The sequence below is a fragment of the Cupriavidus sp. 21MJTG02-4 genome, assembly GCF_057798975.1.
In genome coordinates, this window is record NZ_JBYOJP010000022.1 from 1 (window position 1) to 57,295 (window position 57,295).

General features: G+C 59.2%; 52 protein-coding genes and 2 pseudogenes (1 of these 54 cut by a window edge). 19 read left to right on the forward strand and 35 right to left on the reverse strand.

Annotated elements, in window-relative coordinates:
- The coding region (locus tag AC3FKH_RS30285) for a TniB family NTP-binding protein (RefSeq protein ID WP_488679380.1) at window positions 1-348 on the forward strand (348 nt) is incomplete at its 5' end.
- Window positions 308-844 carry a TniQ family protein gene (locus tag AC3FKH_RS30290; protein WP_488679381.1) on the forward strand — a complete coding sequence of 179 codons (537 nt, stop codon included), beginning with the start codon at window positions 308-310 and terminating at the stop codon, window positions 842-844. The genes AC3FKH_RS30285 and AC3FKH_RS30290, both read left to right, overlap by 41 nt.
- A gap of 88 nt (window positions 845-932) precedes the next feature.
- Here the strand turns inward: AC3FKH_RS30290 and AC3FKH_RS30295 are convergent.
- The 11 genes and pseudogenes from AC3FKH_RS30295 to AC3FKH_RS30345 all read right to left on the reverse strand — a co-directional run.
- Window positions 933-1,254 (reverse strand): annotated as a pseudogene (locus AC3FKH_RS30295) (ISL3 family transposase); the annotation flags it as partial.
- 512 nt (window positions 1,255-1,766) lie between these two features.
- On the reverse strand, window positions 1,767-2,495 hold the full coding sequence (locus AC3FKH_RS30300; protein WP_488679382.1) for a transcriptional regulator: 729 nt from the start codon (window positions 2,493-2,495) through the stop codon (window positions 1,767-1,769).
- 215 nt (window positions 2,496-2,710) lie between these two features.
- Window positions 2,711-3,169: a hypothetical protein gene (locus tag AC3FKH_RS30305; protein WP_488679468.1), complete on the reverse strand. Its 459-nt coding sequence runs from the start codon at window positions 3,167-3,169 to the stop codon at window positions 2,711-2,713.
- Window positions 3,170-3,193: 24 nt separating this feature from the next.
- Window positions 3,194-4,288: a porin gene (locus AC3FKH_RS30310; RefSeq protein ID WP_140948999.1), complete on the reverse strand. Its 1,095-nt coding sequence runs from the start codon at window positions 4,286-4,288 to the stop codon at window positions 3,194-3,196.
- Window positions 4,289-4,450: 162 nt separating this feature from the next.
- Complete coding sequence (locus tag AC3FKH_RS30315) at window positions 4,451-5,770, reverse strand: MFS transporter (RefSeq protein ID WP_140949000.1); 1,320 nt, start codon at window positions 5,768-5,770, stop codon at window positions 4,451-4,453.
- 78 nt (window positions 5,771-5,848) lie between these two features.
- Window positions 5,849-6,181, reverse strand: a complete 333-nt coding sequence (locus AC3FKH_RS30320) for an NIPSNAP family protein (protein ID WP_488679383.1) — start codon at window positions 6,179-6,181, stop codon at window positions 5,849-5,851.
- Window positions 6,178-6,960, reverse strand: coding sequence for a 2OG-Fe(II)-dependent halogenase WelO5 family protein (locus AC3FKH_RS30325; protein ID WP_488679384.1), 783 nt, complete (start codon window positions 6,958-6,960; stop codon window positions 6,178-6,180). Before AC3FKH_RS30325 ends, AC3FKH_RS30320 begins: the two co-directional genes overlap by 4 nt.
- 86 nt (window positions 6,961-7,046) lie before the next feature.
- Window positions 7,047-7,466: a cupin domain-containing protein gene (locus AC3FKH_RS30330; RefSeq protein WP_488679385.1), complete on the reverse strand. Its 420-nt coding sequence runs from the start codon at window positions 7,464-7,466 to the stop codon at window positions 7,047-7,049.
- 115 nt (window positions 7,467-7,581) lie between these two features.
- The gene (gene leuD, locus AC3FKH_RS30335) at window positions 7,582-8,253 is read right to left on the reverse strand and encodes a 3-isopropylmalate dehydratase small subunit (protein ID WP_488679386.1); all 672 of its coding nucleotides are present in this window, start codon (window positions 8,251-8,253) and stop codon (window positions 7,582-7,584) included.
- Window positions 8,246-9,637: a 3-isopropylmalate dehydratase large subunit gene (gene leuC, locus AC3FKH_RS30340; protein WP_488679387.1), complete on the reverse strand. Its 1,392-nt coding sequence runs from the start codon at window positions 9,635-9,637 to the stop codon at window positions 8,246-8,248. The genes leuD and leuC overlap by 8 nt, the downstream gene beginning before the upstream one ends.
- Window positions 9,634-10,536 (reverse strand): isocitrate lyase/PEP mutase family protein, encoded by a 903-nt coding sequence (locus AC3FKH_RS30345; RefSeq protein ID WP_488679388.1) that lies wholly within the window; start codon window positions 10,534-10,536, stop codon window positions 9,634-9,636. Before AC3FKH_RS30345 ends, leuC begins: the two co-directional genes overlap by 4 nt.
- Before the next feature lie 88 nt (window positions 10,537-10,624).
- Between AC3FKH_RS30345 and AC3FKH_RS30350 the strand changes: the two genes are divergently transcribed.
- The 4 genes from AC3FKH_RS30350 (at window position 10,625) to AC3FKH_RS30365 (ending at window position 13,665) form a co-directional block, all read left to right on the forward strand.
- The gene (locus tag AC3FKH_RS30350) at window positions 10,625-11,368 is read left to right on the forward strand and encodes a maleate cis-trans isomerase family protein (protein ID WP_488679389.1); all 744 of its coding nucleotides are present in this window, start codon (window positions 10,625-10,627) and stop codon (window positions 11,366-11,368) included.
- 3 nt (window positions 11,369-11,371) lie between these two features.
- A complete protein-coding gene (locus AC3FKH_RS30355; protein ID WP_488679390.1) occupies window positions 11,372-12,031 on the forward strand; it encodes a GntR family transcriptional regulator in 660 nt (219 codons plus the stop codon).
- Window positions 12,028-12,660 carry an isochorismatase family protein gene (locus tag AC3FKH_RS30360; RefSeq protein ID WP_488679391.1) on the forward strand — a complete coding sequence of 211 codons (633 nt, stop codon included), beginning with the start codon at window positions 12,028-12,030 and terminating at the stop codon, window positions 12,658-12,660. The genes AC3FKH_RS30355 and AC3FKH_RS30360 overlap by 4 nt, the downstream gene beginning before the upstream one ends.
- A 303-nt stretch (window positions 12,661-12,963) precedes the next feature.
- Window positions 12,964-13,665, forward strand: coding sequence for an HAD family hydrolase (locus tag AC3FKH_RS30365; protein ID WP_488679392.1), 702 nt, complete (start codon window positions 12,964-12,966; stop codon window positions 13,663-13,665).
- Between the two features lie 1,498 nt (window positions 13,666-15,163).
- On the opposite strand, the gene AC3FKH_RS30370 is transcribed toward AC3FKH_RS30365, so the two are convergent.
- Entirely contained in the window at window positions 15,164-16,294 is a 1,131-nt protein-coding gene (locus AC3FKH_RS30370; RefSeq protein ID WP_488679393.1) for a metallophosphoesterase family protein, read from the reverse strand.
- Window positions 16,295-16,535: 241 nt separating this feature from the next.
- On the opposite strand from AC3FKH_RS30370, the gene AC3FKH_RS30375 reads away from it, so the two are divergent.
- Complete coding sequence (locus AC3FKH_RS30375; RefSeq protein WP_488679394.1) at window positions 16,536-17,849, forward strand: TetR/AcrR family transcriptional regulator; 1,314 nt, start codon at window positions 16,536-16,538, stop codon at window positions 17,847-17,849.
- Window positions 17,850-18,246: 397 nt separating this feature from the next.
- Here AC3FKH_RS30375 and AC3FKH_RS30380 read toward each other — a convergent pair whose 3' ends face one another.
- The 11 genes from AC3FKH_RS30380 to AC3FKH_RS30430 form a co-directional block, all read right to left on the reverse strand.
- Window positions 18,247-19,488, reverse strand: coding sequence for a cystathionine gamma-synthase family protein (locus tag AC3FKH_RS30380; protein ID WP_488679395.1), 1,242 nt, complete (start codon window positions 19,486-19,488; stop codon window positions 18,247-18,249).
- Between the two features lie 291 nt (window positions 19,489-19,779).
- A complete protein-coding gene (locus AC3FKH_RS30385) occupies window positions 19,780-20,913 on the reverse strand; it encodes a CaiB/BaiF CoA transferase family protein (protein ID WP_488679396.1) in 1,134 nt (377 codons plus the stop codon).
- Window positions 20,914-20,941: 28 nt separating this feature from the next.
- Window positions 20,942-22,573, reverse strand: a complete 1,632-nt coding sequence (locus AC3FKH_RS30390; protein ID WP_488679397.1) for an FAD-dependent oxidoreductase — start codon at window positions 22,571-22,573, stop codon at window positions 20,942-20,944.
- A gap of 66 nt (window positions 22,574-22,639) precedes the next feature.
- Entirely contained in the window at window positions 22,640-23,098 is a 459-nt protein-coding gene (locus AC3FKH_RS30395; protein WP_488679398.1) for a Zn-ribbon domain-containing OB-fold protein, read from the reverse strand.
- Window positions 23,095-24,276, reverse strand: coding sequence for a thiolase C-terminal domain-containing protein (locus tag AC3FKH_RS30400; protein WP_488679399.1), 1,182 nt, complete (start codon window positions 24,274-24,276; stop codon window positions 23,095-23,097). Before AC3FKH_RS30400 ends, AC3FKH_RS30395 begins: the two co-directional genes overlap by 4 nt.
- On the reverse strand, window positions 24,273-25,562 hold the full coding sequence (locus AC3FKH_RS30405) for a CaiB/BaiF CoA transferase family protein (protein WP_488679400.1): 1,290 nt from the start codon (window positions 25,560-25,562) through the stop codon (window positions 24,273-24,275). The genes AC3FKH_RS30400 and AC3FKH_RS30405 overlap by 4 nt, the downstream gene beginning before the upstream one ends.
- Window positions 25,563-25,575: 13 nt before the next feature.
- On the reverse strand, window positions 25,576-26,544 hold the full coding sequence (locus AC3FKH_RS30410; protein ID WP_488679401.1) for a Bug family tripartite tricarboxylate transporter substrate binding protein: 969 nt from the start codon (window positions 26,542-26,544) through the stop codon (window positions 25,576-25,578).
- Between the two features lie 190 nt (window positions 26,545-26,734).
- Window positions 26,735-27,835, reverse strand: a complete 1,101-nt coding sequence (locus tag AC3FKH_RS30415) for an IS5 family transposase (protein ID WP_488679402.1) — start codon at window positions 27,833-27,835, stop codon at window positions 26,735-26,737.
- 89 nt (window positions 27,836-27,924) lie between these two features.
- Window positions 27,925-28,647, reverse strand: coding sequence for a FadR/GntR family transcriptional regulator (locus tag AC3FKH_RS30420; protein WP_488679403.1), 723 nt, complete (start codon window positions 28,645-28,647; stop codon window positions 27,925-27,927).
- A 43-nt stretch (window positions 28,648-28,690) separates the two neighbouring features.
- Window positions 28,691-29,650 carry a PDR/VanB family oxidoreductase gene (locus tag AC3FKH_RS30425; RefSeq protein ID WP_488679404.1) on the reverse strand — a complete coding sequence of 320 codons (960 nt, stop codon included), beginning with the start codon at window positions 29,648-29,650 and terminating at the stop codon, window positions 28,691-28,693.
- Window positions 29,651-29,670: 20 nt separating this feature from the next.
- On the reverse strand, window positions 29,671-30,990 hold the full coding sequence (locus AC3FKH_RS30430) for a Rieske 2Fe-2S domain-containing protein (RefSeq protein ID WP_488679405.1): 1,320 nt from the start codon (window positions 30,988-30,990) through the stop codon (window positions 29,671-29,673).
- 270 nt (window positions 30,991-31,260) lie between these two features.
- On the opposite strand from AC3FKH_RS30430, the gene AC3FKH_RS30435 reads away from it, so the two are divergent.
- Window positions 31,261-31,719 carry a hypothetical protein gene (locus AC3FKH_RS30435; protein WP_488679406.1) on the forward strand — a complete coding sequence of 153 codons (459 nt, stop codon included), beginning with the start codon at window positions 31,261-31,263 and terminating at the stop codon, window positions 31,717-31,719.
- Here AC3FKH_RS30435 and AC3FKH_RS30440 read toward each other — a convergent pair.
- Window positions 31,656-32,726 (reverse strand): IS3 family transposase, encoded by a 1,071-nt coding sequence (locus tag AC3FKH_RS30440; RefSeq protein ID WP_488679407.1) that lies wholly within the window; start codon window positions 32,724-32,726, stop codon window positions 31,656-31,658. The two genes, AC3FKH_RS30435 and AC3FKH_RS30440, sit on opposite strands and share 64 nt — an antisense overlap.
- Window positions 32,726-33,259, reverse strand: coding sequence for a transposase (locus tag AC3FKH_RS30445; protein ID WP_488679408.1), 534 nt, complete (start codon window positions 33,257-33,259; stop codon window positions 32,726-32,728). Before AC3FKH_RS30445 ends, AC3FKH_RS30440 begins: the two co-directional genes overlap by 1 nt.
- Before the next feature lie 21 nt (window positions 33,260-33,280).
- Between AC3FKH_RS30445 and AC3FKH_RS30450 the strand changes: the two genes are divergently transcribed.
- The 5 genes from AC3FKH_RS30450 (at window position 33,281) to AC3FKH_RS30470 (ending at window position 38,978) form a co-directional block, all read left to right on the forward strand.
- Complete coding sequence (locus AC3FKH_RS30450) at window positions 33,281-34,297, forward strand: MFS transporter (RefSeq protein ID WP_488679409.1); 1,017 nt, start codon at window positions 33,281-33,283, stop codon at window positions 34,295-34,297.
- A 143-nt stretch (window positions 34,298-34,440) separates the two neighbouring features.
- Entirely contained in the window at window positions 34,441-35,253 is an 813-nt protein-coding gene (locus AC3FKH_RS30455) for a helix-turn-helix transcriptional regulator (RefSeq protein WP_488679410.1), read from the forward strand.
- 127 nt (window positions 35,254-35,380) lie between these two features.
- Complete coding sequence (locus AC3FKH_RS30460; RefSeq protein WP_488679411.1) at window positions 35,381-36,424, forward strand: Rieske 2Fe-2S domain-containing protein; 1,044 nt, start codon at window positions 35,381-35,383, stop codon at window positions 36,422-36,424.
- Between the two features lie 11 nt (window positions 36,425-36,435).
- Entirely contained in the window at window positions 36,436-37,494 is a 1,059-nt protein-coding gene (locus AC3FKH_RS30465; protein WP_488679412.1) for an alcohol dehydrogenase, read from the forward strand.
- 20 nt (window positions 37,495-37,514) lie between these two features.
- Window positions 37,515-38,978 (forward strand): aldehyde dehydrogenase family protein, encoded by a 1,464-nt coding sequence (locus tag AC3FKH_RS30470; protein WP_488679413.1) that lies wholly within the window; start codon window positions 37,515-37,517, stop codon window positions 38,976-38,978.
- Window positions 38,979-40,013: 1,035 nt separating this feature from the next.
- On the opposite strand, the gene AC3FKH_RS30475 is transcribed toward AC3FKH_RS30470, so the two are convergent.
- The 10 genes and pseudogenes from AC3FKH_RS30475 to AC3FKH_RS30520 form a co-directional block, all read right to left on the reverse strand.
- Entirely contained in the window at window positions 40,014-41,147 is a 1,134-nt protein-coding gene (locus tag AC3FKH_RS30475; protein WP_488679414.1) for an enoyl-CoA hydratase/isomerase family protein, read from the reverse strand.
- A gap of 8 nt (window positions 41,148-41,155) precedes the next feature.
- Entirely contained in the window at window positions 41,156-41,926 is a 771-nt protein-coding gene (locus AC3FKH_RS30480) for an enoyl-CoA hydratase (protein WP_488679415.1), read from the reverse strand.
- A gap of 12 nt (window positions 41,927-41,938) precedes the next feature.
- On the reverse strand, window positions 41,939-42,832 hold the full coding sequence (gene mmsB / locus AC3FKH_RS30485) for a 3-hydroxyisobutyrate dehydrogenase (protein ID WP_488679416.1): 894 nt from the start codon (window positions 42,830-42,832) through the stop codon (window positions 41,939-41,941).
- Window positions 42,833-42,877: 45 nt separating this feature from the next.
- Window positions 42,878-44,401 (reverse strand): CoA-acylating methylmalonate-semialdehyde dehydrogenase, encoded by a 1,524-nt coding sequence (locus AC3FKH_RS30490; protein WP_488679417.1) that lies wholly within the window; start codon window positions 44,399-44,401, stop codon window positions 42,878-42,880.
- A gap of 63 nt (window positions 44,402-44,464) precedes the next feature.
- Window positions 44,465-45,598 carry an acyl-CoA dehydrogenase family protein gene (locus AC3FKH_RS30495; RefSeq protein WP_488679418.1) on the reverse strand — a complete coding sequence of 378 codons (1,134 nt, stop codon included), beginning with the start codon at window positions 45,596-45,598 and terminating at the stop codon, window positions 44,465-44,467.
- 659 nt (window positions 45,599-46,257) lie between these two features.
- Window positions 46,258-46,540: pseudogene (locus tag AC3FKH_RS30500) on the reverse strand (quinone oxidoreductase); the annotation flags it as partial.
- A 315-nt stretch (window positions 46,541-46,855) separates the two neighbouring features.
- Window positions 46,856-48,019, reverse strand: coding sequence for a porin (locus tag AC3FKH_RS30505; protein WP_488679419.1), 1,164 nt, complete (start codon window positions 48,017-48,019; stop codon window positions 46,856-46,858).
- A 342-nt stretch (window positions 48,020-48,361) separates the two neighbouring features.
- Window positions 48,362-49,294, reverse strand: a complete 933-nt coding sequence (gene kce, locus AC3FKH_RS30510; protein ID WP_488679420.1) for a 3,5-dioxohexanoate:acetyl-CoA acetone transferase — start codon at window positions 49,292-49,294, stop codon at window positions 48,362-48,364.
- 25 nt (window positions 49,295-49,319) lie between these two features.
- Window positions 49,320-50,486 carry an acyl-CoA dehydrogenase family protein gene (locus AC3FKH_RS30515; protein WP_488679421.1) on the reverse strand — a complete coding sequence of 389 codons (1,167 nt, stop codon included), beginning with the start codon at window positions 50,484-50,486 and terminating at the stop codon, window positions 49,320-49,322.
- 114 nt (window positions 50,487-50,600) lie between these two features.
- Window positions 50,601-51,623 carry an NADP-dependent oxidoreductase gene (locus AC3FKH_RS30520; RefSeq protein WP_488679422.1) on the reverse strand — a complete coding sequence of 341 codons (1,023 nt, stop codon included), beginning with the start codon at window positions 51,621-51,623 and terminating at the stop codon, window positions 50,601-50,603.
- Window positions 51,624-51,979: 356 nt separating this feature from the next.
- Between AC3FKH_RS30520 and AC3FKH_RS30525 the strand changes: the two genes are divergently transcribed.
- The 6 genes from AC3FKH_RS30525 to AC3FKH_RS30550 all read left to right on the forward strand — a co-directional run.
- Window positions 51,980-52,438: a MaoC family dehydratase gene (locus tag AC3FKH_RS30525; protein WP_488679423.1), complete on the forward strand. Its 459-nt coding sequence runs from the start codon at window positions 51,980-51,982 to the stop codon at window positions 52,436-52,438.
- Between the two features lie 86 nt (window positions 52,439-52,524).
- The gene (locus tag AC3FKH_RS30530; protein WP_488679424.1) at window positions 52,525-53,721 is read left to right on the forward strand and encodes a CaiB/BaiF CoA transferase family protein; all 1,197 of its coding nucleotides are present in this window, start codon (window positions 52,525-52,527) and stop codon (window positions 53,719-53,721) included.
- Between the two features lie 93 nt (window positions 53,722-53,814).
- Window positions 53,815-54,591, forward strand: a complete 777-nt coding sequence (locus AC3FKH_RS30535) for an enoyl-CoA hydratase/isomerase family protein (RefSeq protein ID WP_488679425.1) — start codon at window positions 53,815-53,817, stop codon at window positions 54,589-54,591.
- A gap of 28 nt (window positions 54,592-54,619) precedes the next feature.
- Window positions 54,620-55,486, forward strand: a complete 867-nt coding sequence (locus tag AC3FKH_RS30540; RefSeq protein ID WP_488679426.1) for an HpcH/HpaI aldolase/citrate lyase family protein — start codon at window positions 54,620-54,622, stop codon at window positions 55,484-55,486.
- 47 nt (window positions 55,487-55,533) lie between these two features.
- On the forward strand, window positions 55,534-56,511 hold the full coding sequence (locus AC3FKH_RS30545) for a Bug family tripartite tricarboxylate transporter substrate binding protein (protein WP_488679427.1): 978 nt from the start codon (window positions 55,534-55,536) through the stop codon (window positions 56,509-56,511).
- 242 nt (window positions 56,512-56,753) lie between these two features.
- On the forward strand, window positions 56,754-57,295 hold the 5' portion of the coding sequence (locus AC3FKH_RS30550; protein ID WP_488679428.1) for a MarR family winged helix-turn-helix transcriptional regulator. 112 nt of this gene lie beyond the right edge of the window; 542 of the gene's 654 nt are visible here — the first part of the coding sequence; the start codon lies at window positions 56,754-56,756; the stop codon falls past the right edge of the window.

Consider the following 57,295-nt stretch of genomic DNA (forward strand, 5'->3'; position numbering starts at 1 on the left):
GCCAACGATCTCCAGATGACGATTGTCCTTGTGGGGACGCACGATGCTGAGATCGCACTGCAAACCGACGCCCAAATGAGCAGTCGCTTTGCGCGCTTCGAGATGCCTCGATGGCAGGAGTCGGAAGCCTTCCGGGGACTCCTGGCTGCGTTCGAACGCATTCTTCCTTTGCGACGGCCGTCAAATCTGTCTAGGCAAGAGGTGGTCACCGCGATCTTGGCGGCGAGCGGAGGTTTGACCGGCGAGGTCTCGCGGCTATTGAATTCTGCCACGGAGCTTGCGATCCGAGATGGAAGGGAGATGATCGATGTCTCTCACATCGAACACGCCCGGCACAGCGTACTTTAACCAGACGAGGCCGTGGCCAGTTGCCCCACGCCCCTTTGATGGAGAGGCATTTGGGGGCTGGCTTGGACGACTCGCTGGCAAGTATTCCATGACGGTCGAGCAGCTTTGGACGCACGCCGATCTCGGTCCGATGCCGGCCTTAACACGCTGGAAGTGGCTACTGTTTCCGCCAGTGCCGCTCGAGACCTTGGAGCGTCTCTCGCAACTAACCCACGTAAGCGTGGATCGCCTGAGCGCCATGCAGACGCCAATCGGTTGGGTCTATGAACGACGTCACCTACGGTATTGCTATCCTTGTTTCATCCTGAACCGCGCCGATGTCTGTTCGCCCTTCTGGAAACGCGAGTGGCTCGATCCTAGCTTTTCAACGTGCGTGCAACATCCCGGCAGGCTCGAAACGACGACCTGGCACTGGCGCCAACTTAAGCTCGACAACTTTAATCAGCTGCTTCGAAGAGTCTACGCAACGCCCCACCGGGACATTGGTTGGCACTGAAAAGCTACAGTCGCATCAATGATGGGCGGAAAAAGCCACGCTCGCATGAAAGATGAGCGCGGCTCGCACGAATGACGTTCTTCAACACCAGGTCGACGATGATCGTTCCGTACTGGTGACCGCGCGCGATCGCCCAGTCATCGATGCCGACGACCCGCGGTCGTAGTTTTGCGCTTGCGCTCAGGTACTCTGCGCAGTTCCCGCAGCACGGTGTCGGCACTGGCGCGCAAGCCCAAGGCGTCGGCAAGCCGGGCTGCCGCCTCACCACCGAGGGCGTGGCCCAGCGCGTGCAACGCCCGAGCCTGCGATCGCGTACGACGTTGATACCGACCGGCCAAGGCGTGGATGTTCTCGGCAAACGTACGACGGGGGCGGTTGGCGTTCATACACTTGAAGCGACGCACCTCAATAGTTGTTCATCGGGCGAGCCCGACCCCGAAGGATGAAGCGGGGTTGCGGCCCATGCGTTGCGATGGGATGCGCATAAGATGGCGTCTGGTAACGGCAACGAGGTCGGCTTTCGCTTGGTGCCCCGAGCCCGTTCAATAGTTGGACCCGCAGCCCTGCGAGCACCCCGAATTGCGACCACGGGTGGTGACACCTTGGAACGCGCCTAGTAGATTTCGACGACGAGGGCTGCTGCCGATGCCGTTGACTCTGGCAGGAGGCTCCATGCGCAACTCATGACCTTGTTCGCACTGTCCAACTTGTGGATGGCGCGCGGCAAACTGCTGGCTGCTCGAGCACGAGCGCGGTTCCGGTTCACGCCGATACCTCGCGCGCAGCCCGCGAACGCTGCTCCGCGCGTGCCAGACAGCTTCGCTCCGGGCTGATAGGTTGGCGTCTTGGCGCATTTAGCTTCCCGTTAAACGGTCAAGCACACTCGATTCGCGTTTGTGCAGAGCATCCCTAAGCCAAGAGTTCAAGAGTGCGCCGCCGGAGCGTCTTCGATCAAGGAAACGATGGTCGAGAACGCTCCACCGTACGGCAACCCATCCGCGTCGGGAGGTACCTTTTTCCCCTGGTAAGGTTCGCGCCGCGGTGTCCGCCTCGCCCATAGTGCGTCGTCGACCGCGTCTAGATCGAGGCAATGTTTGAAGTCGCCAGCTACCAGGTGCATACCTATAAACCTGCCAAACGCATCGAGCTGTACCTGCGAGGTCAGCCCCGCGCGGCCGCCGATTGCTGGGCAGATGATCCATGTCGTTCCTTCTTTGGCGAAGATGCGCAAGCGCCTCGCTTGATCGGCCGGCTGAAGTGAGTGCTCTTCCCCGGCGAGCCCGCCAAGCGAGAATGCTTCGATATATTCGTCGGTATGCCGGTGGCTCAGACAAACTACTACCTTTGGGCGCCAACGGGCGCGCGTCTTTGCAAGAAACCGGAAGCGCTCGCCTTGCCGGCACAAATCCACGTAGCGCGACTGCGGGATGAGTTCGGGCTGGCCTCGGAAAGCCCTCGACCATGTCGTTCGTCCATTGAAATGGGCAGACAGGGGAAACAGGCTCAGCCTGAATTCGGTTCCCCATGGCGCGTAGAGATGGCGCCAGTAGTATTGTTCCCAGTCATTGTCCGTGAGCCGAACGCCCAGCGCTTCAGCTCGCGCGGCGGCCATGATGCGGGCGACGTACTGATGGCCGAGCCACTTGCCCATGCTTTCCCGGTGCTCATGGCGGAACACGGCGTCCCAGGCGGGCGGCGCCTCAAGCGGCTGCAGCGGTGCGACGAGGGGCTCCGACCATGTAGCGCTTCTATCGCATATCCAGACGGGAGCACTTGCGTTGCCTCCTTCCATCCCCACGAACGAGGCAAAATAACGATCCAACTCCTGACGCGAGAATACCCCTGACTGCCGCATATTATCCCTTGCTACCAATGGGAGCCCAATACATCCAATGCCACGCCATGCCGGCGCCCCTTGGGACGCGCGTGCCGCTGTGGCCGCTTATAAATCCTGTTCTGCAGGCAACACCGGTTCTTGCGATCGAGTGCTTGAATCGCGGTCTTCTCGTCCACGCAGAACACCGCCGCATGTGCCGGCGGGTTCAGGTTCAGGCCGATGACATCCGCTCCGTTCGTCCCAGCGCGGTAGCCAAGTTCTCGGTGGGATTGGGCATCCTCTTCGCTGTGGAAGTAGCCGTTCGTTGTCGACCGAGTTGTGGCCAAAGTTGTCGCGCACAAAACGCAGGTCGACCTATTGGTTCGTTTGTGCGAGGGGGCGGTGTGGCGCAGCCACTGCGCCGAGGCGCTGGCCAGATCCTCGGCCTGCGGGCACTCGGACCCGAGCGCCCGCAGGCGCGACGTCGCCATGCCGAGCAATTCATTCACCTGTGGCCCAGGGCCGGTTGCCGGTCAGAATACGTGGCGGATGCCAATGTGCACGGCGCTTTGGGTATGGGCAGATAGGGCGGTTGGGGAGAGGAAGTACAGCTGCGCACCGCCGTCATGGGCGTATTGGTACGTGTACAACGCGTATACGGTGGTGCGTTTGCTATAGGCATACTGGGCGCTGGTGCCAAACTGATCGCGCTTTCCCGTCAAAATGGCGTTGGCAGCGCCGTGGTTGGGCTGATAGCGCGCATAACCAATGCCGAGGCTAAGGGGGGCGGTTAGCTGGTAACGCAAGCCAACGTCATAGACGTCGACCCTGTCGTTCGTCAGATTCCACTCGCTCCGCGTATACAGTGCATTGACGGTAAGTGCCGTTGTGATATCCCAAGCAACGCCGGCACCGACGACGGTATATTTCCCGCCCGTTGCGGGATCCTGCCGCATCGTGTAGGTGCCTTGGGCAGCCATGCCGCCTCGATCGAACTGCGCGGTGGCGCTCACGGTGCGACCCGCTGAAGGCTGGCCGGGTTGCTCGCCGAGCCCGTACAAGGCGCCGGCTGTGAAGCCGCCCCAGTTTGGCGTTTGATATTTGACGGAATTATCCACGCGACCTCCGCCAAGGCGATCAATATCGGTGGAGCTACCATTGGTGCCGATGAATGCCCCAGCTGTCAGCGGTCTCAAATAGTACGCGCCCAGGTATCGATTACTCCCATATCGGTTCATGTCGAACATGAAGTCGTACTGGCGCCCGAAAGTCAGCATGCCTGCGCTGTTTGACGACAGGCCGACCCATGCCTGCCGTCCGAAGATACGCATAGCAGAAGCAGAGCTTTGACCGAGCGTGCCATCATCTGTATTAATACCTCCCTCGAGCGCGAACACCGCGCGCCAGCCCGTGCCGAGGTCTTCATTGCCGCGCAAGCCGAACCGGCTGGCTGCGGTACCCCCTGCTTGCTCGCGCACATTGGAATGACCGCCGATATCATTGACATAGGCAATGCCGGTATCGATCAGGCCGTACAGCAGCACATCTGCCTTGGCGTTACTCGCCCACATTGTCAAGGCCAGCGATGTGGCGGCAGCAGTGACAGGTTTCAGTTTGGCGTGGAGCACAGTTGTTCTCTCTTAAGGGATTTCGGATTGCGGTTTTCTGGAAATCGACGCGCGCAGAGGCCCGTCCTGAATGCCATTCGGCATCGGGCATCGCACGAAACTTGTGGTGGGACGCGTGCCGTCGGCGCGTCGCCCGAGGGCGTTGCGGCCGGCGGGGCGGAATTAGCGGTTCACCAAACGGCCTGGGATAGCCATCACAATCACGGCAGCCAATGCAAGGCTGCCGGCCGTCAGGTACATACCGACTGCGCCGCTGCCAGTGGTGTCACGTAGCCAGCCGACCAAGTACGGACTAACAAATCCCGATAGGTTAGCCACCGAACTGATGACGGCAATACCCGCAGCGGCGGCCTTTCCGCCGAGCAGGAGTGTGGGCAAGCGCCAGAACTGCGCGAAGGCTGTCAGGATAGCGGCGGTTGCCACGGTGAGCATGGCGATCGCGAAAAAGGTCTGGTTGCTGTAAGTCATACTGAGGGTCAGGGCACCGGCACCCACCAGCGCGGACATCGCCAGGAACGTTTTTCGATCTCGCCGTGCGTCGGCCACGCGTGCTACCCAAACCATCGCGACAATGGCGGCTCCATATGGAATGGCGCTAAAGAGGCCGATGTCGAGCAACCCTTTGATACCTGCCTCACGAATTAGCGTTGGCATCCAAAAGCCCATCCCATAGATACCCATGCCGATGCACAGTTCGATCAGGCACATCAGCCACACCATCGGCAAGGTGAACGCATCGCGCACTGAGTGACCAATCTGTTCTGTGTGTTCTGCGGCGAGATTCTGGAGCAAGCGCTGTTTCTGTGACTGGGTAAGCCACGGGGCATCGTCAATACGGTCGCGCAGCATGAACAGGACGACCAGACCCAGCAAGATCGTTGGCACGCCTTCAATCAAGAACATCCATTGCCACCCACGCCAACCGCCGATGTCGTGAAAGGCCTGCAAGGTCCACCCGGACAAAGGACCGCCGACCACACCTGCTACCGGCACGGCAATGAAGAATAGCGACAAGGGCTTGCCGATGCGGCTCGGTGGGATCCAGTATGTGAGGTAGAGCACAATCCCGGGGAAGAAGCCTGCCTCTGCGACACCAAGCAGGAATCGCAGGACGTAGAAAGTAGTCGGGGTTTTCACGAACATCATCGCCGTGGAAAGAAATCCCCAGGTGATCATGATCCGTGCGATCCAACGACGCGCCCCTACCCTGTGCAAAACCAGATTGCTAGGCACCTCAAAGATGAAATAGCCGAGGAAGAAGATCCCGGCGCCTAAGCCGTACACCGTTTCACTGAATCCAAGGTCCCCTAACATTTGCAGTTTCGCAAAGCCGACATTGACCCGATCCAGGTAAGCCATTGCGTAGCTGATGAACAGGATCGGAATGAGTTTCCAGGCAACTGTTCTGTACAGCGCAGCGTCTGCTTCCTCCCCGAAAGCCGGCGCTGCATCGGCAGGCGTGGCCTCTCGTGTTGTTGTCATGGCGTCAGTATCCTTTGTGGTTCGGGCACCGGACTATTGCGGCACCATCCGTCTTGGTTGTAAGAAAATCAGAGCATCTCAGGCCGGCGCGTTGCCGATCCGGGAGAAGCGGGTGGGCACTAGCAGCCGGTTCTCCATTCGCGTAATCAGGGGCAACACCTTGGCGGTAAACTCAATCCACCTCTGATCTTGCGCGAGCTGTGCACGCTTTTCCTCCCGTTCACCCATGGTGCAGAACTGCCACAGGTGCACCACGCCATTTAACGTGCCAGTCTCTGTGGTGAAGTACGCAAGCGGGCTTCCCAGGTAGCGCTCCTGGATCGGCAAGCCCTCGACTTCCACCAACATCAGGAAGTCGCGAGTCTTTCCCGGATGCAGGGTGTAGGTGCGTTCCTCGACGATCATGGTCATGCCCACATTGCGAGAGAACGATCCGGCATGCGGCCAATGAAGGAGCCAATGGAGACGCGATCTACCCCAGGTTCGGGAATACCTGCGCCGATCTCGTGCGGGTTGCGGGTATTGAAGATGACTACATCGCCAGCGGTGGGGGCGTACTCGAAAGCCGGTGCACCAGCCACGATGTCGGGCGAGAGTCCATAACTCTTCGGAATTTCACCCTCGACGCGCTCTGGTGTCCACGGTGCGTTGTGCACGGTCGTGATGCCGCCGAATTTCGGCTGCTCGGAAAAAAAATTCCAACCGAGTTGCGCGTCGATGTCGCGAATCGAATAGTCGAGCGTGTTGAAGGGGGCGTAATCCGCATGCAGGTCCACGCCTTCCGATGCCAGGCGGATGATGCCGGCAAAATAGTGGCCCATGCCGGGCTCCTCGGCGGCCCCGACCTTGTGGGGGTAGACCGACGACAGCGTATCGATCAGCCGCTGCACAGGATCGAATGCGCGTGCGGTGACCTCGGCCAGATCGGCATTTGCGACTTTGACAGCGTCAAAATAGTCTGACTTGGGTCGGTCCCAGCGATACTCGTACTGGGCCATGCCGATGTAGCCGATCCTCTTGGCGACGTTGTAGTATTTAATGTTCCCCTGCTTGGCGGACTGGGTGAAGGCAATACACTCCTCCGGGGTTGCGAAACCTTTGATGCGGATCGCTGGAATCTTATTATTTAGCAGCGCCTCAAGGTTTTCGCGGGTCAAGCTATGTTCGCGCAGGCTGGTCCATGTTGCCATTGTTTATCTCCTTGGTAATGGCTGGCGCGGGCCCGCGCCGCGAGCGTTATGTCGCAGCGGAAAGGGTTCGCCATGGTATTGGAGGACTATTCTTTGGACAGGGCTTCGAGTTGCTCCGGCGTGACCCACGTCTTGCGCGGAGGGGACTTGATCTCGACCTGCTCACAGTCCTCCAGTGCTTCGCTAAAATGCTCCACGCCAACCGGATGGAGCCACGATGCGCCAGGCTCGGCGATAAACTCCTTGCCACCGATGATGAGTCGCAGGCGGCCCGAGATCAGATATCCGATTGATTCGTGGTCCATGTGCTTGTGGACTGGATCAACTAAGCCTTTTTTGCGGTAGACGTGAAGGAACACCATGTCGTCGCCCACGAGCATCTTGCGAACTTCGACGTGGCCTTGTTCCTTGACGCCCTCGACCGCAGCGATCTGTTCTGGCGCAATATCGTCGCGGTTAGCGAAGTAGCTTTCGGATTTGGCAAGAATGCGCGATGTGTCTGTCATTGGAATCTCCTACTCTGAGGTGGCTTGGGTTGAACCAAATTTGGTGCGTAGTGCAAAACTCTAAGTTTTACTTGGCCGAGCCAGGAACTGAACGTGGCCCGATCCAGGGCGTAAATCAGATTGCGTGGCGCGAAGTTGGGGCCGACGCAGAGGCATCTGAGCATGGCATCAGTGTCTCCTGCCATGGGCCAAGCCATGGCATTTCCGTCGCTGTCCTTCGTTCGTAGGCACAGAGGTGCTGGTGCAGTGCCAAGGTGGCTGCGATCTCGTCGGTGCCGCTGAGCAGTCGTTCGGCGTCGCCCGCCTCCAACTGGAAGGGCAGGCGAGCGCCGTCGGCCAGCTTCACCAGGCGCTGGCGCACGTCAATGCCTATGTCGGTGTTTTCAGTGGCGGCCAATGCGTCGACAATTGCGCGGTACCCCAAAGGTGCGACGGTTGCGGGAATGATTCCGTTGCGCAGACAGTTGGAATAAAAGATATCCCCAAACGAAAGTGCAACGATGGCACACACGCCGCAATCGGCCAAAGCCCACACGGCATGCTCGCGTGAGGAGCCGCAGCCGAAGTTCCTGCCCGCCACCAGCACCGTGGCGTGGATGCATGGCGCGTTCTCGAAGCGACGAAATTCCTCAAGACGCGCCGTCCGCCAGTCCGCGAACAGGGCAGGGCCAAGTCCCGTGCGCTTGGTCGTGCCAAGAAAGCGGGACGGATAGATGGCATCGGTATCAATGTCGTCGCGGGCAAGCAGCAGGGCGGGACCGGCTGCTTCGCAAATGGGCTCAGGCATGTAGAAACTCTCTCGGGTCGGTCAAATATCCGGCGATCGCCGAAGCTGCAACTGCGGCGGGGCTTAGCAAGTGTGTCCGGCCACCGCTGCCCTGGCGGTTTTCAAAATTCCGGTTCGAAGACGATGCGCAGCGTTGACCCGGTTGCAGTTGATCGCCGTTCATGGCTACACACATCGAGCAGCCGGGGCCACGCCACTCGAAGCCCGCGCCGACAAAGATGTCGGCCAGGCCCTCCGCCTCGGCCTGGTGTTTCACGGCGGCGGAGCCGGGAACAACCAGCGCCCGCACATTTCGTGCCACGCGTCGACCAGCGACGATGGTTGCTGCCGCGCGCAAATCCTCGATACGCGAGTTGGTGCAGGATCCAATGAATGCTACATCGATGGGCACACCTTGGACGGCCTGACCGGCTTTCAGGCCCATGTAGTCAAGCGCAGCCTGTATCCGGTCACGCTCGGCCCGAGAGTCGGCGGCGTCCGGGTCTCCGGCGCGGCCGCCAAATGTGGTTGCGTCAGCGGGAGTCGTGCCCCACGTAAGGGTGGGCTCAATGGCGCTGCCGTCGATGCGGACCGTGGTGTCGAAGTCGCGCCATGAATCGGTTTTCAAGGATATCCATTTCTGCGAAGCGCTTTCTGAAGCTGCGTTCTGCAGCCCCGCCGCATGCTCCCGCAACCAGGACACCGTGACTTCGTCAGGCGCCACCATACCGAACCGCCCCCCGGCTTCGATTGACATATTGCACAATGTCATTCGGCCTTCCATGCTCAGCGCACGCACTGTGCTGCCGAAGTACTCTATCGCGCTGCCGACTGCGCCCGCTGTGCCGATTTTCGCGATGATATGCAGCGCCAGGTCCTTGGCATAAACAGCCGGTCCAAGGGCGTCCGTCACTTCAATGCCAAGCGTGCGCGGTCGGCGTACCCAGAGGCTCTGTGTTGCAAGCACATGCTCGATCTCTGAGGTACCGATACCGAAGGCAAGTGCACCGAATGCGCCCAGCGTGGCTGTATGAGAGTCTCCGCAGACCACCGTGCAGCCCGGTACGACAAAGCCTTGTTCCGGAGCCGTGACATGGACAATGCCATGCCGACTGCTATGCAATGGGAAATACGGAATGCCGGCAGCCGCGGCGTTGGCGGCCAGCGTGTCGACCGCTTCACCGCAAGCAGCAGCGGGCCCCTGCAAGGTGGGTACGGAATGATCCGGCACGGCGATATGCCGGCCCGGAACACGCACTCGGCGCCCCGCCATTTGAAGCTGATCGAAAGCTTGCGCGCTCGTGACCTCATGCAGGACGTGGCGATCCACGTACAACAAGTCGCACCCGTCCGCCCGCGACGCTACGCGGTGGGAATCCCAGAGCCGCGAGAACAGGGTCGTCACCGCGCATGCTCCCGGGCGTTGGATTGGATGCGATCGGTCGCGGCGAAGTAGTCCTGCAACCCCATCCGCTCATTGAACTGAGAGAAGGAGGTAAGAGCCGCGGTGTCGACCCTGCCCTCGCGCAACTGACTCAGCGTTCGCCCGATGGCGTACGTGGCCGAGAAAAGAAGTGTCGCTGGATAGATAGCGATGGCATAGCCAATCTGCTGAAGGGTGGCCGGAGAAAGGTAGGGCGTTTTTCCACCTTCGACCATGTTGGCCAGCAGCTTTTCGCCGCGGAAGGTGTCACAAATCCGCGCCATCTCCTCCTCGGTCCGCGGGGCCTCGACAAACAGGATATCGGCACCGGCGCGCAGGTAGCGTTCACCACGACGCAAGGCCTCGTCCATGTCGTGGGTGGCGCGAGCATCGGTTCGCGCGATGATCTGGAGCGGAATATCACCGCGCGCATCCACTGCCATATGAATCTTCTCGACCATTTCCGTGACATCAGTGACCTGCTTGTCTTCCATGTGTCCGCAACGCTTCGGCGATACCTGGTCTTCGAGCTGGATGGCAGCCGCGCCGGCCCGGATGTAGTCACGCACGGTCCGACGTACGTTGAGCACGCCGCCGAAACCTGTGTCGGCGTCCGCAATCAGTGGAACGCGCGTCACATCGGAGATCCGACGAACCTGATCCGCTAGTTCACTGCCCGTGATGAGTCCAAGGTCGGGCATGCCCAGTGAGGCCGCAGTTACTCCATATCCGGTCAGATAGATCGCAGGGAAGCCTGCCTGCTCGATGAGACGGGCACTCCAGCTGTCGTAGGCTCCCGGCGTGATGACGATAGGGCTCTCTTCCAGCCGCTTCCGCAGAGTCTCCCCCCTGATTGTACACAGTGATTCGTTTTTAACCATGTCTAACCCATGTTTTCGCTTCGATCGTGTACAATCCTACGCAGGTGTTCGATGAAGTGCAACTTTTCTTTTGGGACGAGAAACTGAAATGACTGACTCCCTGGGTTACCGTCGCAAGTACGCGGTGCTGATCCCTTCGACCAATACGTCGGTGCAGCCAGAATTTGATGCAATGCGGCCGCCGGGTGTAACGAACCACATCAGCCGGATCCGCATTCCCAATATTCCGCTCAGCGACAACGCTGACTTTCAGCGTCTGATTGACCTGATTGCCGCAGCCCAGGACGAAGCCGTTGACTCGGTGATGTCGTGCGAGCCGGACCATCTCGTGCTCGGCATCTCCGCGGAGACGTTTTGGGACGGCTTGGCCGCAAGCCGCAAACTTAAGTCCTATCTGGAACAAAAGACTGGCCTGCCGGTGGCGATGGGATCTGATGCATGCTCGCTGGCGCTGGACGCCTACGGGGCCCGCACGATCGGAGTGGTCACGCCTTACCAGCCGGTTGGCGACGAAAATGTGGTTCGCTTCTTCGAGGAGTGCGGCTATCGTGTAAAGAAGATCAAGGGCCTGCGTTGCGCCAGTCCAGTGCAGATCGCCCACGTCCAGCCTGAAACGCTTGCCGAAGCTGTCGAAGAGGTCAACTGCCCCGATGTCGATGCTGTGGTACAGGTCGGCACCAATCTGGCCATGGCATCGTTGGCTGCCAAGATGGAGCTGCAACTGGGGAAACCGGTGCTTGCAATCAATTCGGCTATCTATTGGCAAGCCTTACGAAGCGCCGGCATTAACGATAAGATCAGCGGCTTCGGATCGCTTCTTGAGAGGTTCTAAGCAATGAAAGGCAGCAACGGAGCCAAATCCACGGCCGGCGAAATCTATGGGCTTATCAAGGAGCGCGTTATGGATGGCGCTTTTCCGGCCGGCATGCGACTCACTGAAGACGGGCTGGCATTGGAGTTCGGGACCTCGCGTACCCCTGTGCGCGAAGCCATGCGTCTGCTCGTTAGTGACGGGTTTCTACACTTCAAGCCGAATAGCGGAACGTTCGTGCGTCATTGGACTGTGGACGAGCTGCGGGACATCTTTGACCTGCGGTTGCTGTTGGAAAGCGAGATTGCCAATCTGGCTGCTACGCATATCACCGCCGACGAAGTCGCCGAACTACAGCAAATCCAGGACGAAATCGAGTCGAAAGGCCTTGACATGAGCGAGGAAAACCTGACCCGAATCAGCGCACTGAACCGCGAGTTCCACAGGCTGATTGGGCAGGCGAGCCGCAATTCTCGGCTTGTCGGCATGTTGTCCAATGCGATCGAAGTGCCAATCGTGCAGCGTACCTTCCGCCGGTATGGCTCAACGCAACTGCAGCGCAGCTTTCATCACCATCGCGAGTTGATCGATGCGTTCTCCGCGCATGACAGCATGTGGGCACGAAGCGTCATGCACTGTCATATCAACTCGGCCAGGCAAGCCATGATTCGAGATACGCAATGACTAATACAGCGCTCCGACAAGACTACGCCGCTTCAGGTTTTGGTCGCTCTCTGGGCTTAGGGAGCCGCCAGGCGGTGATCATGGTGGATTTCGCCTGCGCGTATTTCGACCCATGCTCGCCTCTTTTCGCACAGGCGGAAGGCGTGCGGCGATCGGCTATTGCTATGTTGAGGCTCGCGCGCAGGATGGGGTTGCCTGTCATCCATACTCGCGTGGAGTACGATAACGAGGGGCTCAATGGCGGCGTGTTCTATCGGAAGATCGGAGCGCTTTCTGTCTTTCGGCAGGGCAACCCGCTTGGTGCTTTCGCAGAAGGACTGGAACCCACTGCCGGGGAGATCGTGTTGACGAAGCAGTACGCCAGTGCGTTTTTTTCGACGCCGCTTGTCTCAACTCTCAATGCGCTACGCGTCGATTGTGTACTAATCGCAGGCATGAGCACCAGCGGCTGCGTTCGCGCTACGGCAGTGGACGCAATCCAGCTCGGTTTTATTCCTGTCGTGCTGGAAGACTGCGTCGGAGACCGGAACGATGCGCCCCATCAGGCTAGTCTTTTCGATCTGGCTTCCAAGTACGCCGACGTCCGCAGCAGCAGTGATGTATTCGAGGCGCTTTTGGGGCAAGGCTGATCCGTCATACAGTACGGTCTGGACATTTGCTGACATGCAGTGCCGAAAGTGTGCACGCCGCAATCAACTAACGCATGGCCCATTTCTTGGAATTATCCTCTTTCCATTGATTTACCGGTGTCGACAATTGCTTTTAAACCTCATTTCCGAAGGACATTTTGAAGCAGGGCCTGTACGGTAGCGGAAGATAAAGAGTTCCGCCAAGGTAATCGCCGATAGGCTCGCCTGATGTCACTTTTGAATGCGATCACCCCTTTAAGCCAGTTGCGAGAGGTCGCAGATGGCGCGACGAGATAAGAAGCGATGTCCCTTGAACTATTAGTGTTAACAGTTGATGATGTCCTTTTCCAGTCAGTCGATCTGACTCTGAATGAGCTTTTGGACGCCTCCAAGCATGACGCGGAAAGAAATGCTCTTCTTTGGCTGGGCGAGGGCAAAATGGATTGCGCGACGTATTACGGGATGTGGAAAATTGCGCGTTCAGTGAGGGCCGAGGCGGCACGCGCTCATTTCGATACGTTTTTGCGCACATACGAAAGCGCTTTTATCGCAGTCTGTTCGAGACGGCAGGCTCAGATCCATGAACAGGCCAGAGGCCTTATGTATGCCGCAGAACGAAACGGGGTACGTTTGGCGTTGGCCTCAGTCCTGTCGTCTCGTGCGGTTCGTATATTGATGGAAAATGTCGGAGGGATGGAATGGGCCGACAGGTTTGCGGTTGTTGCGACCGCAGATGCGCTGGGCCCCCATGAAGGGGAAGCGGAACTCTTCCGGCTAGTCTTGCGAACGGCTGAGGTGCCAGCCTACCGGAGCGCGCTGGTCACCGCAAATGAAAGCAGCCGAGAGACCGCACTGGGCATAGGCATGCATGCCGTGTGCGTGCCCGACGGCATGGTCGGACCATTCTCAGTAGCTGTTGATTCCGATCAGCGAGCCACCGCAGATGGTGCTTGGCCAACAATGAGCGATCTTGAGGCGTTGTTAGATGCTGTTGCCGATCATTAATTCGCCCAACGGTGACCGCTAAATCCGCCAATGATCCATCGATCTAACTAGCTGATTCATAAGTAAATTGCGCTTCGTTGTGACGTCTACCACTGTTGCTTGTAGGCAACGCGTTTTGAGGCGCACCGTTCACAGATTCCGCTTGCTTGGGTCGACCGTTCAGTAAATCGCCTAGTGTGGGTAAGACCACGGTCCTGAATATGGCGATGAAGATTGCCGCTCGCATACCTGAAGTTGTATCTACTTTCACCTAAATTTGTGGCTTGCTAATAGGGAGGCGCAAGGAACCTCAATCGAAGAAGGGCCATTCGCAGCGCCTTGATGGCTGTCCGCGGCGTCTCGCCAATCCCCTGTACGCGTCCGTCGCATAGACGCGCCACCAACGCCCCGCCTGTTTCCCGGTAAATCCAGAACATCGCGCCGGCATCCTGCTGGCCGAGTAGGCGTCGCTTGCGAATATCGGCGTTGGCGGGGGTGAAGGTGGTTGCGACTGTCCAGCCCCTCTCTCGTGAGAACGTCAATCCGGGGCCTTGGCTATGCCATTGCGCAACGATAGCTCGCCTGCGACGGTGGCGACGGCGAGCGGCGCTGAAAAGACGCGCCGCTTTGCTGGTCCTCGACATGTTCCCCCACGCCTCGCCGCAATCAATAACCGGTTCGACAAAGCGGGTGATGTCACAACGTCGCTTCGCACCCCACCACGGACGAAGCGGGTAACCGTCAATTTCGACATGCCTCAGCGCATTCCCGCGGCCAAGGAGAATCTCGTGGACAGCCTTGTCCGCGTATGCCCACACCTGGAGCAACGCGGTGGCCGCCGCATGGTATGCGATCCAGGTGTGAGTCGCGGAGAATTCCCGACTCGGGGGGCTGATGGAGGCATGTAGCATTACCTGATCGCTCAACTCCGCAGACACGCCAGCCGGTGGTGCACGATAAGGCCAACGGCGAAGGCACACATAAGGTTCAACGCTTCGTGCCCACAGGCCCTCTGTGATCACCAGCGCTGCCTGGGGATGGTGCGCCAGCGTCTCGGCGGCGATCGCGGCAGTCGGAGCCTCCAACCACTTGGTGGCCCGCCGGGCCACATGACGTCGTGAAGTGTAATAAGAGTAGTACGGCGCAAGATTAATAAAATCAAGGGGTTAGTCCCACGCGTACTAACATTGCGACGATTCTGCGAGTAGTAATGTTGATACTCTCAGTGGGCGAGTAGTAATGTTGGAACGATCGCTGGTCAGTCACATCGTTTCATCTTTACTACTTTTCGCTCTGACTTCGCGGCTCCGCTCTGGTTGATCAAAAGGAGGCGTTCGCGCGAAACATGCCTAAAATAGGGCTGCAATCACCGCCGAGAACCGAATACGAGGTGGCCTTGCCGCAGAGTGAGAGTAGTCGAGCAGGGGACACGATTTCTCCGAACCGCAGTAGTAAAGATGATACTTTCCGCGTGATTAAGCGCTCGGAGGAACATTTCTACGAATTGGTACCGGGATTACTACAGTTCACGGTAGTCGGGCAGCTCGGACGAGAAGGTCTTGAAGTAGGTTGAGTAGGCACGCAGGCGCAGGCGCGGCCGCGGCGCGTCGAGGTCGAACTCCATCAGTCGCAGCCAGCCGTCTCCGATGCCGTCGATCACGGTGGCCTCGGGGAAGGCGCCACGCAGTGATTGCTTGCGGCTCTGGTAGTTGCTCAGAAACTGGAAAACCTGGTGGCCATGCTGGTTCTGGTCGACGCGGTGACGCACGCCGTGAAAATGGCCGTTCAGCACGATCAGGATCTGGTCGTGGCGGGAGATGAAGCGGTCCCACAAGCGTCCCGGATTGTGGCGCTCGGGATCCAGGCGCGACAAGTCAAAGAACTCCAACGATTCCCGCTCGCCCTCGCCGTTCAGGAATTCGTGGATGGAAACGATGGTTGGCACCCCGGGGAAGGCCTTCAGCACCGACTCGGCCCAGTCAATGACTTCGCCGTCGGGCGACATCTCCAGGCCGAGGTGCAGGAATCGGTGGGTGCCGCCGGTAAAGATCTGCGCGCTGTTGGCTCCCTGGCGGAACGAGGAGACATACCACGGCTGGTTCTTGAAGAAGGGCGTCTGCGCACCGAAATTGCTCGTCCAGTTTTCGAGCGAGCCGCAATGCAGGCTGCCGATGTCCTGCAGGCACGTGCTGGTCCAGTCGGCGCCCGGACGCGGCGGGTAGGCGGCGTCGGACCACATATGGTCGTGATCATGGTTGCCAGGGATCACGGAGAAGGGCAGTTGGCCGACGAGAATCTCATAGGCGGTCTTGATAGCCGGGATCTCAGTGTTGATGACTTGTTCGGGGGCCGGCGGAATGAGGGCGTCGAGCAGCGGATTAGTGATGGACTTGTGGCCGCGCTGCGCATGCGCGGGATCCACATCGGCACTCATCTGGTGTTCCCACATATCGCCGAGCCCGGTGGCGAAGGCGATCTCGCCGCCGTTGCCCACCGCGTTGCGTGCGATGAAGTGCATCATGTCCCAGAGGAGTTCACACGCGTTGAAGGGAAAGCCAGCCTCGCGCTGGTTGCGGTAGCTTGCGTAGTTCTGCGTGTCGGACACAACCGCGACAGTGAAACGGGAATTGGACCGGGAAGACTCTTGCATGGATGGTGCCTTTGACATGGAAAGCCGAAACGTGTTGGGTTACTCGTAATACGTGAATTTTGTAGAACGGGTGTACAGTACCGTTGCTACATGACGGCTTTGTGACCGGTGCATCGACTTTTCGCGATCACGCGGTTGCGTTAGGCTATGTGCTTCGCGAAGCAATCCCAAGGTAATCCTTGGCGGTAACTCAGTAACTCAATCATCTGGCCTGGGGCACGACGGCATTGGCGAGCAAGAAATGGGCGACAATCCCGAGCCTGCGGCCCTGGTTGACATGTGGCGCTGGTCATGTGTAGAACGGGTGTACTGTTTATGGGCGAATGATTGGCATATGAAAGAAAGGGTAGAAAACGTGTCGCTTGATGAGGTGTCGAGTGCGACGCATGCCGACCGAATGACGACGGCCGCCTTCGAGTTGGCCTGTGAGAGGGGATTCGCCACACTGAGCGCCCGAACTCTGGCCGCCTACACTGGGCGCAGCCCTTCCGCGATCAACTACCACTTCGGTGGCCGCGACCAACTGTTGCTTGCGGTTTATGCGGAGACGTCCAGGAGGATCGATGCCGCTAGGACCGCCACGCTTGCGCGCTGCCTCGAGACCACGCCTGCTTGGGCCGAGCTGCCGGATGTGTTCGTCGCCTTGTTGCAGGCGTGGCTGGCGGAGCAACGTAATGTCCTGACCTTGCAGCAGGAACTGGAACATGAAGTAGCCGCGGGGCGTGAGCCACAGCTGCGGTCGGCGGCTGAGCAGGAGATGGCGCGGGAACGGCAATTCTGGTGCGACTTCGCGACCCAATTCGGCACAGCCCCCGCTGTCGCCGGTGCCTGGGCCGACCTTGCCATAGGGCTGACTGGTCTGCTACTGTGCGAGACCGATTCTGCAGTCCGCTCGGCATGGATTACCGCGCCGGCCGTGAGGCTGCATCAGCGCCTGGGCCGGCGCCCCATTGCGTTGTCGGTCACGCGCAAGGCGGATGCCCGGGCCAGTATCGATGCTGTGCGTGACTCGGCGCCAACCAACGACACGGCACGACGGATTCTCGACGCCGCACTGTCGACGATCGCGAACAAAGGCGCGGACCGACTAGTGCAGCGGGAGATCGCGGCGCAGGTCGGCGTATCGCTGGCGGCTGTCACATATTTCTTCCGGACCAAGCACGACCTGATCACTTCGGCGTTCGCAGAGCTCTGTCGGCGGATGTACAGTCTTACGGTCGCCTTCGAATCGTTGCCCCCCGACGATGCCATTGAACGCTTCAGCGACAGGGAGGCTGGGTGGAGCACAGCTGCGCTTGCAGCCCTGCTAAGGGCCGCCGCGCGCGATGAATCCCTGGCGCCGATGGCGCGTGAGATCCGCCAAATCCGAGGTATCGGCTCGATTGTGATGCTGCGCAAGCATGGGGTGGCCTCGGACTGGCTCGACGCCTACTTGCTGGGGGTTATGACGGCGAGCACGTACAGACAGTGCCAGGCTCTGGCGCCAGCTGAGCTGGAAGCCGCGATCAAGTCCTCGACTACCGCGACATTGAAGACAGTATTCGTTAGGGTGTGATGACGCTGCTGTTGGCTTCCTAATCAGGATGTATTGACCTGCCGCACTCGAGCCACGTCAGCAGGATGTCGGCCCTCGACTGGTAATGTTGGTGCATAACGTTGGAGCAGCCATCGCTAGTATCAGTTGAGTCCGCCGCCCCGGCATTGAACACCCTTAGCCGCTTTGACGCCAGCAACGCCGTCGCCACGGGTTCAGCACGGAAACTTGGAATCAGGGTCATAACCACGCGCGCACAGCGTCTGATGCCTCCCACGAAGGCCGCTCAACTGCGGTCAACCCTGGCCGCGGCAGTTGAACTGACCGTCTCGTAGTTCGTTTCGAGAGAAGTGCTTGCAAAAATGGGGTGGACCATAGATCGCACGCACTTGTCTACCGTGTATCAAGGATCCGAACGTTATGCCGCAAGCTTCAGCGCTTGCGAGAAATCGGTGATCAAGTCGTCAATATCCTCGATGCCTGCCGACAGCCGCAGCATACCGTCGGAAATTCCCATAGCCTTGCGCGTTTCCGGGCCGGCTTCGAAGAAGATCGTCGGCGCGACAGGAATGATAAGTGTGCGCGTGTCGCCGAGACCTGTTGCTGCGATCGGCAGTTCGAGCGTGTTCACGAATTCGATCATGCGTTCCGCGTTAAGCAATTCAAACGACAGCAGCCACGACGCACCCCTAAACAGCTCTTGCGCGATATCGTATTGTGGATGACTTTTCAGGCCAGGATAATAGACTTTGCCGACGGCCTTGTGTCCCTCCAAAAATTGCGCGAGTGCGAGGGCGTTGTCGCTACTTTGCTTCACGCGTAAAGCTAGCGTTTCCGCGCCCAACGCGATGGTGTGCGCCTGCTCGGAGGACAACGCCGCGCCCATGTCGCGCAGGCCTTTCTTGCGGATCTGCAAAAGCCCCTGTTCCTTCGCCGTCGAACGCCGATACTCATCAGCGATGTTCGGATACGCGCTCCAGTCGAACAAGCCCGTATCTGTCACGGCTCCACCGAGCGCGGCGCCATGGCCCGCTATCGTTTTCGTCAGCGAGTTGACGACGAGGCTTGCGCCGACCGCCTTCGGCTTGAATAGTACGGGCGAGGTAATCGTGTTATCGACGACATACGCGATGTTGCACTCGTTACACACGTCTCCAATACCCTGCAGGTCGGGAATCTGTGTGCCGGGATTTGCGATGGTCTCGACGAACACCATGCGGGTATTCGATTGGATTGCAGCTTTCACTTTTTCGACATCGCATGCATCGACGGTCGTAACTTCGACGCCGAGCATCCGCAATGTGCCGAGCAAGCTGTTGGTATTGCCAAACACATAACGGCTCGATACAAGATGATCGCCCGCGCGCAAGAGCGTGAGAAACGTCGCCGTGATCGCGGCCATGCCGGTACTGAAACAGACCGTGCCAACTCCTTCTTCCATGCTTGTGATCTTGCGCTCGAGCGCTGCGGTCGTTGGTGTGCCTTGCCGCGCGTAGTTGAAGCCGCCCTTTTTCGTGCCCTGGAACACGCCGATCAGATCCTCGACGCTATCGAAGCCATATTGCACTGACGTGTGAATCGGCTGACGCAAGCTGCCGTGCTCAGTCCCCCCGATTCTGTCGCTGTGAACGATGCCTGTAGTAAAACCTAGCTTGTTCATCACTTCTCCACATCTCTAGTCTATTAGTTACGGACGGACCATTATCTCGTGTATCCGTCGACTCGCGAGATCTTCGGCATCGCAGTCGCCACCCCCAGCGCCGGTGCTATCATGAGCTTGATGCGTGATAGTTTAAGCGGGCCGCATCAATGGCTGCCTAATCATCGGCTTTCTCAGGAAATAAGTGATGAGCCTCACTATGTGCGCGGCGATCGCGGCAATAATTATGCAACATTGAGCCGAGACTACGACATTCATTCAGAAGTTCGATTGACCGATGAAGCGGGAGGCTCAATGGTCCGACTTCCGCCAGTCATTGAGCACGTCCAAGTGAGAGACCCCGCCCCCGGGGCCTTTCGCCAGCCTAGTTGGTGTGCGTGAGAACCTCGGGGCTGGCCCGGGGTGCGCGATGCCATCGACTTCTATAATCGCTTCACGAGCAGCCATGTGCGGATGGCCTGCCACCTCGCTCAGCGAAAGCACCGGAGCAAAGCAGGCGTCTGTTCCCTCGAGGAGAGATGCCCAGTCCTCGCGCGTTCTCGTTCCGAAAATTCTCGCCAGTTCGGCACGAAGCTCAGGCCATCGCGCGCGCTCATTCTGAGCGTCGCGTAGCGCCGGGTCTAGCTCGAGCTTCTCACAAAGCAAGGCGAAGAACTGTGGTTCGATCGCCCCAATGCAGACGTACTTTCCATCACTGGTTCGATAGGTAGCATAGTACGGTGCGCCGCCGTCGAGCATGTTGTTGCCGCGCTCTTCTGAGAAGCTGCCACGCAGCAACTGACCCTGGGCCAGGGTCATGAGCGAGAGTGCGCCATCGCAAATCGCCGCGTCCACAACCTGGCCGAGACCCGATTCGCGCGCCTCCAGCAGAGCTGCAAGGATGCCGGCGACCAGGTACAAGCTGCCACCACCGTAGTCGCCCACGAGATTAAGAGGAGGCAATGGTGCGCGGTCAGGCTCTCCAATGGCGGCGAGTGCGCCAGTGAGAGCGATGTAGTTGATGTCGTGGCCCGCGGCTTCGGCAAGCGGACCCTCCTGGCCCCACCCCGTCATTCTTCCGTAGACCAGGCGCGAGTTGACCTGAGCCACGGTGTCTGGCCCTAGCCCGAGGCGCTCCATTACTCCAGGCCGGAAACCCTCTACGAGTACATCCGCGCGGGCAAGCAGTTCGAGCACCAGTTGGCGGTCGTCTTCGCTCTTGAGGTCCAGATGGACGGTGCGTCTGCCACGACCAATCAAGTCGTTCGGATGACGTGACTTGGCACCCGGGCGGTCGATGCGCACAATATCTGCACCCATGTCGGCCAGCAGCATACACGCAAACGGACCCGGCCCGAGGCCGGCAAACTCAACAACCCGCACACCGGTTAGTGGTCCCATCCGGCCGAAATTCTCCTGCGTCACTTTGCGTTCGTCTCCAATCATCGTCTGTTGCCCATTAGCTCCGCGTGGTTCAGGTTGACGCTTTGCGATATGCGTGCATCCCCACGCGGTAGCCGAACACAATCGCAGGGCCAAGGGTCGCGCCAGGCCCGGGATAGGCGCCATTCATGACCGAAGCCATGTCGTTGCCGCACGCATACAAACCGTCAATGGGCGTGTCGCCGTTTCCCAATACCCGGCCATCGTGGTCGGTCCTCAATCCTGAGCAACTCGCCGCGTCTGCAGGGAAGACCTGGACGGCACAGAATGGTGCGGATTGGATTGGCCCAAGGCAGGGGTTGCCCGTCTGCTTCGCATCGCCGTTGAACCGACTGACCGCCGTGGCACCTTTGCCGAACTCGGGATCACGTCCTTGACTCGCAAAGTCCTTCTGCTGTGCGACGGTCGTTTCGAGTCCGACAACATCGATGCGGAGATTCTCCGCGAGCTTGGAGATAGTCGGCGCCGAGACAAGGTATCCAGTGCGTTCAAACGGTCGGAGGTTCGTTGTGCCAGGCGGGACGATGCCAATGCCATACTTCTCCACGAACTTGTGGTCGCAAACGAGATATGCGGGAAAGTTGCTGGCTGCTGTGCCGTCATCACCCAGCATTCCTTCCACAAAGTGGTGATACGAAGCGCCCTCATTGACGAAGCGCTTGCCTGCCTTGTTGACGGCGATGAGGCCCGGCTTGGCTCTGTCGAGGTAAAGATGTGGAAACAGGCGATAGCCGCCGGAGCCATCTGGGACCCGGGACACGGGTTGCCAGAGATAGTCACGAGCCTGACGCTCAAGTACTGCGCCGACTTCCTGGGCAGCCATTAATGCATCGCCGCGCACAGCCGGAGGTGTGAGCGAATCAAGTTCGGCGTGGTCTAGCTTTCGGCGCAAGCCAGGGTTGTGGCCAATGCCACCAGTAGCGAGTACGACCGCTACCCGTGCGGAAATACGTTCGCTGACTCCGTTGGATTCAACGATAACGGCACTCACGCGGTTAGCCGTTCTCTCGAGATTGAGAAGGCGAGTACCGAAGCGAATTTCAACATCAATCTGTCTGAGGCCACGCAGCATCCGAGCAACGAGCGCGTTTCCCATCACAAGACGCGTGCCTCGTGAGTAAGTAAGGCGGTCGCGAAAATAACGTGTAACTAACTGACCAGTTCGGACGAAGGCTGGCCATGACCGATAGCGTTGGACGAGCGCTTGCACGTCTGTCTTGTTCGCCATCATCCCGCCCAAGAGAAGAAAGTCTTTCAGTGGCGGACGGACTCTATCGAAGTCTGGGCCTAGGCGGCGGCCATCGAACTCCACCGGAGAGATCGCTCGCCCGTACAAGGCGGCGCCAGGCAGCTCCAGATAGTCCGGATGGCGACCGGCGCTCACAAATGCAACCCCGCACTGTGTTTCCAGGAATGCGATAGCTTCGTCAGCGGTTTCGAGGAAGGCGTCGCGACGGCCAAGGTGGTCGTCTGGCCCAATCAAAGCGTCGAGGTACTGTCGGCCAGCTTCCACCGTGTCATCGTGCCCGACCATCCGACCGTGACGATTGCCAGGCAGCCAGAGGGTGCCGGCGGACGTCGATGTCGTTCCACCGACCTGTTCTGTCGCCTCGCATAGCAAAACACTGAGCCCGTTGTGTGCTGCGGTAAGCGCTGCAGTCATACCGCCAGCACCAGCACCGCACACAACTACATCGTATTCAGGCATATCACACAAAGGTTAGCGGGATTACAACGCGATTCGCCACTGGAGCAGCGAGAACGGCGGGTTGGCATCCGGGTGATGCTCAAAGACGCCTTCTACCTCCGAACCGATAGCCACCTCTTGCATCGGGTCGCCCAGAAGGTTTCCTACAAGTCGTACGTTGCCTGCATGTGGCAATTCGACGACTATCGCAAGATAAGGCGGATGGCCGCTGAGTGCGTCGTGCGATGCATGCCAAACGCGTTCCCAACTGTAGATGCGGCCGCGAGGCTTCACTTCCTGCCAGCCCGGGTCGAACTGATGGCAATGATGGCAAAGCCATTCAGGACCGAACTGCCACGTCTCGCAATGCTGGCAACGCTGGATGAGCAAACGGTTCTCACGCAAACCATCCCAGAACGGTGCCGAGAGACCATCGGGTTCGGCAACGGGAATGGGAAGTCCCGGCGGCAGGTATGGTGTGTCGACAGTTTGGTGTGTCATTGTGCTGCCTCTTCCGAAGCCAGGAGCAAGTTGCTTACCGGAGTAACCATGGGCCCGCCGATGACGAGTGCCACGTCGTTACGCGGCGCCTGGTTGCACGATGTGCCGCGAATCTGGCGAACGGCTTCCAGCACTAGTTCGAAGCCGTGCATGTAGCACTCGGCAAGATTTCCGCCACTGGTATTCAGCGGCAGCCTTCCCGAGGGTGCAATGAGGTTCTCCAGCGTCAGGAACTCATTTGCCTCTTCCGGCTTGAAGAATCCATGTTCCGCAAGCGCCATCACGACGCCGCCGGTGAAGTTCTCGTAGCTCTGAACCACGCCTACGTCGCTGGGTCCGATGCCGGCCATGCGAAATAGGTCAGGCGCGACCGTGTCGAAGCTCGCGCTGCCATACCGCGGCGAGTTGTGGGGAATCGCTCCGGTTCGATAGCCGGAACCCGAGGCGGCCCCCAGGATGTAAGCGGCTTTCCCTGGGAAGTCTTTGGCGCGCTCCGCTGGGACAAGAATCAGTGCGGCAGCACCGTCGTTCTCCATGCAGCAGTCGAAGAGGTGAAACGGCTCAGCAATCCATCGCGACTGGTCGTATTTTTCCTCGCTGAGAGGCTTGCCGTACATGACGGCGCGCGGATTGGACTGCGCGTGGTGGTACGAAGCCAGCGCGATGGCGCGCAGCGCCCCCTGGCGAACCCCATGGTCATGCATGAAGCGCTGCACGCGCATGGCAAAGCGCTGAGGAGGAGCAAGTACCCCATAGGGCATGAGATATGCTTTCTCCCCCGATATCGTGTCAAGGCCGGTCGTGCGTCCGAACCGCCCATACTGTCCTTGAGCGAGAGAGCGAAAGACCACGACGCAGTCCGCCAGGCCTGCTTGAATGGAGGCGGCACCATTTGCCACGGCACCGCAACATCCCCCACCGCCACCACCCCATTGCATGGTCGTGGCACGCAGTCTCGGAAGCCCCAATGCTGCGGCAATCCGCGACGGGTCGCTTCGGTCATCGCTGAACGACGAAAAGCCATCAATCTCGCGCGGATTAATGCCGGCATCCCGGCAAGCGGCCAAGATTGCCTGGAGGGCGAGCTTGAATTCGCTATCGGGCGACTTCCCGTATTTGTAGTACTGACTCTCGCCAATGCCAATGACGGCGACTTGGCCTTTCAAGGTGCGAGTCACGATGCGGATTCCTTGGCAAGTTCGCGTTGGTCTTTGCCTAGTGCTCCAGCGGACCGAAGTTCATCGACTTTGCTGTCGTCGTAGCCGAGGACGTCACGGAGAACTTCGAAAGTGTGCTGGCCAACTGCCGGGGCCGGGGTGGGGTCGACCATGGGCGTGTCACTGTAGCGTATCGGCGAGGCGATATTGGGAACCCAACCCACCTTGGGGTGCGGAATACGGCTGACGATGCGGCTTTCGCGGGCCTCAGGCGAACGAATCGCATCCCCGACGCTGCGGAGCTCGCCGCTGGGAATCCCCGCAGCACGCATGCGCCCCTGCCAGTGACTCCAAGGGTGTTCGGCAAAGGCATTGCCAAGAATCTCGAAAAGCTCATCACGGCGGGCTCTGCGCAAGTCCCCCGTTGCATAGTTAGGATCTGCAGCCAGGTCCGGGCGGTCGATGACTTGTGTCATCAGGCGTTGGAAGATGCCGTTATTGCCGGAGTTGATGTAGAACGACTTGTCCTTGGCTTTGAACACGCCAGAGGGGCAGGTGTCGGGGCTCGTGTTGCCGTGACGTTGTGGGTCGGCACCACTGAACAGGTGCTGCATCGGCGCGTACCCCGTCATCAGTACCGCGTTATCAAAGAGCGCGATTTCAACGGCCTGGCCCTTGCCGGACTTTTCGCGTGACAGAAGGGCCCCCAGGATGGCGTTGCAAGCCATCATAGCCGTACTGATGTCCATCACCGGTGACAGCGCGCGCACGCCCTCGCGGTCGGCGTAACCGTTCATCGAGACGAATCCGCTTTCCGCTTGCGCAATGGGATCGAAACCCAGGCGGTCAGAGTAGGCGCCGCTGCGACCATAGGCCGATACCGAGCAATACACGAGGCGCGGGTTGTTGGCTTTGCAGCTCGCGTAGTCGAGGCCGAAGCGGTCCATCACGCCAGTCGAGAAATTCTCGACGACAACATCTGCGCTGTCGATGAGCTCGCGCGCAACCTTCAGTCCTTCAGGTGTTTTCAGGTCGATGGCAATGCTGCGTTTGTTGCGATTCGACCAGAGGAAAGGCGCGCCTTGGCCTAGTTCAGTGTGGACGGGAGGGTATTGGCGGAAGTCATCACCGCGGCCAGGCGCTTCGATTTTGATAACGTCGGCGCCCATGTCGGCCAGCATCATCGTGGCAAATGGGCCTGCAATGAAATGAGTGAAGTCCACCACGCGGAGACCCGCAAGAGCGGTCGGTGCCCCGGCCGGGCGGGGAACGTGAGGCGGGAAGTCGGCTTCGAGGTTATCAAGCATGGCGAGACTCGGCTTAGAGGTGAATGTTGTATTTCGTGATGACGGGATTCCATTGCCCCACTTCGTCGCGGATGAGTTTTTCCATGTCTTCCGAACTGCTGCTGCGGGGCTCGACCTTTCGGTCGATGAAAATCTTGCGCACGTCCGGCTGTGCGACGGCCTTTGCAATGGCGTCGCGCAGCTTCTTCTCTACGTCTGGTGGGATTCCTTTGGGAGCCAGAACGCCAAACCATGCCTGGCTTTTGAAGCCAGGTACGTCCTCGGCGATTGCGGGAAGGCCTGGAACCACTTCCGTCCGGTTTGGTGTAGCGACGGCCAAGTAGCGGACCTTGCCCGAGCCAACCATTACTGCGCCGTCCAGTCCGGTCACGAAGGCGGCTTGGACCTGACCGCCGAGGAACGCCGCCATCAAAGGCGCTCCGCCGTTGTAGGGAACGTGCTGCATCTTTAGGCCGGCTGTCTCGTTGAAGTACTCGCTCGTGAGGTGGGAGAGGGAGCCGTTACCTACCGAACCGATGTTCAATGCTGTCCCTTGCTTGCGGGCATAAGCGAGGAAATCTTTCATCGATCGCGCTGGACTGTCCGCAGGGACCGCCAGAATCATGGGTGTAATCGCGACAGTGGAAATGGGGCGTAGGTCCCGAAGCGGGTCGTAGGGAACCTTTCGCATCAGCTGGATGACGGCGTTGGGGCCCGTATTGCCGAAGACGAGCGTGTATCCGTCTGGGGCAGACTTGGCCACAAGGTCCGTGCCGATGGCACCGCCGGCACCGGGCTTGTTTTCCACGACAACCGGTTGTCCCAGATACTCGCTCAGCGGCTTCTGAATGATGCGGGCGAGCTGGTCAGTGCTGCCGCCGGCAGCATAGGGAACGATGAGTCGAATCGGCTTTTCGGGGTATCCCTTAGCTGAAACGAGGGGCGAAAGCAAAAAAAGGGCGAACGAGAGCATTGCACGCAGGTGCAAAGGCCGGGTGCGCATGATTTGTCTCCTAGTTGTGGGCTGCGGCTCGGGTGGCCGCTTAGCAGGCTGCTGAAGTACTCATCGCGCCAGCGATGAGTCTTCCCCCTCAAGGCTGGTAGGTTCGCTATTTTTCGCAATCCGGAAGCTGGGCGTCACTGCATCGACTTTTTCCGCGTTTTGACGCCCATTACCGACTTCATTACCGCGATTACTGCAACTGCGGACGGAATTGTCCCAGCGAGCGCATGCGCACGAGGTTGTAGGCGGCCATGCTCAGCACAAACATCTGATCGACTTTCTTCAGGCCGCGCACCATCACCTGACGCATGCGCCCCACGGTCTTGATCCAGCCAAAGCCCTGTTCGATCAGCTTGCGCTTTTGTTGCGAGACCGCATACCCGGCGCTGCAAGCAATGGCATCGGGAACGGCAGAGCGTCGCCCCGAGGTGTTTTGTGCCACATGCGGCGTCACCTTCATCTCCAGGCAAGCCTCAATGAACTCGTGCGCGTCATAGCCCTTGTCCGCGCCCACGGTGACTTCCACATTCTGGTCTTCAATCACCTGCCTGGCATCGTTGAGCATGACCTTTGCGGCCTCGCGCTCGGCGTGCCCGTCCGCATTGGTCACCATGGCGCTCACCACCAGGCCATGGCGGTTGTCGCTCAAGGTATGACCCATGTAGCGCAGCTCGCTGGCTGTCTTGCCCTTGCGGTAGAGCTTGGCATCGGGATCGGTCTTGGACTCGTGCGTCTCATTGCTACGCTTGCGCCCCTTGAAGTTGCCGCCGTCGTCGTCGTCCTTGTCGCTGCCATCCTTGCGCACGAAGCTCTTGTGGCCTGCCCAAGCCTGAATCAGCGTGCCGTCCACGCTGAAGTGCTCACCCGACAGCCAGTTCTTCTTCTGCGCGATGGCCAACACCTCGTTGAAAAACTTGATCACCGCATCATGCTTGATCAGACGTTCGCGATTCTTGGTGAAGACCGTGGGCACCCAAACTGGGTCGTCCATCGACAGCCCGATGAACCAGCGAAACAGCAGGTTGTACTGCGTCTGCTCCATGAGCTGACGCTCAGAGCGAATGCTGTAGAGCACCTGCAGCAGCATGGCACGCAGCAACTTCTCCGGCGCGATGCTGGGGCGGCCACCCTTGATATCGGCCTCGTACATCTGCGCGAACAACCGGTCCATCTTCACCAGCGCCTGATTGGCCATGGTGCGGATCGAGCGTAGCGGATGGGACTTCGGCACGAAATCCTCCAGCCTCCGCATCGTGAACAAACTCTCGGTGAACGTGTCTGCGCCGCGCATGAATATAGGGTTGGATGGGGTCCTCAAATCAACGCCTCGGCTCGTCGTCGCGCTGACTTCCGCTGGAGGTATTTCAGCGGCCTGTTAGGTCAGGTTTCCAGGTAGCTGGACCAGTACGTGGTCGCTCGGTCCATGTGCTGCAGGATCAGGCGTTCTGCTTTTGAAATGTCGCGGCTCCGGATGTGTTCGAGCATCTGCCTATGCTCGCGTGCCGATGCCAGACCTTGGGTACGGTCTTGGAACAGCACGGCCCTGCGGCGGGCTGTAAACCGATAGAAGGCGTTCAGCGTCCGAACGAGCACCGAGTTGTGCGCGGCGTCGACCACAGCGATATGGAAGTCCGTATCCATCTCTGCGATGTTTCCGCCAGCCTCAAGCGTTTCGTCGGTCCTGGCGAGGATGGCTTCCATTCGGGCCAGGTCCTCATCGGTGCGACGTTGGCAAGCCAAGCTGACGGCGAGCAATTCAAGGTGAGCTCGCACTTCCATCGTCTCCGTGACCTCTGTCGGGGTGGGGGTCGCCCCGATATCGGTCAGCAGCACGAGCGCTTCGAAGCTGCTCTCGCGAGACATGTGGCGCAGATAAATTCCGGAATTCGGACGCGACTCCACCACGCGGAGCGTGACAAGCGTCGAAAGCGCTTCTCGAACAGCATTTCGGCCTACGCCCAATCGCTCGGCCAGGTCGCGCTCGGATGGCAAGCGATCGCCTGGCTGCAGGCGCCGGTCTTGCAGGTACGCGAGAATGCCGGCAATGACGTTGTTGCCGGCGCTAGCGCGCGGTTCAGCGGTGCCTTCTTGTGCGAAGTTCATGATTTGCTTTCCATTGGCCGTTTTTTGGCCCTGTCTTCCGCCGTCAAAGGTCAAGCACCAATGTCTTCGAGCGCGCGCCGGAGCAGCAAACCATGATTGCCTGGTTGGCCTGCTTCTCTTCGTCGCTCAGGAAGTCGTCCCGATGGTCGGCCTGGCCGTCAATGATTCCGGTCCGGCAGCTTCCACAGACGCCATTGCAGCAGGAATAGGGCACTGCAACGTTATTATCCAACAGCACGTCGAGAATGGTCTTGCCGGGCTCCACGCGGTACTTCGTACCGCTCTTGTGCAGAACCACATCGAAGCCGCCCTCTGTGGCAGCCTGCTGCGTCGCGGAAAACCGCTCGTAGTGAACCGTGGCGGGATCTCGCGCCTGCGTGACGGCCAGAAAGTCGTCAATCATGCGAGTCGGACCACAGCAGTAAACGTGCGTCGAAGCAGACAGGGCTGCCACAACGGCGCCAATATCCAGGCGCTGACCGGATTCGGAGTCGTGGAAATGGCACACACGGCCGCGGTCTGCGTCAAGGCGCTGAAGCTCCTCGGCGAAGGCAGTTTCGCCAGGCGAGCGGCTGGCGTACATCAGCTTCCACTCGCGCCCAAGAGCGTCCAACCGGCGAATCATCGGGAGAACTGGCGTAATCCCGATGCCACCCACGAAGAATACGACGCTGGACGCACACTCATCGAGTGGGAAGTCGTTCGCGGGCGGCGTAGCCCACAATTTGTCTCCCACGCGCAGCTTGTCATGGGCCCAACGTGAGCCACCTCGACCGTCGGGTTCGCGCTGGACGGCGACCCGGTAATGCGCAGGGTCTGCCGACGCCGCATTGGCCAGGGAATAGCTGCGAATCATTCCCGGTTGGAGATGCAGGTCAATGTGCGCGCCGGGGTGGAAGCCCGGCAGGGGCTTCCCGTCGGCGGAAACGAAATCGAACGAAGAGATTCGCTCTGCTTCGAAGGTGATTCGCTTCAGGCGAACTTCAATCAGCGAGGTGTTCATGCTCATTTCCAGTACTAAGATCAGGGCGTGTAGCCAAAGTCCTTGCCCGGCTCTGCACGCATTGCTTCTTCGCCAAGCTTCATCCAGTCGCCGCCCAGAGGGATGGTCAGCGATACAGCTCGCCAGCGAAATGCGCCAGGTGCATTGCTCGACGGCGGACGCTCGCCAGACGCCGCCAGCTTTTTCACTGCTTCCAGGAGGACGCGGCGCATTCGGGCAACACCGGTGTCGCTGGTTCCAAGATGTTCCTTGCTGCGGTCCAGGATGGGCGTCGTGCCAGACTGGCATGCCGCGTCTTGAATCCACAGACCTGGCATCCCGGAGTTGTACTTATCCACCTGAGACTTGTAGTCGAACTGATAGGCGTTGCTACGGTTGTACTGGCTCCAGTACGTGTGATACGGCTCCGTTACCGGCCGCTTCTCGAATGCACCGTCCGAATGGTGGCCAGTCTCACGGCCGTTGTGTCCTTCCTTGAAGAGCTTGCGGGTGCGCTCATAGAACGGCTTCGCCGGGTGGTAGGAGAACATCAGGCAGAGCGTGTGTTCGTCATCGATGGGCACCCATGCGTGGCCGCTCAGTTCAGGGTACTGGGACTGCGGCGGTACCAGCGTCCAGAAGGGCATCAGAAACTGGTTGACGCGCACATAGTTGTCGCCATCGGCCGTTTTGCGACGCGCACCGATGCTGACGCCAGCGTCGTGCTGCACGCATTCGAACGTCGGGCTCAAGTCTTGGGCTTGGCGCCACTGGTTGATGACACCGCCTTCGCCAACACGGCCGTGGAGAATCGCAGCGTGCGCAGAGTCAATTTCGCCTTCTAGCGCTTGCAGCCAGTTGCATTCCTGAACACGCATGGAAATGGCGACTTGCTCCTCCGGCACCATGTTCCATTCCACTTCAGGAAGGTCCGGCGCCTTGTCAGCGTCGGGGCCCATGTAAGCCCACAGAACGCCGTTGCGTTCCTTGACGGGGTAGGCCTTGATTTTCATGCGCTTGCACATCGGACTGTCAGCAGGCTCGCAAGGCATTTCCTCGCACTGGCCGCTGACTTTGAACTTCCAGCCGTGATACACGCACCGCAAGCCGTCATTTTCGTTGCGGCCAAAGACCATCGGCGCCCCGCGGTGGGGACACGCGTGGTCCACCAGCCCGACGTTTCCACTGTTGTCACGGAATGCGACCAGGTCTTCGCCAAGTAGCTTCACGCGATATGGCTGACCGCCAGCAGTCACCTCCGATGCCTTGAGGAACGGAATCCAGTACAGCCGCATCAGGGTGCCCATGGCCGTCCCCGGGCCGACGCGCACCAGCAGTTCGTTGTCTTCGCGAGAAAGCATTGTCAGGTCCTTTTTTGGTAGTCCAATCTGGTGGGACCAATTCTAGACGGAGAAAGGCTGACAGAAATTGGTAGAAACCCTGAGGAAGGGTGCGTGATACGCAAGCTTGGTACTAACCATCCTCTGTGCCATTACGAGATTGACATTAGAATTGTGATGTTTTATCGACATCAGAAAGGTTTACGGGATTACCCGGGTATCGCTCAAGGCGGCAGTTTTCATATAGTGACAGGACCAAAGTGGTCCCACCAAAAGAAGTTCGGAGACAAAATGGAAGTGTCGTCGCCCCCCATCCGCGCCTCACTAGAGGCTGTAAGCAATCCAAGTGTCGATAAAGCCTCAGGCGATGCCATAGTCAGAAAGGTCGGGCGGCGCTTGATGTGGTACGTGATCGCGCTCTATGTCGTCTCGGTTCTAGACCGCGGCAATCTCGGGTTCGCATCGTTTTCCATGAACAAGGACCTTGGACTTACGCCACAGATGTATGGAATCGGCGTTGGCATCCTGTTCCTTGGATACTCACTTTTCGAGGTCCCCAGTAATCTGGCACTTGCCAAGTACGGGGCGCGCCTCACGTTGACGCGCATCGCGATGCTGTTCGGCTTGGTCACGATGTCGATGGCGTTCGGCGGCTGTCAACGTAGTTGTCGCGTGAGGGTATTGAATCAAGCGGCTTCTTTGAAGGCGTCGGCCTCCTTGTTTGGCGTTTCTGGATTCAGGTTGACCTGATCGACATAGCTCCAGTCACGGGTCTGCTTTGACCAGCGCCGTGGATTGGCTCGGCGTGCCAGTTCGTAGACGACGGCCCGATTGGCGAGCAGGGCCACGTCTTGCCCCGCATGGCGTTGATTGGGCGTCACGAAACCGATGGCGCTATGACGATGCTCCTCGTTGTACCAACGCACGAGTGCGGTGGCCCAACGACGCGCTTGCAGCAGGTTCTCGAATGGTTTGACGGGCAGTTCCGGGCGGTACTTCAGCGTGCGGAACAGGGCTTCCGAATGGGGATTGTCATTGCTCACCGAGGGGCGGCTGCGGCTGGGCGCCACGCCCAGGCGCTGCATGGTCGCCAGCATCGTCTCGCCCTTCATCGGGGAGCCGTTGTCCGAGTGCACCACGAGTTGCCCTGCGGCGATGCCCTGTCTGGCACAGATGTCCTGCAGCAACCCCGCCGCTTGCTCCGCGCTTTCGCTGTCGAACACCTGCCAGCCTACGATCTTGCGGCTGAAGAGGTCGACGAACAAGTACAGATAGAAGTGGATGCCACGCACGCACGTGGGCAAATACGTGATGTCCCAGCAAAAGACCTGGTTGGGTCGTGTCGCTGTCAGCGCCCGCGGCCTGCTGCGCTTTTGCGGCGCACGCTCCGGCCGGCGATGGTGCATCTGGCCGGCCTGACGCAGCAGCCTGTACAGCGTCGATTCGCTGGCGATATAGCGCCCCTGATCGGCCAGACGAGGCACGATCTGGCTCGGTGGCAGGTTCTTGAACTCGTCGCCGTTGAGCACCGCCATGGCCGCCTTGCGCTCGGCTTCGCTGAGCTTGTTGGCCGGGTCCGCCCGTTCGTGCAGGCCCTTCACACGGCGATCCCCGACCCGCCCTTCAGGACGCCGCCAGCGCTGCATGGTCCGCGCGGACAAGCCAATCTGGGCGCACGCCGGCTCCAGCCTCGCACCGGCGGCGCAGGCTTCATCAATCAAGGTCATCAGAGTTTGGCGCTGTTGGGCACAGGTCATTAATCCTCGTCCCCCAACAGCGCTTGGAACTTTTTTTGCAATACCAGCAGCGCTGCCGCCTCAGCCAGGGCGCGTTCCTTACGCCGCAATTCGCGCTGCAACACCTCGTGCTTGTCTTGCAGGGCCTTAAGCTCTGCCTTGGCTTCGCGCCGCTCTTGCAGTGTCTCGGGGGCGGGGCTGCCGCAAAAGGCTTCGCGCCACGCCGTCAGTTGGTGCTCAAACAGCCCCTTCTCGCGGCACCAGGCGTGCAGCGCCTCACCGCTGAGGCCATGACTCTCCTGCAGGGCCAACAGCCGCTCGGCGGCGCTCCATTGGCGGGCCGGCAGGCTCTCGGGAAGGCTGCTAGGCATCGCAACTTCAGCTATGCCTTTGCGCGGCTCCTTGAGCCAACCCTTGAGGGTGTGCAGCGGCATGTTCAACTCTGCCGCAATGGCTGCCAGCGTACGCGTTCCGCGCTGCCTGGCTTTGCTCAATGCCTGCTCTTTGAATTCAGGTGTTCTTCTCAATCTCTGCATTTTCTCTTGTCGTTCCAATGCGGATCATCCGCCTGGGAAATGGAACCGACAACTATTCTGACGCCGGGGGCGTTTGTGACGGGGCCACACAGCTTCTACCTCGTAAGAGGCCTACTTGGCATGGCCGAAGCAGGACTCACGCCGGGTGTCTTCCTGTTTTTGAGCTACTGGATTCCGCAGAGCTACCGCGCTCGGTACAACGCTGCCTTCACGTACGCCGTCCCCTCGGCATACATCCTTGCCTCACTTGTGTCCGGTGCCATCCTTCAACTCGACGGTGTCATGGGCGTGCCAGGATGGAAATGGTTGTTTGTGCTCGAGGGCTTGCCGGCCGTATTGCTGGGCGTGATTGGCATCTTCTATCTCACCGACAGGCCTCACCAGGCAAAATGGATGAGCGCCTCGGAACGTGAATGGCTCGAGGCTCAAATCGAACGCGAGGGGACTGTTCAGCACCAAAAGTCCGGGAAGTTGGGCGATTTGCTGCGCCGTCCGGTGCTTTGGATTCTCGCCATTGGCTACATCGGAATCTTTTGCGGTAACGCGACGCTAGGGATCTGGCTGCCGCAAATCATGCATGGGCACGGCGTTGCGCTATCGGTGATCGGCTTCGTTGCAGCGGTGCCTCCGCTCGCTGGCGTAGTCGGGATGACCTTTCTGTCGCGTCACTCCGACAATAGGAAAGAGCGTGTGTGGCACACCGTCGCCTGCATGTTGATTGCAGCCCTTGGGTTCGGCCTGGTTGCGGTGTCGCGAAACGCTGCCACCGCGCTCATCGGTTTCATGTTGGCAAATATCGGTGTGTACTCTTCTCTCGCCATCTTCTGGTCCATTCCTCAGACCTACTTGGCTACGCAAGTCCGCCCGGCGGCCATCGCACTAATCAGTTCCTTTGGCGCGCTCTTTGGCGGCTGGCTCGCGCCCATGTACATCGGCAAAATGCAAGGGTACTTCCACAGCCTGCCGATGGGCATGGCAATCGTGGCTGCACTCATGCTCATGTCGTCACTGTGCGCCGGCGTGGCAGGAGCTCGGCTTGCCAAGAGAGCGGAGTAGAGCCTTCGTGGGGGCGGGCGCGCCACCGGGCTTTGAGGACCGGTTGGTAACAATGCTCCCGATTGCGGCCAGAAGTCCCTTTTCGGCAACATTGCGGCGCAATGGAGCGGTGATGCGATCGCGAGCTTTGGAGAGCAATGACAATGGAACAGAAGCCGGTTTCAGAGGAGTGCACTGCCAACGCCATTATGGCCATTGGAACCGACAAGTTTGGTGTAGAGATCGAGACGTTCGTCGACAGCATTTGCGAAGTAGATTTTTGTGCATGCTATCGCGTGGCCGAAGATGGCGTCGATGTCGTTGCGTTGAGCGATCCGAATCGCTTTGAATCGGCTGCGCGCATCGACTCCTACACACACGATAACCTTTGGGCAACTGACCCGTCACTGCTTCAGGCTTGCCATCAACTGACATCAGCAGCCTTCACCCACACCAGACTTGCGCGAAGTGATATCTCGGATGGGCGTCTGCGCGATTTGGTCTACACGCATCTCGTGGACAGGCTGCTAATTTGCCATAAGGGAAAATTCGGCGTCTTCGCGATGAGCTTGCTGCGGTGGCGAAGAAGCGCACCCTTCCAGTTCAGTGACGTCGACGCGTTGGTGGCCGCCAGTCCGGTCATCATGGCACTTATCGACCGCCATTTTGCTTCGTTGGCAACCCGCAGTCGCCCCGCCAACGCGTTTAAGTCGCTGGCTTTTGCCGAAGAGTGCTTTGACGCGCAGACGGCTATGCCCGCTCGGGAATGCGAGGTTTGTGCACGCATCGTTTTCGGTCACTCCATCCCTGCGATTGCCCAGGACCTGAGGGTAAGCGTCGACACGGTGAAGAGCTATGTAAAGCGGGCCTATCAACGGCTCGGCATTGCTTCGCAGCGGGAGCTCGTGGTTACGTACCTTGAGTGCTGGGCAACTTGGCTACCAGTCCAGAAGGACGCGCGCAGGCTGGTTAGTTAGCTAGCGGGTTGTCACCCGGTCGGGTGGCAGACAACTCTTTGCGCGGGACATAGAGTGAGTTGACCCTCAACAAAAGAGCGCTCGCAAGGCTTCATATGCTGCGGTGCTCAACAAGGAGACTTACTCTATGTACCTCAAGAGCGCCTGGTATGTGGCGGGATGGGACGCGGAATTTCCTGGCGACAGCAAGCTTCTGTCGCGACGACTCCTCGGGCAAGACATCGTCTTCTACCGTCTCGGAGATGGGAAGCTTGTCGCGCTGGAAGACAGATGCTGCCACCGGGCGGCACCTCTATCGAAAGGGCAACAGGAAGGCGACCAACTTCGCTGCATGTATCACGGCTTGCTGTTCGACTGCACTGGTCGATGTGTCGAAGTGCCAGGACAAGAGCGACTCTCCGATAAACTGCGCGTCCGCAGCTATCCTGTCGAGATTCGGGACAACCTCGTCTGGATCTGGATGGGGCCCGCAGAAGAGGCAAATCCGTACGAGATTCGCCGCGTCCATTGGCACGATAACCCCGGCTGGAGCGTCGAAGAAGGCGGCTACATTCGCTATGCGTCGGGCGTACAACTGATTGTTGATAACCTCCTGGATTTCTCCCACCTGGGCTTTGTCCACAACAAGTCGATCGGTACCCGAAAGCAGGGCAACATTCGGCCTGAGACGGAATTCAGTGAAGAGAGCGTCTCCGTTCGCTTCACCACGCTCAACAGTTCGCCCCCGGCATTTGCTCGCCAGCTAGGCCAGTTGCCTGAAGCCGTCGACCGCTTCAACTATTACGCGTGGTACATCCGCGGCAACTTGTTCGTTCAGGATTCGGTGATTGCTCCAGTTGGCGACGGGTATGAGAGCGAAGACCTGACGACAATCAAGCTCCATACGTTCATCGCGCTAACACCGTGCGACGAGAACACGACGCACTACTTCTGGGCGACTGCGCACAACGATTTCGCCTCCACCGAGGGCGACCTTACCCGAAAACTCACTCAGCAGGTAATGAATGCCTTCGAAGAGGACAGGGAAATCATTGAAGCTCAGCAAACCGTGATCTCCGCTAGGCCGAAAGCCCCGATGATTGCCATCGCCGCAGACGGCACCCTCCTTAAAGTGCGCCGCATGCTCGACGAGATGCTGACTACTGAACAGTCCAAACAGCCTGCGCAGTAAGGGACATGCATATGAGAAGCTACGACATCGTCGAGTGGGGGAAGCCGCTCCAAGAGGTCTTGCGTGAAACACCGTGGCCCACAGGAAGCGAGGTACGAGTGAAGGTTGAAGCATGCGGGGTCTGCCATAGTGACCTGCATATTCGCGAAGGCGCGCTAGACCTCGGGAACGGAAAGCGTATCGACTTCGGCAGCGTGGGCGTCAAGCTACCGTTCACTATGGGACATGAGATTGTCGGTACTGTCGACGAAATCGGCCCCGATGCAAGCATCGCGCGCGGTACGCGTTGCGTCGTCTACCCATGGCACGGATGCGGTGATTGTCTGAACTGCCGCACCGACCGTGAGGTGGACTGTGAGAGGGGGCGGGCGCTCGGTACCAGGAAGCCTGGCGGATACTCCGACTATGTCTTGGTGCCCCATGAGCGGTATCTGCTTGATTATGGGACACTCGACCCGCTCCTGGCAGCAACTTGCGCATGTTCCGGGCTGACTTCTTTTAGCGCACTACGAAAGCTGCCTCAGCTGCGGCAGGAGGACACCCTGGTGCTTATTGGTGCCGGAGGACTCGGTCTGGCAGCGCTGGGCCTGGCCTCCGCTGTTACCGCGGCGCGAGTCGTCGTCGCGGACATTGACGATGCGAAGCTGGAGCATGCGGCCAAAGCGGGTGCAGCTGATGTCGTTAACTTGCGCTCCGACGATGCGGTACTTGCGTTGCGCCAGGCCTCGCCGAATGGCATTCGCGCGGTGATCGATTTTGTCGGCTCTGCCCAGACGACAGGAATTGCGCTGGACAGCGTCACACGAGGCGGGTCAGTCATCGTTGTCGGATTGTTTGGCGGGGCACTCTCCGTGTCGACAGCCCTCTTGCCGATGCGCAACGTGACGCTAAGAGGTTCCTATGTGGGCTCCCTTGATGAGATGAAAGCTCTGCTGACTTTGATGGCTGAGCAGGGAATCGCTTCGCCGGTCCAACTGCAGAGGCGCCCGATGTCGCAAGTGAATGTTGCGTTGGACGACCTCGCTCGCGGTCACATCGCCGGCCGCGTGCTTGCGATTGTTGGTCAATGATGATCGCAAAGGATATGCCCATGACCTATGAATCCGCAGAGGCAGTTTCTGGCTACCTGCTAGAGAAACCCGTTTCCCTACTCATCGACGGCAGGCTAGCCAATGGCACAGGCAGCATTGATGTCATCAACCCGGCGACTGCCCAGAAATGCGCAATTGCGCCAGTTGCATCGCTGTCCCAACTGGATGCTGCAGTTGCTGCCGCTAGGAGAGCGCAGCCAGGATGGGCAGCCACTTCGCTAGAGGAGCGAGGGGATCACCTTCGAAAAATTGCTGTGGTGCTGCGAGAACATGCGGATGAATTTGCCGCACTGCTTACCCTCGAGCAAGGCCGTCCAACGGCGCAGACACGTGTCGAAGTCACACGTGCCGCGTCGCTGCTCGAGGCGATGCTGACAATCGATATTGGCGACGAGGTATTGCGTGAGGACGAATCCTATCGTGTTGTCCTGCGACATCGGCCGCTTGGGGTAGTCGGGGCCATCGCGCCTTGGAACGTGCCACTTGGTTTGGCCATTCCGAAGATTACTCACGCCCTTTACACGGGAAATGCAATTGTTCTCAAGCCGTCGCAGTACACGCCGCTGGCGACCCTGCGCCTCGGGGAATATGCCGCGGACGTCTTCCCGCCAGGCGTGCTAAACATCGTGAACGGTGGAAACGAGCTAGGAGAGGCAATCTGCACCCATCCCGACGTTGACAAAATCACGCTTACCGGGTCTGTTGCAACGGGCAAGCGGGTTATGGCTACAGCGGCAGGCACTCTGAAGCGACTGACGCTTGAGCTTGGTGGCAACGACCCGTGCATAATCCGGGAGGATGCGAATGTCGAGCGGATTGCGCCGGCGCTATTTGCAGCAGCGTTCGTGAACAGCGGACAGGTATGCATGGCAATCAAGCGATTGTACGTACATGAGACTTTGCATGACCGCTTGGCACAGCGGATGGCCGAGTTGGCTTCGAACGCGCGGGTAGGCGAAGGGTTCGAGTGGGCTACCGAACTCGGGCCGGTGCAGAATCGCGCTCAGTTCGAGTCAGTCAAGGCTGTGCTGGATGAGGTTCGGGCTGACCCGGAAGCTAGGGTCCTGGCCGGCGGGAAAGCCTTCGACGGTCCGGGATACTTTATCGAGCCGACCATCGTTACTGGCCTGACAGAAGGGTCAGTACTCGTTGAAAAGGAGACCTTCGGTCCGGTGCTGCCCATCCTGTCGTTCCGCACAGACGAGGAGGTCATCGCACGGGCTAACGCAGGGAGTCTCGGTCTTTGCGCGTCGATCTGGGGGGAGAGTGTTCCTGAAGCAGAAAAGATAGCACGCCGCTTGGTTGCCGGGACCATTTGGATAAACCGTCACGTGGGCGTTGACCCGGTGGTGCCGTTCGGCGGAGCAAAGCAATCGGGCCTTGGGAGGCAGTTTGGACGCGAAGGGCTACTCGATTTCACGGAGAGTTGTGCCCTCTACATACCCCAAAGCATCCGTACCTGAGGCGATGGTTCTTGGTTCGCCGGTGAACGCTTTACCGGCGAAACAGGAGTGGCTACCAGCTAGCGGCAGCGGGTGCGCAAATCTCTGTATGGCTCCCTGAGTACCTGGGGCGAATCCGTCGATGTTCGCCGTGTAGGTGTGGTCAGCCTGTGCTGCAACCGTGAAGTGTAGTAAGAGCGTTCCCTCCGGGCCTTATCACAAGTCGTTTTAAATCAGTGGATTAGCGGCTTCTGCGTTAGCCGCCGCAATCAACCTGAGATTGTCCAGGCTGCAAATAGGTCAAATTTCCCCATGCGCCGAATCCAACGAGTACTGCAACCTGTGCAGTAAAAGTTGGAAACGGAAGGCGGTGCGGCATCTTCCCGAAGAGCAAACACCTCAGAACTCTTGAGTTTTTGATGAGGGAAAGAGCGTCGGTTATCACGCGCCAATTCGCAGCACGCGACACATGGCTTAGTGAGGGAAGTGGCGGCTTGTGGAGGATCAATTTCGGCCCTCGCTGTTCCGCTAGGAAACTTGACTGTTCGCCCCCACCTTTTCGAGACAGACCAATATAGCGCTCTTAGAGCGCGATCGTCGATCTTGGCAATGGCGTGACTTCCTAAAACCAGGTGGCGGTACTTAAGCGCGCCAAGTTCAGCTGCGCAAGCAATGCAAACCAGCTGTGTACGTCCGCGTTCTTGCGCAATCCACTCATCCAGCAGCGCTGCAAGGTGTTTCTCATAGGTGCCCGTGAAACGTCTCGCGTTAGCGTGTGCTGTGCGCTGGGCCCTACGACTCAGTGCGTGAATATCTTCCAGAATCTTGCTGAGTTGAGACTGGATCGTGCCGGAAGGAAAGTGGATCTTATTGTGTGGTCGACGTGTTTCTTGTGTACCGTGTTCAATTGCGTGGCAAGCGTCGCGCACTGATATGCTCCCATTTACATCTTCGTTCCGAACGCAGCAAAGCCCCGCATGTGTGATCGCGCGGAAGACACTTGCACGCCTTGGAATGCTAGGATGCTCGCTGCTACATGTTAAAGACCCGGTTGCTTCAGCAGCTTTTGAAGAGTAGTGGTTCTTCGGCAGGCATCCACCAAGGCCGGAACAATGCGTGGACGTCGTCATTGCTCACAGCGTCGTAGCTGCTCAGGCGCCAGCGCGGCGCGTTGTCCTTGTCGACAATCAGCGCGCGCACGCCCTCGATGAAATCCCCGCGCGTGAATGACTGCACCACCACCGCCAGCTCCATGCGGAAGCAGTCGGCCAGGTCGAGCCGGCGGCCGCGCAGCAGCAGCTCACGTGTGGCGCACGCCGCCAGCGGCGAGCGCTTGCGCAAGATGTCCGCCGTGCGGGCGGCCCATTCGGCGTAGCGTGGATCGTCCTGGCAGGCCAGGCTGGCGATGATCTCGGGGAGCCCCGCATCGGCCGGGAAATGCCGCAGCAGGGCCGGCAGCACTTCGAGCAGCGGTGCGTCCGCCGCGCTGCAGATCGGCTCGCGTACCAGCGCACGGCGCAGGTCGTCCAGCGGCTGGCCAGTCCAGCGAACGGCTGCGAGCGTCTCTTCGAGACTGGCCAGCGTCGTGCTGTTGACCGCGACATCGGCCAGCCCGCACAGCAAGGCATCCTCGGCGCCAAGGGTCACGCCGGACAGGCCAAGATAGAGCGCCAACTGGACCGGCATCTTCGACAGGAAGTGGCTCGCGCCGACGTCGGGCACGAGCCCGATGCCGGTTTCCGGCATGGCCACGCGCGAGCGTTCGGTGACGATGCGCAGGTGCGCGGCCTGCGACAGGCCCATGCCGCCGCCCATGACGATGCCGTCCATCAACGCCACCACCGGCTTGGGATAGCGGTGCAGACGGTAGTCGAGCTGGTATTCGTCGATGAAGAACTCGCGCTGCAGCGGCGTGCCGTCGCGATGGCTGTCGTACAGCGCGCGGATATCTCCGCCCGCGCAGAAGGCCTTGGGCCCGGCGCCGCGCATCACGATGGCTTCGATATCGTCCTGTGCAGCCCACGCATCGAGTTGCGCGGACAGCATCGTGATCATCGGGTAGGACAACGCATTAAGCTGGCGCGGCCGGTTCAGCGTGACCAGGCCGACGCGGTTGATGACCTCGAACAGGACTTCGGGCTCGGCGCCGGCGGACGGGTTGGCGGGCGTGCTTTCCGGTGTCAGTCGCATGTGGGCTCCTAGCCGTTGCGCCATTGCGGCGTGCGTTTCTGCAGAAAGGCATTGACGCCTTCACGCTGGTCCTCGCCCGCGAACAGGTCGACAAAGCGCTCGCGTTCAACCGCGAGTGCGGCCTGGCGCGGCACACCCTGGCGCGCCAGATGCACGAGCTGCTTGCTGTAGGCCGCCGCGCGCGGGCTCACGGCGCAGGCGCGTCCGGCCATGGCCAGCGCGACGTCCAGCGCCTTGCCGCGCGGCACGACCTCCTCTACCAGGCCGATGCGCAGCGCCGTGGCGGCATCCACGCGCTCGTTGGTCAGGATCATGCGCTTGGCCCAGCCTTCGCCAACCAGCCACGGCAGGGTCTGCGTGCCGCAGCCGCATGGCAACAGGCCCACGGCGGCTTCAGGCAGGGCCATCTGGGCCTGCTCTTCGGCAATGCGCACATCGCAGGCGAGCGCGCATTCCAGGCCGCCGCCCATGGCGTAACCGTTGATCGCGGCGATCACGAGCGGCCGCGCATTCTGCAGCGCTTCGAACGCCGTGCCGAAGCGCTGCGCCATCACACGTGCATGGGCGCGATCGCCATCGGCGAAGCCGTTCAGATCCGCGCCGGCACTGAAGAAGCGGTCTCCGCTGCCGGTGATGACGACGGCGCGGACTTCCGGGTCGGCGTCAATCCTTGCCACGAGATCCTGCAATTGCTGGAGTCCCTCGGCGGTGAAGGCATTGGCCGGCGGGCGGCTAAGCGTGAGGCGGGCGATGTGCCCGTCCAGGGTGAATTCGATCATGGCGGGCTTCCGTCAGGCTTCGGTCCTGGGCTGGTATTGCCGGATCACCCCGGAGAAATCGAGCTGACCGTCGCCGGCCTGGCTCATGGCTTGATAAAGCTGCTGTGCCAGCGCGCCGAGGAACAGTGGCTGCTTCACACTGCGCGCGGCATCGGCGGCCAGGCCGAGGTCCTTGAGCATCAGGTCGGCGCCGAAGCCGCCCGTGTAGCCGCGCGAGGACGGCGCGGTTTCGATCACGCCCGGATACGGGTTGTAGGTGTCCGACGACCAGCAGCGGCCCGTCGAGGTATTGACGATGCCGGCCAGCACGTTGGCGTCGATGCCCAGCCGCACGCCGAGCGCCATGGCTTCGGACACGCCGATCATCGAGATCCCGAGGATCAGGTTGTTGCAGATCTTGGCGACCTGCCCGGTGCCGGTGTCGCCGCAATGGACCAGGTTGCGGCCCATATTGGCGAGCACGGGCTTGACCTGCTCGAACAGCCCCGGCGTGGCGCCGACCATAAAGGTCAGCGTGCCGGCCTGCGCGCCGCCAGTGCCGCCCGACACCGGAGCATCGGCCAGCGGATTGCCATGCGCGGCGGCGGCAGCGGCCAGTTCGCGCACGGTGGCCGGGTCGATGGTGCTGGAATCGACCAGCGGCACGCCGGGGCGCACACCCGCCAGCACGCCGTCCTCACCGAGATAGGCCGTGCGGACATGCGCGGCCGCGGGCAGCATGGTGATGACGAAGTCGGCCTCCGACACCGCCTTGCGCGCGGAATCGGCCGAGGCCGCGCCTTCGGCGCACAGCGATGCCACGGTAGCCGCGTTGAGGTCGAACACGGTCAGCGTGTGGCCGGCCTTGAGCAGGTTGCGCGCCATGGGGGCGCCCATGTTGCCGAGGCCGATGAAGGCGATATGCATGTCGGGTCTCCTGGATATTGTCTGGCGGGTCGGTACGTAGCGTGCTTACTTGAGGCTGATGGTCGTGTTCACGCCATCATTCACCGTGGCATCGTCGAACCAGCGCGCGGTCACGGTCTTGGTCTGGGTGTAGAACTGCACCACCTGCTTGCCGTAAGGACCCAGGTCGCCGAGCTTGGAACCGCGCGAGCCGGTGAAGCTGAAGTAGGGCACGGGTACCGGGATCGGAATGTTGATGCCCACCTGGCCGACATCGATCTCGCTCTGGAACTTGCGGGCAGCGGCGCCGCTCTGCGTGAACACGCCAGTGCCGTTGCCAAACGGATTGCGGTTGACCAGTGCAATGGCCTCGTCCAGTGTCTCTACGCCGACGACCACCAGCACCGGGCCGAAGATCTCGTTGGTGTAGACCGACATGTCGGTCGTCACATCCGTGAAGATGGTCGGGCCGATGAAATTGCCTTGCGGGTAGCCCGGCACTTCGACGTTGCGGCCGTCGAGCACCAGCGTGGCACCTTCCTTCTCGCCGGAGGCGATCAGGCCGAGGACGCGTTCCTTTGCCGCGACCGAAACGACCGGGCCGACATCGGTGCCCGCTTCCGCGCCGGCGCCCACCTTGAGCGTCTTCGCCTTGGCCACGAGTTCAGGCACCCATTCGCGCGCGGCTCCGACCAGAACGATGACCGAGGTCGCCATGCAGCGCTGGCCGGCAGCGCCAAAGCCCGCGCCTGCCAGCGCGTTCAGGGTTTGCTCCTTGTGCGCGTCGGGCAGCACCACGGCATGGTTCTTGGCGCCCATCATCGATTGCACGCGTTTGCCATGGGCACCGGCCAGGTTGTAGACATGGGTGCCGACCGCGGTCGAGCCGACGAAGGACACGGCCTTGATATCCGGGTGCGTGCACAGCGCGTCGACCACGTCCTTGGCGCCTTGTACAACGTTCAGCACGCCAGGCGGCACACCGGCTTCCACGGCCAGTTTCACCAGCTCCATGGTCGACAGCGGATCCTGCTCCGACGGCTTGAGCACGAAGGTGTTGCCGCAGACGATAGCCATCGGGAACATCCACAGCGGGATCATGGCCGGGAAGTTGAACGGCGTAATGCCGGCGCACACGCCGATCGGCTGCTGCAGGGTATAGGTATCGACCGTGGCTGCCACGTTCTCGGCAAAGCCGCCTTGCTGCAGCGTGCCGATGGAGCACGCGTGCTCGACCACTTCCAGGCCGCGGAAGATGTCGCCTTCGGCATCGGCCAGGGTCTTGCCCTGTTCGGCCGTGAGGATGGCGGCGATGCGCTTGCTGTGTTCGCGGATGAGTGCCTGGTAGCGCAGCATGATGCGCAGGCGCGCGCCAATCGGCGTATGGCGCCAGGTGGCAAAGGCGCGCTGCGCCGAAGCCACGGCCGCGGCGACTTCGCTGGCGGTGGCCAGCGGCACGCGCGCCAGGACCTCTTGCGTGGCGGGGTTGACCACCTGGCGGAATTCCGTGGCGGACGATTCCACCCACTCGCCGTTGATCAGCAGCGGGACGGTCGGAACGGCGTTGGCGGTCTGGGGCAGTGCACTCATGATGTCTCCGGTCGGTTCTGGATTGCGATGCAGGTTGAGGCGATTCGATAGGGCAAGTCGGTGCTACAGGCTGCGCGCGATCAGCATGCGCTGGATCTCGCTGGTGCCTTCGTAGATCTGCGTAATGCGCGCGTCGCGGTAGTGGCGTTCGACGGGGTAGTCCTCGAGGTAGCCATAGCCGCCGTGGATCTGCAGTGCCTTGGAGCAGACCCGCTCGGCCAGCTCGGACGCGTACAGCTTGGCCTGCGACGCTTCCGACAGGCAGGGCAGCCCTTGCGTGCGCATCCGTGCGGCGCGATGCACGAGCAGACGCGCGGCGTTGAGTTCGGTGGCCATATCGGCCAGCATGTTGGCGATGGGCGGGTGCTCGCGCAAAGGCCGGCCAAACTGCACGCGCTCCGACGCATAGCGGCACGCGGCCTCGAACGCTGAGCGCGCGATGCCGATGGCCTGTGCGGCGATGCCGATGCGCCCGCCCTCCAGGTTGGACAGCGCGATGCGCAGGCCCTCGCCGGGCTCGCCCAGCAGCGCGTCATGCGGCACTTCGCAGTCTTCCAGTGTGATGGCGCAGGTGTCCGAGGCGCGGATGCCCAGCTTCTTCTCGGGCGCGTGGACGATAAAGCCCGGTGTGTCCGTCGGCACCAGGAAGGCGGAGAGGCCCTTCTTGCCTCGTTCCGGCTCCGTGGCGGCGAACACCACGGCCACGCCGGCGCGCTGGCCGTTGGTGACGAACTGCTTGCTGCCGTTCAGCACCCAGCCGCGCTCGGTGGGCTGGGCGCGCGTGCGCAGGTTGTGGGCTTCGGAGCCTGCCTGCGGTTCGGTCAGGCAGAAGGCGCCGATGACTTCGCCGCTGGCCAGGCGTGGCAGGTAGCGCTGCTTCTGGGCGTCGGTACCGTAGTGCAGGACCGGCCCGCAACCTACCGAATTGTGCACGCTCATGAGCGTGGCGCACGCAGCGCAGCCGGCGGCGATTTCCTCGATGGCCAGCGCATACGCCACGTAGTCGGTATAGGTGCCGCCCCATTCCTCCGGCACGATCATGCCCAGCAGGCCCAGCGCGCCCATGTCGGCAACCACGTCTTGGGGCAGCCGGGCGGCGCGGTCCCACTCGGCGGCGCCCGCGGCGAGGCGCTCGCTGGCAAAGGCGCGCGCGCTGTCGCGGATCATGGTTTGCTCTTCGGTGTAGTCGCTATACATGGCAGGGAACTCGTGCGGGCGGCGGTTGAGGCGACGCCGAGCGATGTCGGCGATCATTTGCCCGCAGTGTAAAGACGCCGGAGCGCGACTTCTATGCCGAAATCCGCCAATCGTCCTGAACCGGTTTGCCACCTACCAAATCGCCGTGGCGCATAATGAAGTGACTATTCCATGCCGGAATCCGGCCGGAGGTCGCACAGAATACTGCAATCATGCCATTGAATTGACAATATTTCTTGCTCTCCGTGAGAAGAAGAATTGTCAATTTAACTTAATACGACTTAGCGTCAATTGGGCGACCTAGCATCAAATGAACGCTTCAGTCAGTTGTCACGCTGACATCCGACATAGGTACTTAAGCGGCCTGCTAGACTTCGAATCCAACTCGAAATGAATGATGGGGGAAAAAGGCACGCTCGCGTGAATGATGAGCGCGGCACATGAATGACGATCTTCAACATCAGCGAAGCGGCTCACAGAAAAAGGGAGTTCCACAGGCGTGCCCTGTGGAACCCGTGAAGCCCGAGTGCCGTGGAAAGTGTCATGCAGAAGGCCGGCATTCGAGTTTGGAAACACCAGAACTGGTGAGTGCGCCGCAGGTGTTAAGCCATGACAGCCGACGCGTTCGCTCCATCCGCAAGTTCCGCCGCGCGGAGCGTGCAGGCAATGAGGCCCACGCCGTCCGCCGCAGCGTAATAGAGGATGGTCTCACTGCCCTGGAGCGGGTAGACCTGTCGGAGCAGGTTTTGCGCCGTCATGCCCTTCATCATGAGCGTAGACGCGGGCTGGTCCGAGACGCCATCAGGCAGCGGAATCAGCACCTCAGCCGGCACGACCCGGGCGTCCGAGTACGCGCCCTGGGGGCCGAGCAGATAGCCCACACCCGCGCGAATATTGGTTACGACCCTCGACCTCGACCACACCCACTGCGTCAGAGTCCCTCTGATTTCGTACGCTTTCTGATAGTTGATGAAAGTCAACGTCGGGGAACCTAGATGCTCGGCATTCGTGAGACTACGTCGAAGTGGGACAAATCGCAGTTGCTTCGCAGAGGTGCGTAACGCCCCACCGGAAGTTGCTTAGCATTTGCTGAGCGCGGCTCGCATGAATGACGATTTTCAACACAAGTCACGGTGCCTGACGAAATCAGCCTCCATTCTTTCGTACACTCATTCAAGACACCCGCCGGCGATTCGCCGGCCGGGTGGCGGCCTTTCCATTAGCTTTTCACGCAGGGCAGGCGCACGAAATATGCATTCAGAACTTGTGGCGGATACCCACGGCAGCGCCGAACATTGAGCTCTGACCATTGCCCAACGCGTAGCTGTTGCCACTGGCAAGGCTGGTTGCGAACGTGGTAGCCAGAGACTCCATCGTGAGGCCGGCGTTCTTCGCGTAGGCCGTGGTCAGGTACACATCGGTACGCTTGGAGAAGGCATAGTTCGCCATGAAGGCGATCTGCCACGGGTTGGCGACGTGTGTGTCACCGAACAGGCTCTTGATATTGTCGTAGTTATATTCGAGTGTCAGCCCGATGGCCGGGGTAACCTGATAGTTGGCACCGATCCAGTAGAAATCATCACGCTGAATCAGTACGTCCGCTGCGTTCTTTTGCTGGCCCCAACGATAGCCGCCCATGATCTTGGCCGAGCCATACGTATAGCTAGCGGCGACCGCAGCCTTCTTGATGGCGCCGTTGCCGGTACCAATAGTCGGATTCCATTGGTCGTAACCAATGGTCGCACCGAACGGGCCGGCACCGTAAGCCACGGCCGCACCGTAACCCGTATCGCGCCGGAACGCGCCCGGGACTTCACCGTTGCCCCCGATCGGCGTTGCCACACCAACCGTAGCCGGCAAGGCTACGCCAGTCCCGAACGACCAGTGGGCTCCTGCGGTGATCGGACCAAACGTGCCGGTGTACTTGATGGTGTTGTCCTCGCGGTAGTTCGGACCTTGCTGCAGTACGACAGGCTCGTATTGGGTTGAATAGGCAGTAGGGGAGAAGTTGGCCAGAGCGTCGAACATCGAAACGTACTGGCGGCCGAAAGTGAACTGCCCAACGCTACTACTTTGCAGACCCACGAAGGACTGGCGACCAAATAGGCGGCCACTCTGCTGGAGGCCGCCGCTGTCGCTGCTGAAGCCGCTTTCGAGCACGAACACGGCCTTCAGGCCTCCGCCGAGATCCTCGGTGCCGCGCAAGCCCCAGCGTGATCCGGACAGGCCACCCGCATCCATGCGGGTAACGGATTGGGCCGGGCCGCGATTGAAGTTGTTGGCGGCAACCGGTACTGCGCCAATGTTATTAACGTATTCGATGTTGGCGTCCATCACGCCATAAAGCGTCACGCTCGATTGCGCTTGTGCCGTACCAGCAAACGCGCCCAATGCTCCCAGCGCGATAAGCGAATTTTTCATACTGAAACATCTCCATTAATGAATTGTTATATTGCGACCTATAGAAATTTGTTGGCCGCCATTTCAATCGCCGACTTCAGGATGCCGATAAATAGTGCAACAAACAAACATCATAGCGCTACTCCCAGCACCCCTTTATCTGCCTTTAAAAACATCGTTACCGCATCCATGGAAGTCGCTGAGAGAACGACTTCCAGAGGATGTGGGGGCGACTCGTTATGATCGGGAATAACGTTGGATGCATCCATGGGTAGTACTGTTCGAGCCCACATTCCTTCGCATACGATCACGGCCGGTGGTCTGAGATGAACGAGTCGGAGCGGTGGGTTCATCCACCGTGTACTAAAAGGCGACTTTCTCTGCGCCCTTCAAGGCCAGGATCTCCCTGGCCTCGGAAGGTGTGGCGATCTCTAGCCCGAGTCCCTCCAGAATTTCTCGCACCCTGCGAACCTGTTCTGCATTCGAACGAGCTAACTGACCCGCGCCGATCCAGAGACTGTCTTCCAGACCTACTCGGACGTGACCGCCCATTGAGGCTGCCATGGCCGCCACCGTCATCTGGTTCCTGCCCGCACCAAGCACTGACCACCGGTAGTCCTTGCCAAACAAACGGTCTGCTGTTCGTTTCATATGCATGACGTCTTCCGGGTGAGAGCCGATGCCACCGAGAATGCCAAAGACTGTCTGAAGAAAGAAGGGCGGCTTCACCAGGCCGCGGTCGATGAAGTGGGCAAGGTTATAGAGGTGAGACGTGTCATAGCACTCGAACTCATAGCGGGTGCCAGATGATGAGAGTTCAAGCAGTGCCGTCTCGATATCACCGAAAGTATTGCGAAAGATCAGGTCGCGGCTACCTTCCAAGTAAGACCGTTCCCAGTCGTGCTTAAACTCCTTGAATCGGTTCAACATCGGAAACAATCCGAAGTTCATCGAACCCATGTTGAGCGATGCCACCTCCGGTTGAAAAACGAGCGCGGGCTGGATCCGCTCCTGAACCGACATGTACGGAGAGCCGCCAGTTGTGAGGTTGATTACAGCGTCGCAGCCTTCCTTGATCGGGCCAAGAAAGGGGAGAAATGCCTCCGGTCGTTGATCCGGCTTCCCAGTGATTGGATCCCGAGCGTGCAAGTGAATAATGGCGGCTCCAGCCTCTGCAGCTGCAATCGACGATTCAGCGATCTGCTCGGGGGTCACAGGCAGATGCGTGGACATCGAAGGAGTGTGAATGGCGCCAGTTACAGCACAACTTATAATGACTTTGTTAGGTTTTTTCATACTTGTCTCCTTTTTGTCAGAAATATCAATATGATTTCGGCAAACCTAGAACCTTTTCCGCAATGAAGCAAAGAATCAGTTGAGGTGAAATCGGAGCGATGCGTGGCAACATCGATTCTCGGAAGTAACGCTCCACGTGATACTCCTTCGCATATCCCATGCCACCGTGCGTCAATACCGCTGTTTCACAGGCTTGGAAGCCAGCTTCGGCGCAAAAGAGCTTTGCAGCGTTTGCCTCTGCGCCGCATGGCTTGCCTTGGTCGTATAGCCATGCAGCACGTTGATACAGCAGCGCGGCTGCCTCAAGCTCAACCCATCGCATCGCCAAGGGATGTTGCACGCCCTGATTTTTACCGATGGGACGATCGAATACCACGCGTTCACCGGCATACGACGCAGCTCGTTTCAAGGCAGCCCGTCCAAGGCCCGTCGCTTCAGCTGCGAGCAACACGCGCTCGGGGTTCAGGCCGTGCAAGATATACTCGAAGCCTTTTCCCTCCTCGCCAATTCGATCTTCCACGGGAATCTCGAGTCCATCAATGAACAACTGGTTGGAGTCCACTGCCTTTCGTCCGAGTTTTTCTATCTCTCTGACTTCGATCTTGGTGCGGTCAAGATCGGTGTAAAAGAGGCTAAGTCCCTGAGAGGGGGACGTGACTTCCTCGATTGGGGTGGTTCTTGCGAGCAACATGATCTTGTGGGCAACCTGGGCGGTGGAAATCCAAACCTTCTGCCCATTCACCACGTATCGATCGCCCCTCCGTACGGCCGTCGTTTTGAGCTTGAGCGTGTTTAGACCCGTGTTGGGTTCCGTCACACCGAAGCACGCCTTCGCGCGACCTTCAATGATCGGAGGTAACCACCGCTCCTTTTGCTCCTTATTGCCATGAACGACTACTGGATGAAGTCCGAATACGTTCATGTGGATGGCCGATGCTCCCGACAATCCGGCTCCGGAGGCGGAGACTGTCTCCATCATGAGAGCGGCTTCGCTAATCCCAAGACCCGCACCGCCATACTCGGCTGGCATGGCGATCCCCAGCCAGCCGGCGCCGGCCATGGCGGCGTAGAAGTCTTCGGGGAAACCTCCCTCTCTATCCTTGGCAAGCCAATACTCGTCGTTGAAGGGCTTGCAAACTTCCTCAACAGCGTCGCGAATAGCAACTTGATCTTCAGTGTATGAAAAGTCCAATTCTGTACTCCATTTAGTGTGCTTAAGGGCGTAAATTGCCCTTACCTGCTGAGGAATGTTATTAGATGGTGTATGTTTAAAACCGAAGATTTAATAGTAACAAAGCGATGAAACCTATCTTTGATGAGCAAGGCGAATAATTCGCTTCCCCAAATTCTTTCCGTCATAAAGTTCAGCGATCGACCTGGGGGCATTTTCGATACCGCAGATGATTTCCTCGCGGTACCGCAAGCGGCCGTCTCGAACCCACGAGGCTAGACGCGAAACGGCCTCGTCATATCGATGCTCATAATCCCAAACCAGGAATCCATGCATCGAAGCCGCTTTGTTCAAAAGATGTCGTTCGATACGCGGGGCCGAAGGCCATGGATCCCACGTGGAAACGGAAGCTGTGCCGCAGATAACGATTCGCGCGCCTTTATTGATATGCCCTAGTACCGTATCTGAAATGACACCACTGGTGTTGTCATGGTAGATATCTACTCCATTGGGGCAAGCAGCGATTAATTGCTCTTCAAAATTCGGGTCGCGATAATCAATAGCGGTATCGAAGCCAAATTCCTCTTGACACATTTTGACCTTCGCCTTTCCGCCAGCTATACCAACCGTGCGACATCCCGCCAGCTTGGCAAGCTGCCCTACAGCGGAGCCGACCGATCCGGCCGCCGTAGATACCACTATGGTGTCGCCAGGTCGGGGACGGGCGATCTCAGTAAGCGCAAAGTACGCTGTTATGCCATTAATGCCAAGGACCCCAAGCGAAAGGGATAACGGCAGGTCATCTTCGACGACCTTGCGTCGAATCTGAGTGCTTGTGGCTACGCTGTACTCCTGCCATCCCAGCATGCCCATCACTTTGTCACCCACTGCGTAATCCTTGTGCTTCGAAACAAGGACCTCTCCCGCTGAGAATGCCCGCATGACATCTCCAATCTTAACGGCCTCGGAGTAGTTAGCTGCTGCATTCACCCAGCCTCGCATTGCTGGCTCTACAGACAGGAAATCATTGCGAACCAGGATTTCGCCTTCCGACACTGTTGGAAGGCTTGCCTCCACGATCTCAAAGTGCTCGGGCCGCGGGATGCCATTGGGCCGTGACCGGAGAATGACTTGTCGATTGATTCGGCTCTCAAACATGATGAATTCCACTATTCAAAATGGTCTCTCGCGCACCAGCATCGTGGCGCGGCGCACCTGTGCAGTTCCCGAGGCTTCGTGATAGGCGGCCAATAGATACTCATACATATAGTAGCCTAGCATACGATAGATGTGGCGACTAGTGAGTGCAAAAACGCCACAAAGCTTGGGTGTATCCAGGTTGGACACCCGAGACTTGGCCGGAGCGAAGTGTGCCTTACGGGCCTTTTTTGTCTCCGAAGCAGGACGGAGATAGGGTAAACACCAGTGCGCTTGACGTTGCGCCCAGAACAGCGCCGCTTGCACGAAAGGAATCGTGCATATAGTATGGTAGCGAACTATATGTGGAGACTGAAATGGCAGGTTTGTACTACGAGCAGTTCGAAGTCGGGCAACTGTTTCGGCATGAGATTCGCCGCACGGTTACGGATGCAGACAATGTGCTCTTCAGCGCTATGACGCACAATCCTGCAGCCATTCATCTGGACGCGGAGTATTCAAAGGGAACAGAGTTTGGCAAGCCGTTGATGAACAGCGTGTTCACGCTCGGACTAATGGTAGGGATCTCTGTTGGCGATACCACGCTGGGTACGACAGTTGGTAACCTCGGGTGGGATGAAGTGCGCTTTCCGCGGCCGGTGTTTGCTGGAGATACTCTTCACGCCGAAACCAAAGTACTTTCAAAGAGAGAGAGCAAGTCTCGACCTGAAAACGGTATTGTTGTCTTTCAGCACACGGCCTTCAATCAGCGTGATGAGGTTGTCGCCACTTGCATGAGGTCAGCCCTGATGTATCGCCTTCCTTCCGCGCAATGAAACGACGAGCTAGCGGTCTGGGAGAACTAAAGAGTTCAATTTCGAGGCGTGGTTGGGATTGGTAATAGTGCAGGGGAGTGAAGAGAATGGACGCACTGAAAGGAATGCGGGTTGTTGACTTTTCTAAAGTTCTGGCAGGACCGCTTTGTACGCAGTATCTCGCCGACATGGGGGCCGAGGTCATTAAGGTGGAGCCTCCTCGAGGAGACGATACTCGCCACTGGCCGCCGTTTCACGATGGCACTGGTACGGTGTTCCTGAGCGCAAATCGTAGCAAGCAAAGCATCGTTCTTGATCTGAAATCCCCCTTGGGAAATGAAGCCGCACAGCGACTCATCGATACCGCTGACATCGTTGTAGAGAGTTATGGGCCCGGCGTGGCGCGACGTCTTGGGATCGACTACGAAACGGTGGCAAGGAGACGACCGAACATCGTCTACTGCAGCATATCTGGCTTTGGAAGCCAGGGGCCCCTTCGCAGCGGGAAAGGCTATGACGTCGTCCTCCAGGCGTTCAGTGGGATGATGTCGATAACTGGAGAGAGTGGAGGAGCCACCGTAAGAAGTCCGATTTCCCCGATCGATCAGGCTACCGGTATGCACGCGACGATAGGTATCCTTGCCGGTGTTGCCAAGCGTTTCCAGACGGGGGAAGGAACTCATGTTGAGGCGGCCCTGTTCGATACATCGCTGGCATTTATGGCTTATGTCATGCACAGCTATTGGGCGCGGGGTACAGAACCCGAACGCTGGGGTTCAGCGCATGAATCTCTTTGCCCTTACCAGGTATTCGAGACTAAGGACCGGCCGCTACTCTTGGGCGTGGCAAATGATTCCCTTTGGCGCGCCTTCTGCGATGAGGTGGAGGCTCCAGAATTGGCCGATGACCCCCGCTACCGATCGAATGCGGATCGTGTTCGTCATCGAGAGGAAGTTCTTCAGCAAGTTTCAGCCAGGATCGTCAAAGCCGGGTGTGATGAATGGATGGACCGCTTTTCGCGGGCCGGTATTCCGTGCGCTCCCGTTCTAAGCGTGGGGGAGGCAATCTCACACCCGCACACTCAAGCAAGCGGAATGATCCAACGGCTCGACCCGCAGCATGACTGCGATCTGAACTTCGTGTCCCAACCTTTGCGTTTCGATGGAAACCGCTCAACACCGCTAAGCCCACCTCCTGCCTTGGGAAGTCACACGCGCCAAGTCCTGGCGAGTCTGGGATATTCGGAGGACGAAATCGGACGTTTCGTAACTCCATCGTCTACGGAGGTTGATGGTGTTATCTGACTGCGTTGAAACGCTGTTCAGGAATTCAGCCCATGTGGGCTGAGGAGAAAATTCAAGCGATCAGTCGTTGGTAATGCGTGGGGAGAAGATTGGATGTCCATCGATTTTTCCGTTGATGAAGGGGGTATTGCAACCATTACCATCAATCGACCTGAGCGACGTAACGCACTCGATGCAGAGCATTACGGCTTGCTGTCAAAAGCATGGCGTACCGTGCGCGACGACGAAGCGATTCGTGCTGCCATCATTACAGGTGCTGGTGAGCAGGCATTCTGTGCTGGTGCAGATCTCAGGTCCTTTGTGAGCGGCCGGCCGGATCTTGCCACATTGATGCATACCCAAGCCAATCAACTGCTCAATCGGGGGATCGAGTTGTGGAAGCCTGTAGTGGCGGCGGTGAACGGCTATTGCCTTGGCGGCGGAATGACGCTGCTGCTGTCCACAGACATTCGGGTATGCACGGATGTGGCGAAGTTTGGCTTGAGCGAAGTGCAACGTGGGGTGTTTCCCGCCAATGGCGGCACTCAACGCATCGCTCAACAGTTGCCGCATGCGATTGCCATGGAGATGCTGTTGATCGGCGATATGTTCGATGCTGCCACAGCACATCGTTGGGGTCTGGTGAACCAGGTTGTTTCAATCAGTGAGCTTATGGACACAGCCAAGGACTACGCGCGTCGCTTGGCTGCAAACGCTCCCTTGGCGGTACAGATGGCCAAGGAACTTGCGTTGCGCAGCCGCGATGTCGATCTTGCTACCGGGCTCCGTATGGAGCAGGTCTTTCTCAGGGTTTTGCAAGAGTCTGAGGATGTTCAGGAGGGGACTCGCGCATTTTCGGAACGCAGGACCCCGCAATTCAGAGGACGTTGAGTCCGCTAAAATCTCAATGGAGCGTGTCATGCCTTTAAGATCCCTTTTGTTCGTGCCCGGTGACAGTGAACGGAAACTGGCTAAGGCGGAAAGTGCCGGAGCAGATGCCCTGGTGCTCGACCTTGAAGACTCCGTGGATCCTTCGCGTCTGAATCTTGCGCGCGATATGGTGCGCGAGTATCTGAAGAGCCAGAAGGACGCCGGACCCGCGCTGTGGGTCCGAATCAATCCTTTGAGTTCGAACCTTGCGCTCGGGGACTTAGCTGCGGTGATTCAAGGCATGCCAGCAGGGATATTTCTGCCCAAGGGATGTGGGGCCCGTGATATTTCGCTCTTGGATCACTACTTGAGCGCGCTAGAGGCACGTGAGGGTATTCGTCCTGGATCAATTGGGATACTGCCAGTGTCCACGGAAACTCCGCAAGCACTGTTCGAACTGGGTGGATATAGTGGCTCGAGTGAGCGTTTGCGTGCACTAACATGGGGTGCGGAGGATCTCGCAGCGGCGCTTGGCGCGAGCAGTAACCGCATCGACACCGGCGAGTATGAATTCACGTATCGGATGGCGCGATCCCTGTGTCTCCTAGGAGCAAGTGCGGCCGGCGTTGAGGCAATTGATACAATTTGGGGAAATTTTCGCGACCCGGAAGGATTGCGCCGCGACGCCACAACGGCGCGGCGTGCTGGTTTTTCCGGGAAAATCGCAATTCATCCGGATCAGGTCGCTATCATCAATGAAGCATTCACGCCGGATCCGGTTGAAATTGCGCGTGCACGTCGAATTGTAGAGGCATTTGGTAATGCAGACGGGGTCGGTACATTGCAGCTGGATGGGGAGATGTTAGATCGTCCTCATTTGAAGCAGGCCCAACGAATTTTGGCCAGTATTTACTAATAAATCACCAGTAGAGCACAGATACAATGTGCCGCAAGGAGATATTGATGATGCGTTTCTTATTCAAAACTACTTTCGTTGCAACAAGCGCATTGCTTACGTGCACCGGAAATGTCTTGGCTCAGACAAACTATCCATCCCAACCGGTCAGGATTATTACGGCCTTTGCGGCAGGAACCGCGAGCGATATTGTTGCCAGAATGTTTGCTGAGAAGCTTCAGAAGGCGTTGTCGCAGCCGGTTATTGTCGAGAACAAACCAGGCGCTTCGGGTCAGATTGGTGCGGATTATGTCGCTCGTGCCCAACCCGATGGCTACACGCTTATCCTTGCCACGAATACGACGCATTCATCCAACCCATATTTGTACCGGAAGCTAAGATATGATCCTATCGCGGATTTTACGCCTCTGGTGCAGGTTTGTAATTTTCCATTCGTGCTGGTGGTAAACTCGAAACTTCCGGTGAGGAATGTAGCGGGATTGCTTGAGTACGGAAAAGCCAACCGTGCGACCATTAGCTATGCCTACGGTAATAGCACCGGGCAGATCGCGGCGGCGTCGTTCAACAAGATTACGGGGATGGGCGCAGCGGCAGTTCCATACAAGAGCACGCCGCAGGCAATGACAGACGTTATAGGCGGTCAAGCCGGTTTTATGTTCGTTGATCTGGCCTCGGCCGCGGCCCAGCTTCGTTCCGGCAACTTGAAGGCACTCGCGGTCTCCTCGGAAAAGCGAAGTGCGTTGGCGCCTGATATTCCTACTGTGTCTGAATCGTTAGGTAAGCCTGGCTTCGATCTCGTGGCTTGGGTGGGAATCTTTGGGCCAGCCAAGATGCCGGAACCAGTGCGGCGGCGATTGGCGGATGAGCTATATAAGATCGCTGCGTCGCCCGAAATTCACGAAAAACTTATTAAATTAGGTGCTGAGCCGACACCCGCTCCCGCATCCACTTTCGGCGCATTCGTTGCTAGGCAGAAGGCAGTGTGGGGCGAGAAAGTGCATGAGGCGGGGATACAGCCAGAGTAACTTTGAGGCGCCTTATACGGGGCGCCTGAGTTCTTCCATGATCACGACACGACGCCACGAGAGTTCGGATGCGGTCGGAACACCGATTGTTGGGGCCGGTTTCAATGACGTCAGAGTCGCCAAGCAAGTCATGGCGGTTTGATGCCATTTAGTATGCTGGTATATAATACGGGGTCAGCCAATCTTCGCGCGGGCCGCCCCGCCTGCGCAGTCGGGTCGTCAGACCTAAAGTGGAGTACTGCGTGAAAGCAACTACAAGCAAAGCGTCCGATAGGGCTGCCAGTAATTCCGCGCGCAATACGTCCGCGAAGAAGGAGAAGGGGCATTCGCGTGTGCGTCAATCGGGCGGCGCAGCCTCCGATGTTATTGGAGGTAACGAAGTTAACGCTTCTAAGGCTAGCGATTCCGGAAAGACCATTGAGGGTCATAACTGGGATCAAAAGCTAGGCTTCCTGATGCATGATGTATCAAGGCTTCGACGAACCGTCTTCGATGAGTTCATGAAGCCCTTAGGGATCACGCGTTCTCAGTGGTGGGTCCTGGCGAACTTGTCTCGCCATGATGGCATGATTCAGAGCGACTTGGCGAACGATCTTGAGCTCGGCAAGGCGGCTCTCGGAGGGCTTGTTGATCGGCTGGAGGCGGCGGCGCTCGTGGAACGAAGGTGGGACGAGTTTGACCGGAGAGCTAAGCGTGTGTATCTATCGGGGAAGGGCGTGAAACTGATCTCCGAAATGCGTGTGAAGAGCAATGAGATGAGTGAACTTATGCTTGCTGGTCTCGG

Bases quoted from the DNA above. Each gene is read 5' to 3' on its own strand.
- AC3FKH_RS30290 (WP_488679381.1), top strand. From the start codon at position 308: ATGTCTCTCACATCGAACACGCCCGGCACAGCGTACTTTAACCAGACG.
- AC3FKH_RS30300 (WP_488679382.1), bottom strand. From the start codon at position 2,495: ATGGGCAAGTGGCTCGGCCATCAGTACGTCGCCCGCATCATGGCCGCC.
- AC3FKH_RS30315 (WP_140949000.1), bottom strand. From the start codon at position 5,770: ATGACAACAACACGAGAGGCCACGCCTGCCGATGCAGCGCCGGCTTTC.
- AC3FKH_RS30320 (WP_488679383.1), bottom strand. From the start codon at position 6,181: ATGACCATGATCGTCGAGGAACGCACCTACACCCTGCATCCGGGAAAG.
- AC3FKH_RS30325 (WP_488679384.1), bottom strand. From the start codon at position 6,960: ATGGCAACATGGACCAGCCTGCGCGAACATAGCTTGACCCGCGAAAAC.
- AC3FKH_RS30330 (WP_488679385.1), bottom strand. From the start codon at position 7,466: ATGACAGACACATCGCGCATTCTTGCCAAATCCGAAAGCTACTTCGCT.
- leuD (WP_488679386.1), bottom strand. From the start codon at position 8,253: ATGCCTGAGCCCATTTGCGAAGCAGCCGGTCCCGCCCTGCTGCTTGCC.
- AC3FKH_RS30345 (WP_488679388.1), bottom strand. From the start codon at position 10,536: ATGGTTAAAAACGAATCACTGTGTACAATCAGGGGGGAGACTCTGCGG.
- AC3FKH_RS30350 (WP_488679389.1), top strand. From the start codon at position 10,625: ATGACTGACTCCCTGGGTTACCGTCGCAAGTACGCGGTGCTGATCCCT.
- AC3FKH_RS30355 (WP_488679390.1), top strand. From the start codon at position 11,372: ATGAAAGGCAGCAACGGAGCCAAATCCACGGCCGGCGAAATCTATGGG.
- AC3FKH_RS30360 (WP_488679391.1), top strand. From the start codon at position 12,028: ATGACTAATACAGCGCTCCGACAAGACTACGCCGCTTCAGGTTTTGGT.
- AC3FKH_RS30365 (WP_488679392.1), top strand. From the start codon at position 12,964: ATGTCCCTTGAACTATTAGTGTTAACAGTTGATGATGTCCTTTTCCAG.
- AC3FKH_RS30370 (WP_488679393.1), bottom strand. From the start codon at position 16,294: ATGCAAGAGTCTTCCCGGTCCAATTCCCGTTTCACTGTCGCGGTTGTG.
- AC3FKH_RS30375 (WP_488679394.1), top strand. From the start codon at position 16,536: ATGGGCGACAATCCCGAGCCTGCGGCCCTGGTTGACATGTGGCGCTGG.
- AC3FKH_RS30380 (WP_488679395.1), bottom strand. From the start codon at position 19,488: ATGAACAAGCTAGGTTTTACTACAGGCATCGTTCACAGCGACAGAATC.
- AC3FKH_RS30385 (WP_488679396.1), bottom strand. From the start codon at position 20,913: ATGATTGGAGACGAACGCAAAGTGACGCAGGAGAATTTCGGCCGGATG.
- AC3FKH_RS30390 (WP_488679397.1), bottom strand. From the start codon at position 22,573: ATGACTGCAGCGCTTACCGCAGCACACAACGGGCTCAGTGTTTTGCTA.
- AC3FKH_RS30395 (WP_488679398.1), bottom strand. From the start codon at position 23,098: ATGACACACCAAACTGTCGACACACCATACCTGCCGCCGGGACTTCCC.
- AC3FKH_RS30405 (WP_488679400.1), bottom strand. From the start codon at position 25,562: ATGCTTGATAACCTCGAAGCCGACTTCCCGCCTCACGTTCCCCGCCCG.
- AC3FKH_RS30410 (WP_488679401.1), bottom strand. From the start codon at position 26,544: ATGCGCACCCGGCCTTTGCACCTGCGTGCAATGCTCTCGTTCGCCCTT.
- AC3FKH_RS30415 (WP_488679402.1), bottom strand. From the start codon at position 27,835: ATGCGCGGCGCAGACACGTTCACCGAGAGTTTGTTCACGATGCGGAGG.
- AC3FKH_RS30420 (WP_488679403.1), bottom strand. From the start codon at position 28,647: ATGAACTTCGCACAAGAAGGCACCGCTGAACCGCGCGCTAGCGCCGGC.
- AC3FKH_RS30425 (WP_488679404.1), bottom strand. From the start codon at position 29,650: ATGAACACCTCGCTGATTGAAGTTCGCCTGAAGCGAATCACCTTCGAA.
- AC3FKH_RS30430 (WP_488679405.1), bottom strand. From the start codon at position 30,990: ATGCTTTCTCGCGAAGACAACGAACTGCTGGTGCGCGTCGGCCCGGGG.
- AC3FKH_RS30435 (WP_488679406.1), top strand. From the start codon at position 31,261: ATGGAAGTGTCGTCGCCCCCCATCCGCGCCTCACTAGAGGCTGTAAGC.
- AC3FKH_RS30440 (WP_488679407.1), bottom strand. From the start codon at position 32,726: ATGACCTGTGCCCAACAGCGCCAAACTCTGATGACCTTGATTGATGAA.
- AC3FKH_RS30450 (WP_488679409.1), top strand. From the start codon at position 33,281: ATGGAACCGACAACTATTCTGACGCCGGGGGCGTTTGTGACGGGGCCA.
- AC3FKH_RS30455 (WP_488679410.1), top strand. From the start codon at position 34,441: ATGGAACAGAAGCCGGTTTCAGAGGAGTGCACTGCCAACGCCATTATG.
- AC3FKH_RS30460 (WP_488679411.1), top strand. From the start codon at position 35,381: ATGTACCTCAAGAGCGCCTGGTATGTGGCGGGATGGGACGCGGAATTT.
- AC3FKH_RS30465 (WP_488679412.1), top strand. From the start codon at position 36,436: ATGAGAAGCTACGACATCGTCGAGTGGGGGAAGCCGCTCCAAGAGGTC.
- AC3FKH_RS30470 (WP_488679413.1), top strand. From the start codon at position 37,515: ATGACCTATGAATCCGCAGAGGCAGTTTCTGGCTACCTGCTAGAGAAA.
- AC3FKH_RS30475 (WP_488679414.1), bottom strand. From the start codon at position 41,147: ATGCGACTGACACCGGAAAGCACGCCCGCCAACCCGTCCGCCGGCGCC.
- AC3FKH_RS30480 (WP_488679415.1), bottom strand. From the start codon at position 41,926: ATGATCGAATTCACCCTGGACGGGCACATCGCCCGCCTCACGCTTAGC.
- mmsB (WP_488679416.1), bottom strand. From the start codon at position 42,832: ATGCATATCGCCTTCATCGGCCTCGGCAACATGGGCGCCCCCATGGCG.
- AC3FKH_RS30490 (WP_488679417.1), bottom strand. From the start codon at position 44,401: ATGAGTGCACTGCCCCAGACCGCCAACGCCGTTCCGACCGTCCCGCTG.
- AC3FKH_RS30495 (WP_488679418.1), bottom strand. From the start codon at position 45,598: ATGTATAGCGACTACACCGAAGAGCAAACCATGATCCGCGACAGCGCG.
- AC3FKH_RS30505 (WP_488679419.1), bottom strand. From the start codon at position 48,019: ATGAAAAATTCGCTTATCGCGCTGGGAGCATTGGGCGCGTTTGCTGGT.
- kce (WP_488679420.1), bottom strand. From the start codon at position 49,294: ATGAAAAAACCTAACAAAGTCATTATAAGTTGTGCTGTAACTGGCGCC.
- AC3FKH_RS30520 (WP_488679422.1), bottom strand. From the start codon at position 51,623: ATGTTTGAGAGCCGAATCAATCGACAAGTCATTCTCCGGTCACGGCCC.
- AC3FKH_RS30525 (WP_488679423.1), top strand. From the start codon at position 51,980: ATGGCAGGTTTGTACTACGAGCAGTTCGAAGTCGGGCAACTGTTTCGG.
- AC3FKH_RS30530 (WP_488679424.1), top strand. From the start codon at position 52,525: ATGGACGCACTGAAAGGAATGCGGGTTGTTGACTTTTCTAAAGTTCTG.
- AC3FKH_RS30535 (WP_488679425.1), top strand. From the start codon at position 53,815: ATGTCCATCGATTTTTCCGTTGATGAAGGGGGTATTGCAACCATTACC.
- AC3FKH_RS30540 (WP_488679426.1), top strand. From the start codon at position 54,620: ATGCCTTTAAGATCCCTTTTGTTCGTGCCCGGTGACAGTGAACGGAAA.
- AC3FKH_RS30545 (WP_488679427.1), top strand. From the start codon at position 55,534: ATGATGCGTTTCTTATTCAAAACTACTTTCGTTGCAACAAGCGCATTG.